At 71.2% G+C, this 56501-nt stretch carries 55 protein-coding genes and 1 tRNA gene (2 of these 56 running past the window's edge); 30 read left to right on the top strand and 26 right to left on the bottom strand.

The genetic code is table 11. From position 1 onward, the window contains the following. Nucleotides 1–369 carry the start of a transcription-repair coupling factor gene (mfd, locus tag K3888_RS09395; RefSeq protein ID WP_230930003.1) on the bottom strand. It extends 3381 nt beyond the left edge of the window, so 369 of the gene's 3750 nt are visible here — the first part of the coding sequence; the start codon lies at nucleotides 367–369; the stop codon falls past the left edge of the window. Between the two features lie 91 nt (nucleotides 370–460). Here mfd and K3888_RS09400 point away from each other — a divergent pair, with 91 nt between their 5' ends. Continuing rightward, the gene (locus K3888_RS09400) at nucleotides 461–1162 is read left to right on the top strand and encodes a vitamin K epoxide reductase family protein (protein WP_230930004.1); all 702 of its coding nucleotides are present in this window, start codon (nucleotides 461–463) and stop codon (nucleotides 1160–1162) included. Nucleotides 1163–1357: 195 nt separating this feature from the next. After that, nucleotides 1358–1927: an HdeD family acid-resistance protein gene (locus K3888_RS09405; RefSeq protein WP_230930005.1), complete on the top strand. Its 570-nt coding sequence runs from the start codon at nucleotides 1358–1360 to the stop codon at nucleotides 1925–1927. Between the two features lie 25 nt (nucleotides 1928–1952). Here the strand turns inward: K3888_RS09405 and K3888_RS09410 are convergent, their stop codons facing one another. Next, nucleotides 1953–2132, bottom strand: coding sequence for a DUF6440 family protein (locus tag K3888_RS09410; RefSeq protein ID WP_230930006.1), 180 nt, complete (start codon nucleotides 2130–2132; stop codon nucleotides 1953–1955). A 228-nt stretch (nucleotides 2133–2360) separates the two neighbouring features. Here K3888_RS09410 and K3888_RS09415 point away from each other — a divergent pair, with 228 nt between their 5' ends. Continuing rightward, nucleotides 2361–2651, top strand: a complete 291-nt coding sequence (locus K3888_RS09415; protein WP_230930007.1) for a DUF4287 domain-containing protein — start codon at nucleotides 2361–2363, stop codon at nucleotides 2649–2651. A 24-nt stretch (nucleotides 2652–2675) separates the two neighbouring features. On the opposite strand, the gene K3888_RS09420 is transcribed toward K3888_RS09415, so the two are convergent. Together K3888_RS09420 and K3888_RS09425 are read right to left on the bottom strand one after the other, a co-directional pair. Then, nucleotides 2676–3350, bottom strand: a complete 675-nt coding sequence (locus tag K3888_RS09420) for a hypothetical protein (RefSeq protein WP_230930008.1) — start codon at nucleotides 3348–3350, stop codon at nucleotides 2676–2678. Between the two features lie 24 nt (nucleotides 3351–3374). Next, a complete protein-coding gene (locus tag K3888_RS09425; RefSeq protein WP_230930009.1) occupies nucleotides 3375–4046 on the bottom strand; it encodes a TetR/AcrR family transcriptional regulator in 672 nt (223 codons plus the stop codon). A gap of 212 nt (nucleotides 4047–4258) precedes the next feature. On the opposite strand from K3888_RS09425, the gene K3888_RS09430 reads away from it, so the two are divergent. Continuing rightward, nucleotides 4259–4330, top strand: a tRNA-Gln gene (locus K3888_RS09430). Between the two features lie 49 nt (nucleotides 4331–4379). On the opposite strand, the gene K3888_RS09435 is transcribed toward K3888_RS09430, so the two are convergent. Both K3888_RS09435 and K3888_RS09440 read right to left on the bottom strand, forming a co-directional pair. Further along, on the bottom strand, nucleotides 4380–4601 hold the full coding sequence (locus K3888_RS09435; protein ID WP_230930010.1) for a hypothetical protein: 222 nt from the start codon (nucleotides 4599–4601) through the stop codon (nucleotides 4380–4382). Then, nucleotides 4598–6421, bottom strand: a complete 1824-nt coding sequence (locus K3888_RS09440; protein WP_230930011.1) for a thiamine pyrophosphate-requiring protein — start codon at nucleotides 6419–6421, stop codon at nucleotides 4598–4600. Before K3888_RS09440 ends, K3888_RS09435 begins: the two co-directional genes overlap by 4 nt. A 148-nt stretch (nucleotides 6422–6569) precedes the next feature. On the opposite strand from K3888_RS09440, the gene K3888_RS09445 reads away from it, so the two are divergent. Both K3888_RS09445 and K3888_RS09450 read left to right on the top strand, forming a co-directional pair. Next, nucleotides 6570–8147, top strand: coding sequence for a TLP1 C-terminal extension domain-containing protein (locus K3888_RS09445; RefSeq protein ID WP_230930012.1), 1578 nt, complete (start codon nucleotides 6570–6572; stop codon nucleotides 8145–8147). A gap of 28 nt (nucleotides 8148–8175) precedes the next feature. Beyond that, complete coding sequence (locus K3888_RS09450) at nucleotides 8176–8787, top strand: flavodoxin family protein (RefSeq protein ID WP_230930013.1); 612 nt, start codon at nucleotides 8176–8178, stop codon at nucleotides 8785–8787. A 12-nt stretch (nucleotides 8788–8799) separates the two neighbouring features. On the opposite strand, the gene K3888_RS09455 is transcribed toward K3888_RS09450, so the two are convergent. Next, nucleotides 8800–10092: an MFS transporter gene (locus tag K3888_RS09455; protein ID WP_230930014.1), complete on the bottom strand. Its 1293-nt coding sequence runs from the start codon at nucleotides 10090–10092 to the stop codon at nucleotides 8800–8802. A 126-nt stretch (nucleotides 10093–10218) separates the two neighbouring features. Here K3888_RS09455 and glmU point away from each other — a divergent pair, with 126 nt between their 5' ends. The 5 genes from glmU to K3888_RS09480 all read left to right on the top strand — a co-directional run bounded on the left by glmU (nucleotide 10219) and on the right by K3888_RS09480 (nucleotide 14480). Beyond that, entirely contained in the window at nucleotides 10219–11700 is a 1482-nt protein-coding gene (gene glmU / locus K3888_RS09460) for a bifunctional UDP-N-acetylglucosamine diphosphorylase/glucosamine-1-phosphate N-acetyltransferase GlmU (RefSeq protein ID WP_230930015.1), read from the top strand. Beyond that, nucleotides 11697–12674 carry a ribose-phosphate diphosphokinase gene (locus K3888_RS09465; protein WP_295649082.1) on the top strand — a complete coding sequence of 326 codons (978 nt, stop codon included), beginning with the start codon at nucleotides 11697–11699 and terminating at the stop codon, nucleotides 12672–12674. Before glmU ends, K3888_RS09465 begins: the two co-directional genes overlap by 4 nt. Before the next feature lie 11 nt (nucleotides 12675–12685). Further along, nucleotides 12686–13027 carry an arsenate reductase (glutaredoxin) gene (gene arsC, locus K3888_RS09470; protein ID WP_230930016.1) on the top strand — a complete coding sequence of 114 codons (342 nt, stop codon included), beginning with the start codon at nucleotides 12686–12688 and terminating at the stop codon, nucleotides 13025–13027. Nucleotides 13028–13031: 4 nt separating this feature from the next. Continuing rightward, nucleotides 13032–13688: a phosphoribosylanthranilate isomerase gene (locus tag K3888_RS09475; protein WP_230930017.1), complete on the top strand. Its 657-nt coding sequence runs from the start codon at nucleotides 13032–13034 to the stop codon at nucleotides 13686–13688. Nucleotides 13689–13850: 162 nt separating this feature from the next. Continuing rightward, nucleotides 13851–14480: a 50S ribosomal protein L25/general stress protein Ctc gene (locus K3888_RS09480; RefSeq protein ID WP_230930018.1), complete on the top strand. Its 630-nt coding sequence runs from the start codon at nucleotides 13851–13853 to the stop codon at nucleotides 14478–14480. A 146-nt stretch (nucleotides 14481–14626) separates the two neighbouring features. Here the strand turns inward: K3888_RS09480 and K3888_RS09485 are convergent, their stop codons facing one another. Next, nucleotides 14627–15244, bottom strand: a complete 618-nt coding sequence (locus K3888_RS09485; protein WP_230930019.1) for a LysE/ArgO family amino acid transporter — start codon at nucleotides 15242–15244, stop codon at nucleotides 14627–14629. Nucleotides 15245–15312: 68 nt separating this feature from the next. Here K3888_RS09485 and K3888_RS09490 point away from each other — a divergent pair, with 68 nt between their 5' ends. The 8 genes from K3888_RS09490 to K3888_RS09525 all read left to right on the top strand — a co-directional run bounded on the left by K3888_RS09490 (nucleotide 15313) and on the right by K3888_RS09525 (nucleotide 25066). Then, nucleotides 15313–16209 carry a LysR family transcriptional regulator ArgP gene (locus tag K3888_RS09490; protein ID WP_230930020.1) on the top strand — a complete coding sequence of 299 codons (897 nt, stop codon included), beginning with the start codon at nucleotides 15313–15315 and terminating at the stop codon, nucleotides 16207–16209. A gap of 34 nt (nucleotides 16210–16243) precedes the next feature. Then, nucleotides 16244–16852: an aminoacyl-tRNA hydrolase gene (gene pth, locus K3888_RS09495; protein ID WP_230930021.1), complete on the top strand. Its 609-nt coding sequence runs from the start codon at nucleotides 16244–16246 to the stop codon at nucleotides 16850–16852. A 40-nt stretch (nucleotides 16853–16892) separates the two neighbouring features. Then, nucleotides 16893–17351, top strand: coding sequence for a DUF1990 domain-containing protein (locus K3888_RS09500; RefSeq protein ID WP_230930022.1), 459 nt, complete (start codon nucleotides 16893–16895; stop codon nucleotides 17349–17351). Nucleotides 17352–17586: 235 nt separating this feature from the next. Then, nucleotides 17587–19194 carry a peptide chain release factor 3 gene (locus K3888_RS09505; protein ID WP_230930091.1) on the top strand — a complete coding sequence of 536 codons (1608 nt, stop codon included), beginning with the start codon at nucleotides 17587–17589 and terminating at the stop codon, nucleotides 19192–19194. A gap of 306 nt (nucleotides 19195–19500) precedes the next feature. Next, nucleotides 19501–20463, top strand: coding sequence for an LLM class F420-dependent oxidoreductase (locus K3888_RS09510; RefSeq protein ID WP_230930023.1), 963 nt, complete (start codon nucleotides 19501–19503; stop codon nucleotides 20461–20463). A gap of 83 nt (nucleotides 20464–20546) precedes the next feature. After that, entirely contained in the window at nucleotides 20547–22241 is a 1695-nt protein-coding gene (locus K3888_RS09515; protein WP_230930024.1) for an amidohydrolase family protein, read from the top strand. A gap of 119 nt (nucleotides 22242–22360) precedes the next feature. Further along, nucleotides 22361–23590, top strand: a complete 1230-nt coding sequence (locus tag K3888_RS09520) for an MFS transporter (protein ID WP_230930025.1) — start codon at nucleotides 22361–22363, stop codon at nucleotides 23588–23590. A gap of 6 nt (nucleotides 23591–23596) precedes the next feature. Next, entirely contained in the window at nucleotides 23597–25066 is a 1470-nt protein-coding gene (locus K3888_RS09525) for a GH1 family beta-glucosidase (RefSeq protein ID WP_230930026.1), read from the top strand. A 36-nt stretch (nucleotides 25067–25102) separates the two neighbouring features. Here the strand turns inward: K3888_RS09525 and K3888_RS09530 are convergent, their stop codons facing one another. The 7 genes from K3888_RS09530 to K3888_RS09560 form a co-directional block, all read right to left on the bottom strand. Further along, entirely contained in the window at nucleotides 25103–26242 is a 1140-nt protein-coding gene (locus tag K3888_RS09530) for a flavin monoamine oxidase family protein (protein WP_230930027.1), read from the bottom strand. Next, on the bottom strand, nucleotides 26239–27261 hold the full coding sequence (locus K3888_RS09535; protein ID WP_230930028.1) for a zinc-binding dehydrogenase: 1023 nt from the start codon (nucleotides 27259–27261) through the stop codon (nucleotides 26239–26241). The genes K3888_RS09530 and K3888_RS09535 overlap by 4 nt, the downstream gene beginning before the upstream one ends. Further along, entirely contained in the window at nucleotides 27254–28621 is a 1368-nt protein-coding gene (locus tag K3888_RS09540) for an MFS transporter (protein WP_230930029.1), read from the bottom strand. Before K3888_RS09540 ends, K3888_RS09535 begins: the two co-directional genes overlap by 8 nt. Before the next feature lie 175 nt (nucleotides 28622–28796). After that, entirely contained in the window at nucleotides 28797–29696 is a 900-nt protein-coding gene (locus tag K3888_RS09545; protein WP_230930030.1) for a LysR family transcriptional regulator, read from the bottom strand. Nucleotides 29697–29760: 64 nt separating this feature from the next. Continuing rightward, the gene (locus tag K3888_RS09550; RefSeq protein WP_230930031.1) at nucleotides 29761–30744 is read right to left on the bottom strand and encodes a M56 family metallopeptidase; all 984 of its coding nucleotides are present in this window, start codon (nucleotides 30742–30744) and stop codon (nucleotides 29761–29763) included. Continuing rightward, entirely contained in the window at nucleotides 30741–31181 is a 441-nt protein-coding gene (locus K3888_RS09555; RefSeq protein WP_230930032.1) for a BlaI/MecI/CopY family transcriptional regulator, read from the bottom strand. Before K3888_RS09555 ends, K3888_RS09550 begins: the two co-directional genes overlap by 4 nt. Continuing rightward, a complete protein-coding gene (locus tag K3888_RS09560; protein ID WP_230930033.1) occupies nucleotides 31178–31768 on the bottom strand; it encodes a hypothetical protein in 591 nt (196 codons plus the stop codon). Before K3888_RS09560 ends, K3888_RS09555 begins: the two co-directional genes overlap by 4 nt. Before the next feature lie 135 nt (nucleotides 31769–31903). Here K3888_RS09560 and K3888_RS09565 point away from each other — a divergent pair, with 135 nt between their 5' ends. From K3888_RS09565 to K3888_RS09595, 7 genes are read left to right on the top strand one after another with little or no spacing between them, the layout of a single operon-like run. Further along, nucleotides 31904–32662: a DsbA family protein gene (locus tag K3888_RS09565; RefSeq protein ID WP_230930034.1), complete on the top strand. Its 759-nt coding sequence runs from the start codon at nucleotides 31904–31906 to the stop codon at nucleotides 32660–32662. 7 nt (nucleotides 32663–32669) lie between these two features. Further along, nucleotides 32670–33551 carry a cytochrome c biogenesis CcdA family protein gene (locus tag K3888_RS09570; protein WP_230930035.1) on the top strand — a complete coding sequence of 294 codons (882 nt, stop codon included), beginning with the start codon at nucleotides 32670–32672 and terminating at the stop codon, nucleotides 33549–33551. Beyond that, the gene (locus K3888_RS09575; protein WP_295649123.1) at nucleotides 33548–34423 is read left to right on the top strand and encodes a cytochrome c biogenesis CcdA family protein; all 876 of its coding nucleotides are present in this window, start codon (nucleotides 33548–33550) and stop codon (nucleotides 34421–34423) included. Before K3888_RS09570 ends, K3888_RS09575 begins: the two co-directional genes overlap by 4 nt. 12 nt (nucleotides 34424–34435) lie before the next feature. Next, nucleotides 34436–35152: a DsbA family protein gene (locus K3888_RS09580; RefSeq protein ID WP_230930036.1), complete on the top strand. Its 717-nt coding sequence runs from the start codon at nucleotides 34436–34438 to the stop codon at nucleotides 35150–35152. A 3-nt stretch (nucleotides 35153–35155) separates the two neighbouring features. Next, nucleotides 35156–36019 (top strand): cytochrome c biogenesis CcdA family protein, encoded by an 864-nt coding sequence (locus K3888_RS09585; protein ID WP_230930037.1) that lies wholly within the window; start codon nucleotides 35156–35158, stop codon nucleotides 36017–36019. After that, a complete protein-coding gene (lnt, locus tag K3888_RS09590; protein WP_230930038.1) occupies nucleotides 36016–37644 on the top strand; it encodes an apolipoprotein N-acyltransferase in 1629 nt (542 codons plus the stop codon). The genes K3888_RS09585 and lnt overlap by 4 nt, the downstream gene beginning before the upstream one ends. A gap of 9 nt (nucleotides 37645–37653) precedes the next feature. After that, a complete protein-coding gene (locus K3888_RS09595) occupies nucleotides 37654–39498 on the top strand; it encodes a serine hydrolase domain-containing protein (RefSeq protein WP_230930039.1) in 1845 nt (614 codons plus the stop codon). A 33-nt stretch (nucleotides 39499–39531) separates the two neighbouring features. Here the strand turns inward: K3888_RS09595 and K3888_RS09600 are convergent, their stop codons facing one another. The 3 genes from K3888_RS09600 to ppk2 form a co-directional block, all read right to left on the bottom strand. Then, nucleotides 39532–40746 (bottom strand): AI-2E family transporter, encoded by a 1215-nt coding sequence (locus tag K3888_RS09600; protein ID WP_230930040.1) that lies wholly within the window; start codon nucleotides 40744–40746, stop codon nucleotides 39532–39534. 153 nt (nucleotides 40747–40899) lie between these two features. Continuing rightward, nucleotides 40900–41943 (bottom strand): enoyl-CoA hydratase/isomerase family protein, encoded by a 1044-nt coding sequence (locus K3888_RS09605; RefSeq protein ID WP_230930041.1) that lies wholly within the window; start codon nucleotides 41941–41943, stop codon nucleotides 40900–40902. A 95-nt stretch (nucleotides 41944–42038) separates the two neighbouring features. After that, on the bottom strand, nucleotides 42039–42962 hold the full coding sequence (gene ppk2, locus K3888_RS09610; protein WP_230930042.1) for a polyphosphate kinase 2: 924 nt from the start codon (nucleotides 42960–42962) through the stop codon (nucleotides 42039–42041). A gap of 124 nt (nucleotides 42963–43086) precedes the next feature. On the opposite strand from ppk2, the gene K3888_RS09615 reads away from it, so the two are divergent. The 3 genes from K3888_RS09615 to K3888_RS09625 are packed head-to-tail and all read left to right on the top strand — an operon-like array spanning nucleotide 43087 to nucleotide 46242. Next, nucleotides 43087–44727, top strand: coding sequence for a GMC oxidoreductase (locus K3888_RS09615; protein WP_230930043.1), 1641 nt, complete (start codon nucleotides 43087–43089; stop codon nucleotides 44725–44727). 58 nt (nucleotides 44728–44785) lie between these two features. Continuing rightward, complete coding sequence (locus K3888_RS09620) at nucleotides 44786–45340, top strand: TetR/AcrR family transcriptional regulator (protein WP_230930044.1); 555 nt, start codon at nucleotides 44786–44788, stop codon at nucleotides 45338–45340. Next, entirely contained in the window at nucleotides 45337–46242 is a 906-nt protein-coding gene (locus K3888_RS09625) for an HAD hydrolase-like protein (RefSeq protein ID WP_230930045.1), read from the top strand. Before K3888_RS09620 ends, K3888_RS09625 begins: the two co-directional genes overlap by 4 nt. Nucleotides 46243–46407: 165 nt before the next feature. Here the strand turns inward: K3888_RS09625 and K3888_RS09630 are convergent, their stop codons facing one another. The 4 genes from K3888_RS09630 to K3888_RS09645 form a co-directional block, all read right to left on the bottom strand. Then, nucleotides 46408–47331 (bottom strand): putative endonuclease domain-containing protein, encoded by a 924-nt coding sequence (locus tag K3888_RS09630; protein WP_230930046.1) that lies wholly within the window; start codon nucleotides 47329–47331, stop codon nucleotides 46408–46410. A 444-nt stretch (nucleotides 47332–47775) separates the two neighbouring features. Beyond that, nucleotides 47776–49752 carry an ABC-F family ATP-binding cassette domain-containing protein gene (locus K3888_RS09635; protein ID WP_230930047.1) on the bottom strand — a complete coding sequence of 659 codons (1977 nt, stop codon included), beginning with the start codon at nucleotides 49750–49752 and terminating at the stop codon, nucleotides 47776–47778. 2 nt (nucleotides 49753–49754) lie between these two features. After that, nucleotides 49755–50819 (bottom strand): 4-(cytidine 5'-diphospho)-2-C-methyl-D-erythritol kinase, encoded by a 1065-nt coding sequence (locus K3888_RS09640; RefSeq protein ID WP_230930048.1) that lies wholly within the window; start codon nucleotides 50817–50819, stop codon nucleotides 49755–49757. A 37-nt stretch (nucleotides 50820–50856) separates the two neighbouring features. Beyond that, nucleotides 50857–51861 carry a YeiH family protein gene (locus K3888_RS09645; RefSeq protein ID WP_230930049.1) on the bottom strand — a complete coding sequence of 335 codons (1005 nt, stop codon included), beginning with the start codon at nucleotides 51859–51861 and terminating at the stop codon, nucleotides 50857–50859. Nucleotides 51862–51963: 102 nt separating this feature from the next. On the opposite strand from K3888_RS09645, the gene K3888_RS09650 reads away from it, so the two are divergent. Then, nucleotides 51964–52926: a LysR family transcriptional regulator gene (locus K3888_RS09650; protein WP_230930050.1), complete on the top strand. Its 963-nt coding sequence runs from the start codon at nucleotides 51964–51966 to the stop codon at nucleotides 52924–52926. Here K3888_RS09650 and rsmA read toward each other — a convergent pair. From rsmA to metG, 4 genes are all read right to left on the bottom strand, one after another. Next, nucleotides 52863–53774: a 16S rRNA (adenine(1518)-N(6)/adenine(1519)-N(6))-dimethyltransferase RsmA gene (rsmA, locus tag K3888_RS09655; RefSeq protein WP_230930093.1), complete on the bottom strand. Its 912-nt coding sequence runs from the start codon at nucleotides 53772–53774 to the stop codon at nucleotides 52863–52865. The two genes, K3888_RS09650 and rsmA, sit on opposite strands and share 64 nt — an antisense overlap. A 38-nt stretch (nucleotides 53775–53812) precedes the next feature. Next, nucleotides 53813–55009 (bottom strand): resuscitation-promoting factor, encoded by a 1197-nt coding sequence (locus tag K3888_RS17845; protein WP_308281965.1) that lies wholly within the window; start codon nucleotides 55007–55009, stop codon nucleotides 53813–53815. A gap of 279 nt (nucleotides 55010–55288) precedes the next feature. Continuing rightward, entirely contained in the window at nucleotides 55289–56155 is an 867-nt protein-coding gene (locus K3888_RS09670) for a TatD family hydrolase (RefSeq protein WP_230930051.1), read from the bottom strand. Between the two features lie 8 nt (nucleotides 56156–56163). After that, nucleotides 56164–56501, bottom strand: partial view of a methionine--tRNA ligase gene (gene metG, locus K3888_RS09675; protein WP_230930052.1) — the final stretch only. 1501 nt of this gene lie beyond the right edge of the window; 338 of the gene's 1839 nt are visible here — the last part of the coding sequence; its start codon lies off the right edge, out of view — the gene reads right to left on this strand; the stop codon is at nucleotides 56164–56166.

Consider the following 56501-nt stretch of genomic DNA (forward strand, 5'->3'; position numbering starts at 1 on the left):
CACGGCGCTGAGCACCCTCAGGCGGCGACCGATCGTGTCAGCCGCGGGCGAGAGACGTTCATGGGGCAGGGTCTCCCAGCTCGGGAACTGGGCCACCTCGTCGTCGTCATAAATCCCCGCCAGCTCGTCGGCCAGCTCCTCACACTCGCGCTCGGTGGCGGTGACCACCAGCAGCGGCGCCTCCTGCGCCAACGCCGTCACCAGGAACGGCCGCAGCGACTCCGGCGAGCGCACCACCGCCGCGTCCCGGTCCAGCCCGTCACGCAGGTCGGCCAGCGCCGGGTTCGCGAGAACAGCACCCGCCAGACCGGCGAGGGCTGCGGGAGCGCCCGCGGCGGGGATGTTCGTGGCGGTGGCGGTGGTGGTCACGCGTGTTCTGCCTCCGGGTGAGAAACGGTGCGCCGAGACCGACGCACGATCTCTCAGTCTAGAGGCGGCGGCGCGCCGGTACCCTGTGCCTATGCGCGAGACCACAGACGCCGAGCACGTCGACCCCGCCGACGAGCCGGCCGGCCCGGTGACCATCGCCCCGATCGCCACCGACGAGGCGCCGGTCGACCGGGGCGACGTGGGCTCGCGACTGTTCACCGACCGGTGGATCGGCGTGCTGCTGGCCATCGGCTCCGCCCTCGCGCTGCTCGCGTCGTTCCAGCTGAGTCTCGACAAGATCCGGCTGCTGGAGAACCCGGACTACACACCGGCCTGCAACTTCTCCATCCTGATGAGCTGCAAGAGCGTCATCAACTCCGAGCAGGGCGCGGCGTTCGGGTTCCCCAACCCGTTCATCGGGCTGATCGGCTACGGCATCGTGATCGCGATCGGTGTGGCCGCCGCGTCCGGCGTGCGGTTCCCGCGCTGGTACTGGGTGGGCGCGCTGCTCGGCCTGACGTTCGCCGCCGGGTTCGTGCACTGGCTGGCGTTCCAGTCGATCTTCGAGATCCAGGTGCTGTGCCCGTGGTGCATGGTCGTGTGGGCCACCACCATCCCCATGTTCTGGTACACGCTGCTGCACGTGCTGGGCAAACTCACCCGCGCCGGCTGGGTCCGGGCGCTGCAGAGCTGGCACCTCGTGCCCGTCGTGATCTGGTATCTGTCCGTCGCCGGGATCATCCTGTGGGCATTCTGGGACTTCTACTGGGCGGACTTCTTCGCCAACCTCTGAGCCGGCGGCCTCGCCCTGCGCTCCCGCCGGCGTCGGCGGCCACCCGCAGGCACCGGCGCGCGCTGCCGACACCCGCGGACACCGGCGGATACCTACTAGAGTCCAATGCCTCACAGTGGACTGCCGTAGATCCGAATTGCGGGCATGATCACTAGGCGTACGGGCTGAGAGCCCGCTGACAGAGAGGTGGAAGCAATGATCACGTCCCTCACCCGTAACTGGTGGGTCCAGCTGATCCGCGGTGTCCTGGCGCTCGTCCTCGGCATCACCGCGCTGGTCGCCCCCGGCTCGAGCCTCACGCTCGCCGTGTTCCTCGTGGCGGCGTTCGCGATCGCCGACGGCGCCATGACCATCACCACGGGCCTGGGGCTGCGCGGGCACAGTGGCTCCTCGAACCTGTTCATCGGGGGCGGCGCACTCTTCATCGTGCTCGGCCTCGTGGTGCTGTTCTGGCCGTCCATCACCGTGACCGCGCTGGTCCTGCTCTTCGCGATCTGGCTGATCGCCTCCGGTGCGCTGCTGGCCTACGGCGCGTCCACCCTCCGGACGGTCGTCGCCAACGCGTGGATCATGGGCGCGGTCGGCGTTGTGATCGCCGTGGTGGGACTCGGCCTGGCACTGTTCGGCCCGTCGACCATCGAGAACTTCCTGCCGTTCGCCGGCTGGTTCGGCGTGATCGTCGGTCTGATCATGATCGCGGTCTCGCTCCGCCTGCGCAGCGACGCCGCCAAGCTTCCGAGCGCCCCGGTGGCCGACGAGGTCTGAGTTCCGTCTACTGCGGGCGTCCTTGTCAGTGCTGGATCACCGGGCGGCCGTCCGGGCCCAGCAACGCGGTCAGGCCCCCCGAGTTTCCGCCGGAGCGCCACATGTAGCAGACGCCGGTCTGGACATCGCGGAAGATCTCGACGGTGTCCATGAAGCTCATCTTCTCCGAGTGGACCTTCTCAAACCGCTTCTCGTTCTTGGTCATGGGTCGATCGTGTCATCCGTCGAGTCGTACGAAGGAGTTTTGACGACGACGAGGTCCGGGCTCGCGATTCACTGCCGACTTTGTCGTCACCACTGCGGTGACACCGCGTGTCCGCCGCAGTGGTGACGACCAAGATCGCAGTAGTGACGACCAACCGAGGTCGGTCGTCCCGGAACTGCGTGATAATCGACGGCACACCGCCGGTCCAGTCACCACTCACGGAATCGCATGTCCTTCCAGGCGTACCTCGACACCATCGAGAAGAAGACCGGGCTCACGCCGCGCGAGCTCGTGGACAAGGCGTCGGAGAAGGGCTTCGGTCCAGGAACGAAGGCCGGACCGATCCTGGCCTGGCTCAAGGAGGACTTCGACCTCGGGCGCGGCCACGGCATGGCCCTGGTCCACGTGATCACCAAGGGACCCGAGATCAGCGATAAGCACGTCGGCACCGGTGGCTCGCACGCGGACGCCTCCGCCACGCTCTGGCTCGACGGCGCGGCCACCAACCCGGATCGCTGACCGGGTGACCACGCTGCGCGACCGTCACACGATCCGCATCCGGGTGTGGGATCGGGACAGCTCGTAGGTCTTGACAAGCCAGAAAGTGGCAAACGCGAAGAGCGTCGCCGATTCGACGACGAACAACGCGGCGGTGGACTCCCACAACCACGCCATGAGCAGTGCGGCAGCCGGAAGCACGAGAAGCAGGACCACCAACGTCCGGTAGGTCACGCGGTACCTCTGCTGCACACCGGGATCGGGAAGAGAGCTGATGGTCTCGGACCCGTAGAAGACGATCGACAGTGCTGCCAGGACGAAAAACGCCACTGCGGCCACCGCGTGGATGACGCTCACCGGACTCAGCCCCGGTAGCGCCGGATCCACGGTCGGAAACAGGGCCACGACAATAGCGAGAGTGCCTGCGGCATTGAGCAGCCGGTTCTCACCGCGCGTATATCCGCGGTACGCCACCAGCGCCACACCGATCGCCACCAGCGTTCCCACGACAAGCCCGCTCGCCGGCGTGTAGTAGAAGGCGCTGATCGAATCCCTCATGGCCAGGTCGGGGTCGAGAGCCACCCAGGCGAGAAGCGCGACCGGGAGGGCGATCGCGCCGCCGGCGATGACCATCCGGAGGACGAAGTACGTCTCGACCACGTAGTCCGCCGGTGCCTCACAGAAGGTGGCGGAGTCGCCTTGAACCTCGCGTCCGCTCATGGGCCCGCATCCCTTCCAGGGCGCTCAGGGCTGGGCCGGCCCCGGGCGCAGATCGCGCCCGGCCGAGTCGCCGGCCGGATGACTGTGGCCCGAGTACTTCTCCATGACCCCGGACTCGAGCGACGGCGCGGGGTCCAGATGAGTCAGGCCGTTGTAGCAGAGATTGACGATATGCGCGGCCACCTCCTCCTTGGACGGAGTGCGCTCATCAAGCCACCATTGCGCGGTGCCGGACACCATGCCGACCAGGGCCTGGGCATAGACGTTCGTAGTGATCGGATCGAACCCGCGGGCCACGAACTCCTCCTCGAGGATGTAGGTGACACTGGCCGTGGCGTCGTTTAGCAGCGTCGAGTACGAGCCGCCGTTGTTCAGCGACGAATCACGCACCAGGATCCGGAACCCGTCGGTGCGCTCCTCCACGTAGCGCAGCAGTGCCATCGCGGCGCGCTCGATGCGGCGGCGCGACCCCTCGCCCTCCAACGCCTCGGTGATCTCGGCACCCAGATAGGCCAGCTCGCGGTCGCACACCACCGCGTACAGGCCCTCCTTACCGCCGAAGTGCTCGTAGACGACCGGCTTGGACACGCCCGCGACCGACGCGATCTCCTCCACGGTGGCCGCGTCGTAGCCGTACTCGGCGAAGATCCGGCGGCCCACCTCGACCAACTGCTGGCGGCGCTTTGCCGCTGACATCCTGGTACGCGGCGCCGGCGTCATTTCCGACTGACCTGTCATGTGGTGTGGCCTCCCTCGACACGGAAAAGCCTAGTCGGAGCATCGGGCGTGGCCGACCGATCGGTGGCCGGACTACCCCGTGTGAGCCTGGCCACCCACCCCGCAAACAGGCACGCGGCGGTGGGGCCGTGCTCGTATGCCAGACTGGTGCTGGCCCGCTCGCGGGCCGTTCCCCCGTGGTGTAATCGGCAACACTCCTGATTTTGGTTCAGGCATTTCAGGTTCGAGTCCTGGCGGGGGAGCACAAACTTAGTGGCCGCGCCTTTCCCAACCGCCGACGCCGCCGAGCCGTCAGAAGATCCCGCCGAAGATCCCCACCGCGAGCACCAGCAGCACGATGCCGATGATCGCCAGGACCGCCAGCACGGGCTGCCGGCCGCGGCGCGGGGTCCGTTCGACCTCCGCGTCGGGCCCGAAGCCGGCGTGCTCGTCCTGACGGAAGTTCGGATCCGGTCCGGGGCGGAAGTCCGGTTCGCGGCCGCCGTTTCCACCGGGCGTGTTCGGTGCGCTCATATGAACCGCTCCTCTTCCATCCGTGCGTAGGTCTCCAGCAGTTCCAGCGCGTGGGACCCCGCCTCACCCTCGGCCCGCAGGCCCGTCCGCATGCTCTCCAGCATCTCGCGTCCGTGCGGGAACGGCGGGAGAAGCGGGATATCCGGATCGGTGACGGCATCGATCACCGTGGGCCGGTCCGCCGAGAACGCCGCCTCCAGCGCCGGCGCCAGGTCCTCGGCCATCTCCACCCGTACCCCGCGCAGCCCGAGCAGTTCGGCATAACCGGCCATGTCGAAACCGGGCACCTCCTGGGACCGCGCGAACCGGGGCTGGGCCTCGGACTCGCGCTGCTCCCAGCTCACCTCCGCCAGATCGCGGTTACTCAGCACCACCACGACCATCACCGGGTCCTCCCACCCGGGCCAGGACTCGGCCACCGTGATGAGCTCGTTGATCCCCAGCATCTGCATGGCGCCGTCACCTGCCAGCAGCGCCACGGGCCGGCCCGGAGCCCCGGCCTTGGCGGCCAGCGCGTAGGGCACCCCGCAACCCATCGACGCCAGCGTGCTGGACAGGTGCGCGGGCACCGAGGTGGGCAGGTCCATCTGCCGCGCGTAGTGATAGACGGAGCTGCCCACGTCCACCGACAGGCGGGCATCGTGCGGCAGGCACTCGGCCAGCCGCCGCGCCACCAGTTCGGGGTTCAACCCTCGCGCTGCCACCTCGGCGCGCTGGCGCGAGATCTCCCGCCACTGCCCCACCCACGTCACGACATCCGAACGCCAGGTGGAGCGATCCCGACTCGCGACCCGTTCGGTCAGCGCCCGCAGCGCATGCGCCGCCTCTCCGACCATCCCCACCTCGACCGGATAACGGTTGGCCAGATTCGCCGGATCCAGATCGATCTGCACCGCCCGCGCCTGACCCGGGCGCGGATAGAACTCGGTCCACGGATCGTTCGAACCGACGATCAGCAGGGTGTCGCAGTTCTGGAGGATCCGCGCACTCGCCGTCGTCCCCAGATGCCCCATGGTGCCGCCCACCAGCGGCGACGATTCGTCGACGTAGGGTTTGCCGAGCAGGCTCATCGTCACGCCCGCGTCCAGGCGCTCGGCCAGCTCCATGAGTTCGTCGCGCGCCCCGGCCACCCCGCGCCCGGCCAGGATCGCGATCCGCTCCCCCGCGTCCAGGACTTCTACGGCGCGGGCCACGTCGTCGTCGCGTGGGGTCACCACGCCGTGCGTCCACTCGGGCGCGGTCACCACCACGCCGTGCTCCTGGTCGAGCTCGTCGCCGAGCTCCGGCGCCGGCAGGTTCTGCACGTCGTGGGGAAGGACCACCACCACGGGCGTGCGGTAGGTCAGCGCGGCGCGGAACGCACGGTCGAGGACCATCGGCACCTGCTCGGCCGACGCCACGGTCTGCATGTACGGCCCGGCGACGTCCGCGAACACGGCGGCCAGGTCGATCTCCTGCTGGTATCCGGAGCCGAGCACGCTCGTGTGCTGCTGCGCGACCAGCGCTACCACGGGGACGCTGTCGAGTTTGGCGTCGTAGAGGCCGTTGAGCAGGTGGGCGGCACCCGGCCCCTGGGTGGAGCAGACCACGCCCGCCTGGCCGGAGTACTTGGCGTCGCCCACCGCCATGAACGCGGCCGCCTCCTCGTGGCGGGCGCGCATGAAGCGCGGGCCGACGCCGGATCGGCGCAGCGCGCCGAGCAGGGGGTTGTTGCCGTCCCCCGCGTAGCCGTAGATCCTCTCGACGTCCCAGGCCGTCAGTCGTTCGACGACGACGTCGGCCACCGACTTTCCCTCTGCGGACTGTGTGTCCTCGGACATGGTGATCCCCTTTCCACCGGCGCACCTGAGGACGCCGCTGCCGGTTCAGGTCGGACGTGGCCCGAGGTTAGGGAACCTTCGATCATGTCTCCACCGCTCCGGGCGCGCTCGCGGGATGATCGGGTGGACATGCGATAAGGAGTGGCCCATGAATCCAGCCCCGGGAACCACGCCGGTGATCGTCGGGGTCGGGCAGGCGTCGGACCCGCTCGACTCCGCCGGTTATCGGTGTTGGTCGTCCGTCGACCTGGCGGCCGCGGCCGGGCGGGCGGCGATCGAGGATGCGGCGGGGTCACCGGGCAGGGTCTCGGCCGCCATCGATGTGCTCGCTGGTGTCCGCCCGTTCGAGCTGTCCGGGCCGGTGGAGCCACCTCTCGGCGGGGCGTCGAACTACCCGCGCGCCGTCGGTCGGCGCATCGGGATCGACCCGCCCCGCGCCGTGCTGGAGATGGTGGGTGGGCAGAGCCCGCAGCATCTGGTCACCGAGTTCAGCGGCCGGATCGCGCGCGGCGACTGCGACGCGGTACTGATCACCGGCGGCGAGGCCCTGTCGACGGAGGCGCATTTCGCCACCAGGGACGGCCGGCCGGACTTCTTCGATCACACCGGCGGCCCGCTCGAGGACCGCGGCACCGGGTGGGACTACTACCTCGACGACAACCTGCTCACCCACGAACTGTTCAGCGCCCCGGCCGCCTATGCGCTGGTCGATACCGCCCGTCGGGCCGCGCTCGGCATGGATCCGGCTGCCTACCGCCGCGCGATCGGCGAGCTGTTCGCGCCGTTCACCGAGGTCGCCGCCGGAAATCCGCTCGCGGCCGTGCGGCGGGCGTTCACCGCCGAGGATCTCGCCACCGTCACCGCTGACAACCGCATGGTGTGGTCTCCCTACCCACGTCGGACGATCGCGCGGGAGAAGGTGAACCTCGGAGCGGCGGTCCTGCTCATGTCCCAGGACGCGGCGCGGGCGGCGGGTGTGCCGCGGGAGCGGTGGGTGTACCTGTACGGACACGCCGACGTCACGGACCTCCCGCTGCTCGAGCGGCCAAGGCTGGACCGCGGGACCGCCGCGGTGGACGCCGTGTCGACGGCGCTCGACATGGCGGGGATCGGCGTCGACGACGTGACGACCTTCGACCTCTACAGCTGCTTTGCCGCGCCGGTGTTCGCGGTTCTCGACGGGCTCGGGCTCCGGGTCGACGATCCACGCCGCTTCACCGTGACCGGCGGTCTGCCCTTCTTCGGCGGGCCGGGCAACGGCTACAGCACACACGCGATCGCCGAGACCGTCTCAGCACTGCGTGCGGCAGGTGGCGGATACGGGCTGGTCGGCGCCAACGGCGGGATCCTCGACAAGTACTCGGTCGGGGTCTACTCCCCCGACCCGCGCCCGTGGTGCGGCGGCGATCCCGCGCGCGCCCGGGCTCTGACCGGGTCCGCCGCGCGGGTATCGGGTCCCGCCGCCCGGGTGCCGGACCCCGCGTCCCGGCGGTCGGTCGCCCGGCATGCCGAGGGGCCCGCGCGTATCGAGTCGTACACGGTGCACCACGGATCGGGCGGGCCGGATCGCGGGATCATGATCGGCTCCCTGCACGCGGACGGGTCGCGTTTCCTGGCGTTCCTGTCCGAGGATCTGACCGAACTCTCCGTTCGCGAGGAGTTGATCGGCATGGACGTCGTCGTGCGGGCCGACGGCCCACGGAACGTGGCGCGACCGGTTGTGTGAGGACGGCCACGGTCCTAGCGTGCGGCACATGGATACGGATCTGAAGGCATTGGCACTGGTCTGCTCGCTCAAGGCCTCGCCCGCGGAGTCCAGTAGCGAACTGATCGCGCGGCAGGTGCTCGACGAACTCGCCGGCCACGGAGTGACCGGCGAGAGCGTGCGGGTCGTCGACCACGACGTACGGCCGGGCGTCGAGGACGACATGGGCGGCGGCGACGAGTGGCCCGCCATCCTCGAGAAGGTCAGAGCCGCCGACGTACTGGTGCTGGCCACGCCGACCTGGTTGGGTAACCCCTCGAGCATCGCGCAGCGCGTTCTCGAGAGGCTGGACGCGCAGCTGTCCGCGACCGACGACGAGGACCGGCCAGCCATGTTCGGCAAGGTGGCCGTGGTGGCGGTGGTCGGGAACGAGGACGGCGCGCACAAGATCGTCGCCGACCTGTTCCAGGGCCTCAACGACATCGGGTTCACCATCCCGGCGCAGGGCTGCACCTACTGGAACGGCGAGGCCATGAACCCGGTGGACTACCTGGATCTCGACGAGACGCCGTCGGCAGTGGCCTCGACCAACTCGACGGCGGCGGCCAACGCGGCGCACCTGGCGCGGCTGCTGCGGGGCGCGCAGTACCCGGCGGGCTGAGGTCGGGACTGGTCAGCCCCTGCTTCCCCGCTCCACCGCAGTGCGGACGGTGTAGCGCAGGAACGCCGGGAACGCGACAGCACAGATCACCACACCGATCACCACCAGCACGCCACCTCCCGAGGCGGCGACCGCGGTGCCCACCGACGCGGCGGCCACGCCGTGGGTCACGTCGCCGATGCGGGGCCCGCCGGCCACCACCACGATGAACACGCCCTGCAGGCGGCCGCGCATCTCGTCGGTGGCCGAGTCCAGCAGGATCGCCTGGCGGAAGGCGGCCGAGATCATGTCGACGGCGCCGCCGAACGCCAGCGCGATGAGCGCCAGCCACAGCCACCACGCCGACCCGCCCGGCGAGGCCGCCGCCACGAACAGGCCGAACGCGACCATCGCCAGTCCCCACAGCGCCACGCACACCAGCACCGCCAGGCCCTGGCGCCGCACGCGCGGGATCCAGCCGGAGAACACGCCACCCAGCACGGCGCCCACACTCATCGCCGCAAAGAGCATGCCCAGCGCGGTGCCGCCGCTGACCGGGTCGCCGAACGACTCGGTGGCGATCTGCGGGAACAGCGCACGCGGCATGCCGAAGACCATCGCGATGATGTCGACCAGGAAAGAGGCGAGCAGGATGCGGCGGGTGGCCAGGTAGACGAACCCGTCGAACACCGACCGCAACCCGACCGACCGGCGCTCGCCCTCGACGGGCTGGGGCGGCAACCGGAACACCGCCCACAGCGTGGCCAGCAGGGCGATCGAGTCGAGCAGATACAGGGTGTCCAGCCCCACCACAGGGATGAGGATGCCCGCCGAGACGGGGCCGACGATCGCCCCGAACTGCATGACCGTCATGTTGAGCGCGGAGGCGGACGCGAGCTGGTCCGACGGGATGAGCCGCGGGATGATCGCCGCACGGGTGGGCTGGTTGACGGCGAAGAACGCCTGCTGGACCGCCAGCAGCACCATGACCAGCCACACGTTCTGGTTGCCCGCCGCGGCCTGGAGCCAGAACAGCACCGCGGTCACGATCAGCCCGAGCGTGGTGATCATGAGTAGTCTGCGCCGGTCGAACGCGTCGGCCAGGGCTCCACCCCACAGGCCGAACACGATGAGCGGCACCAACGCGAACACGCCCGTCAATCCGACGTAGGCGGAGCTGCCGGTGATCTGGAAGACCTGTTGCGGCACCGCGACGATCGACAGCTGCGCGCCGATCACCGTCACGATGTTGGCGAGCCACAACCTGCGGAAGGCCGGCTCGCTCAGCGGCCGGGTGTCCGCGAGCTGCCGTCTGAACACTGACACTCCGGGCACGCTACCCCGCGGGATCAGCCGGAGTACCGCGACCACCCTCTATCCTTGACCGCGGTCCGTACCCTGGGCCGAACCGTCGACCGCACCACTGGGCACCGCCATGCCCGAGGAGACTTGATGACGACACCCCAGACCGATCGCGGGAAGACCGCGGTCATCATCCTGGCCGCAGGGTCGGGCACCCGGATGAAGAGCGACACCCCCAAGATGCTGCACCGCGTGTGTGGTCGGACGATGCTCGGCCACGCCATGCACGCGGCGGCCGGGATCTCGCCGGACGCGATCGTCGTGGTGGTGGGCCACCAGCGCGAGACGGTGTCCGCCGCGGTGCACGAGATCGCCGCCGACCTGGGGGCCCCGGTGTCGACGGCGGTGCAGGTGGAGCAGAACGGCACGGGTGACGCGGTGGCCGCGGGCATGTCGGGCCTGCCGGAGGGGTTCGAGGGAACGGTGCTGGTCACCACGTCCGACATCCCGCTCCTGGACGCGGACACGCTGCGCGAGGTGGTCACGCGCCACGACATGCGCCCGCGGGCGGCGGTCACCGTCCTCACGTCGACGGCGCCCGACCCCACGGGGTACGGGCGCATCGTGAGGAACGACGACGGCGAGGTGCTGCGCATCGTCGAGCACAAGGACGCCACGGAGGACGAAAAGGCGATCACCGAGGTCAACTCGGGCATCTACGCGTTCGACGGGCAGGTCCTGCGGGACAAGCTCGGACAGTTGAGCACTGACAACTCCCAGGGCGAGCTGTACCTCACGGATGTCATCCAGCTGGCCCGGCGCGCCAACGGCCTCATCCGCGGCCACCGCCTCGAGGACGCCGACCAGGTGGCCGGCGTCAACGACCGGGTGCAGTTGGCCGCGCTGTCGGCAGAGATGAACCGTCGGCTGTGCGAGGACGCGATGCGGTCCGGTGCGACGATCGTGGATCCGGCGAGCACGTGGGTCGATGTGGACGTCACGATCGGTCGAGACGTGACGATCCTGCCGGGCACCCATCTGACGGGGGTGACCGAGATCGGTGACGGCGCGACCGTCGGCCCCGACACCACGCTGCAGGACACCACCGTCGGAGCGGGCGCGACCGTCATCCGCACCCATGCGATCGGCGCCACGATCGGGGCTGACGCCGAGGTCGGGCCGTTCGCCTATCTGCGCCCCGAGGCCGACCTCGGCGAGTCCAGCAAGATCGGCACCTTCGTCGAGGTCAAGAAGTCGCGGGTCGGCGCCCACACCAAGGTGCCGCACCTGACGTACGTCGGGGACGCCACGATCGGGCAGCACACCAACATCGGGGCCTCGAGCGTCTTCGTCAATTACGACGGAGTGAACAAGAGCCGTACAGTGATCGGCGATCATTGCCGCACAGGATCGGACACCATGTTCGTGGCACCGGTTACCGTCGGCGACGGCGCCTACTCGGGCGCCGGTACCGTGATCAAGGACGACGTCCCGCCGGGAGCTCTCGCGGTGTCCGGTGGACGGCAGAGGAACATCGACGACTGGGTGATCGAGAACCGGCCGGATTCCGGCTCGGCGGCGGCCGCCCTTCGAACCCGGAACGACTCTCATAAGGACGGGCGCACGCAGTGAGCGAGTGGATCGACAACCAGAAGAACCTGATGTTTTTCGCGGGGCGCGCACACCCCGAACTCTCCGATCAGGTGGCCGCGGAACTGGGTGTCGAGGTCACCCCCCAGACCGCCCGTGACTTCGCGAACGGCGAGATCTTCGTCCGTTTCGAGGAGTCCGTCCGAGGCTGCGACGCCTTCGTGATGCAGAGCGCCCCGGCTCCGCTGAACAAGTGGATCATGGAGCAGCTCATCATGATCGACGCGCTCAAGCGCGGCAGCGCCAAGCGCATCACGGCGGTTCTGCCGTTCTACCCGTACGCCCGCCAGGACAAGAAGCACCGCGGCCGCGAGCCCATCTCGGCCCGGCTCATCGCCGACCTGCTCAAGACCGCGGGTGCCGACCGGATCATCACGGTCGACCTGCACACCGACCAGATCCAGGGCTTCTTCGACGGCCCGGTCGACCACATGCACGCCCAGGGCCAGCTGTCCGACTACGTGCGCCAGCACTACGGCACGGACAACATCGTGGTGGTCTCCCCCGACGCCGGTCGCGTCAAGGTGGGCGAGAAGTGGGCCGACGCCCTCGACGGCGCCCCGCTGGCCTTCGTCCACAAGACCCGCGATCCCAACGTGCCCAACCAGGTCAAGTCCAACCGCGTCGTCGGTGACGTCGAGGGCCGCACCTGCGTCCTCATGGACGACATGATCGATACCGGTGGCACCATCGCCGGCGCCGTCAAGGTGCTCAAAGACGCCGGCGCGGGGGACGTCATCATCGCCACCACCCACGGCATCTTCTCCGACCCGGCCGCCGAGCGACTCGCGTCGTGCGGCGCCAAGGAGGTCATCACCACGGACACGCTGCCGATCCCGCCGGAGAAGCGCTTCGAGAACCTCACCGTGCTGTCCATCGCGCCGCTGCTGGCCCGGACCATCCACGAGGTCTTCGAGAACGGCTCCGTGACCAGCCTGTTCAACGGTTCCGCGTAGGTAGGCCCGCGATGGACGCCACGATCTACCACAACCCCCGCTGCTCGAAGTCCCGGCAGGCGCTGGAGCTGCTCCGGGAGCGGGGCGTGGAGCCGACGATCATCAAGTACCTCGACACGCCGCCCACCGTCGAGGAACTGCGCACCCTCATCGCCGATGCCGGGCTGACGGTCCGGCAGGCGGTGCGCGTCAAGGAGGCCGAGTTCACCGAGCTCGGCCTCCTCGAGGCGTCCGACGACGAGCTGCTCGCCGCGATGGTCGCCCACCCGCGGCTGATCGAGCGGCCGTTCGTGGTGACGCCCAAGGGCACCCGCATGGCTCGTCCCACCGCTGCAGTGGAAGAGATCCTCTGACCCCATGAGAGCCAAGATCTGCGGCATCCGGAACGAGAGCGACCTGCGCATCGCACTCGAGGGCGGAGCCGACGCCATCGGACTGATCTGCGGGATCAACCACCGCAGCGAGGACGAGGTGACCCCGGAGGTCGCCCGCCGCATCACCGCGGCCACTCCCCCGTTCGTCTCCACCGTGCTGGTGACCCACCGGGACACCCCGGAGAGCATTCTCGACCTGGCGGACCAGACCGGGGTCAACACGATCCAGGTCCACGGCATCGTCACCCTCGAGACCCTCAGGGCCGTTCGCGCCGGTGCCGGCAGCAGGAAGATCCTCAAGGCCATCCACGTCTCCGGCGAGGAGGCCGTCGACGACGCCGTCGAGGCCGCACCCCACTGCGATGCGCTGCTTCTCGATTCGCGCTCGAAGGACCGGCTCGGCGGAACCGGCAAGACACACGACTGGTCGATCAGCCGTCGCATCGTCGAGGCCGTCGCCCCGATCGGGACGCCGGTGATTCTGGCCGGCGGCCTGAACCCGGGCAACGTGGGTGCCGCCGCCGAGCAGGTCGGCCCCTACGGCGTGGACGTCAACAGCGGTGTCGATGACCCGAACGGCGACAAGTCGCCCGAACTCTGCCGCGACTTCGTCCGGGGCGCCGCCGGGGCCCGGGCCTGACCGGATTTGGGCGGCCGAACCGGGCGACGGTAGTCTTATCGGGTCATCTCGGCGAGGGAGGGCCACCCGGCCACTCCGTTATCGACGCGATCACCTCCAGTGCGGTTTTCCGTGAGGTCTCGCTTCGCGCCGGGCCGGAAATACTCACCTAGGGGTCATCGCATGTCCGACAAGAACGCGCTCACTGCCGCCGTCCGTACCGAGTTCGGCAAGGGCTCCGCCCGCCGCGCCCGCCGCGAGGGCCAGGTGCCCGCCGTGCTGTACGGCCACAAGACCGAGCCCCGCCACCTGCTTCTCGGCGCGCTCGAGTTCGCCGCGATCCTGCGCTACGCGGGCACCAACGCCCTGCTGACCCTCGACATCGAGGGCGAGGAGCAGCTCGCTCTTCCCAAGCAGATCGACGTGCACCCGCTTACCCGCATCATCGAGCACACCGACCTCCTCGTCGTGAGGAAGGGCGAGAAGGTCGTCGTCGAGATCGCCGTCCTCGTCACGGGCGAGGCCGCCCCGGGCACCCTGGTCACCACTGACGCCGACTACATCGAGGTCGAGGTCGAGGCCACCAACATCCCCGAGGAGTTCGAGATCTCGATCGCCGGCGTCGAGGCGGGCACCCAGTTCACCGCCGCCGACGTCACGCTGCCCACCGGCGCCACCCTGATCTCCGACCCGGAGACCCTGCTCGTCAACGTCATCGAGGCGCCGACCGAGGCCGACCTCGAGTCGGACGAGGAAGAGGCCCCCGAGGGCGAGGCCGCCGAGGACGCCGCGAAGGCTGCCGAGGAGGAGTGAACCTCCCGCGTGTGATGCACGCGGACGCGGCCTGACGGCTGCCTCACCGAACCGGGCCCGGCACGACGATCACGTCGTGCCGGGCCCGTCTGCATCTCCCGTACCCCGGCCCCGCCCCCAGTCGCCACTGGCCGGGCCGGGCCGGGTCAGCCGCGGATGAGGCCGAACGCGAGCACGAACATCATCACGGCGATGAGGGCGTCGAGAACGCGCCATGCACCCGGGCGGGAGAACAGCCCACGCAGCGCCTTGCCGCCGAAGCCGATGAGCGAGAACCACGCGATGCCGGCGAGGAACGCACCCGCGGCGAACACCCAGCGCATGTCGCCCGACTGCTGATTGGCGAGCGTGCCGAGGAAGACCACCGAGTCGAGGTAGGCGTGCGGGTTGAGCCAGGTGAACGCCGCGCACGCCGCCACCGCACCGAGCGTCGACGGGATGCGCGCGTCCCCGCCTGTCTGTAATCCCTGCCCCGGCCGGATCGCCCGGTAGGCCGCGAACCCGCCGTAGGCCACGAGGAACGCCACGCCTATCCACGTCATCACCGAGATCGCCCCGGGCGCGGCCTCGACGAGGGCGCCCACCCCGAATACACCGAGCATGATGAGCGCGGCCTCGGAGGCCACGCAGAACCCGACGATCGGCGCCATCCGGACATCGCCACGGATGGACCGCTGGAGGACATAGGCGTTCTGCGCGCCGACGGCGACGATGAGTCCCAGACCCATGCCGGCGCCCATGAGAAGTGTGGAAGTGGTGGTCACGTACTCACGCTAGAGCGGCGTGCGTCAGTAGTGCCACTACTGGTTTTGACATAGCATTAGTGACACTTATGGCTACTCTTCAGCTCGATCAGCTCCGCACCCTCGCCGCCGTTGTGGATCTCGGCTCGTTCGAGGCCGCCGCCGCTCACCTGCACATCACCCAGTCCGCGGTGTCCCAGCGGATCCGCGCGATGGAGGAGTCGGCGGGCCGGATCCTGGTGCGCCGCGAACGCCCCATCACCGCCACCGAGTCGGGCGAAGTGGTGCTCCGGACCGCTCGCCAGATGCTGCACCTCGAGGAGTCCCTGGCCGGCGAGCTCGGCGACTCGGCGACGAGCCAGGACCACGTGGCGTTGGCGGTGGCATGCAACTCCGATTCGCTGGCCACCTGGTTCCTCGACGCCATGACGGAGGTCCACTCGGCGGGCCGCGTGGTGTTCGATATCCGGCGCGAGGACGAATCGCTCTCGTCCGAACTGCTGCGCCGCGGCGAGGTGATGGCAGCGGTCACCAGCGAGTCCCGTCCGGTGCAGGGCTGCCGCTCACTCCCGCTCGGCTCGATGCGCTACCTGGCCTGCGCCAGCCCCGGATTCGTGGCACGACACCTGCGCGACGGCTCGCCCACCGCTGCGCTCGGTCGCGCGCCGATCGTCGACTTCGACCGCAGCGACGCCCACCAGAACCACTACTACCGCCGGCTGACCCGCCGCCAGCCCACCGGGCCGCGGCACTACATCCCGAGTTCCCACGACCACGTCCGGGCGATCGTGGCGGGCCTGGGCTGGGGCCTGATCCCCGAGCAGCTGGCCACCCCCTGGCTGGTGTCCGGGGAGATCGAGAACGTCTCCCCCGACCGGCCGCTGGACGTGCCGCTGTTCTGGCAACACTGGAAACTGCAGTCGCCGGACCTCGACGCCCTGACCGACGCGGTCCTCGACATCGCCCGGGCCGAGCTGCGCACCTGACGGACCGGCACCCCCCACGACGGCATCTGGGATCATGGGCGGCGTGACTACCGCTGAACCGACCGGCCCCGCGCTCGTGGTGGGCCTGGCCAACCCCGGGCCCGACTACGAGGGCACCCGCCACAACATCGGCTGGGAGGTCCTGCAGGAACTGGCCTCCCGCGCGCTGCCCATGCCGGCGGGCTTCAGCACCCACAAGAAAACCAACTGCGAGATCACCCAGACGCGCCTGGCCGGTCGGCAAGTCGTCCTGGCCCGCCCCCGCAGCTACATGAACCTCTCCGGCGGCCCCATCGCGGCGGTGGCGAAGTACTTCTCCGTCGAGCCCACCGACGTGATCGTGATCCACGACGAGATCGACATCGACTTCGGCCAGGTGCGCCTCAAGCGCGGCGGCGGAGAGGGCGGCCACAACGGCCTCCGCTCGCTGACCCAGTCGCTGGGCACCCGCGACTACCTGCGGGTCCGCGCCGGGGTCGGCCGCCCGCCGGGTCGCATGGCGGTGGCCGACTTCGTCCTCAAACGCTTCTCCAAGCTCGAGCAGCCCGACGTCCCGTTCCTCGTCCAGGACGCCGCAGACGCCGTGGAGCTGCTCCTCCAGCACGGCCTGGAGACGGCCCAGAACCAGGTCCACTCCGCGTGACCGGCCGGAAATCGGAGCGCGCCGCCGGCGCGATACGGACATGAGTCGGCCCCGGCGCTTCACGCGAACCGCCCACCTGGGCGTCGGGGCGGACCTGTTCGAGCGCGCGAGCCGGTCGCTCCTCAACTGGGACATGCACCGAGGGGCGGGCCTCGTCGTCGTCGTCGACGGACCCGCCACGCCCGGCCGGATCGTGACGCTCCGCCCCCGCTCGGGCCCCGCGGCGTGGCTGAGAGTGTCGGCGCCGTGCGAGGTCACCGAGGTTGTCGACGACGACGACGCCCGCGGGTTCACCTACCGGTCGCTGCCCGGCCACCCCGAGCGCGGCCGGGAGTCGTTCGTCGTGACGCATGACGCGGCCACGGGACACGTGCGCCTGACGATTACCGCCGAATCCGAGCACGCCACGTGGTTGGCGCGACTCGGCGGCCCGATCGCGCGCGCCGAACAGGACCGGATCACCCGCCGCTACCTCGATGCGCTCACCGAAGGGCGCTGAACCGGCGGCCTGCTCCGCACACGCCCCGAGTACCGCGGCGGCTCCGCCACCTCGACTTTCCCTCGGTTACTCCCGCCCACGGGCCACATGCCCGGATTGGGCGGCCCCGACCGCTCGGACGTAAACTGGACCGACTGCGGCGAGCGCCGCCCGAGTACGAGGAGGACGCGTGACGGACACCGCCGAGAACGCCGGCACGAACGGGCACCAGCCCGGTACCGACGGATCCGGCGATGTGACCACCGAGGTCGCCCGCCGACGCACGTTCGCCGTCATCGCCCACCCGGACGCCGGTAAGTCGACGCTGACCGAGGCGCTCGCGCTGCACGCCCGCGTCATCACCGAGGCCGGCGCCGTCCACGGCAAGTCGGGCCGTCGCTCGACCGTGTCGGACTGGATGGAGATGGAGAAGGCCCGCGGCATCTCCGTCAGCTCCACCGCCCTGCAGTTCAACTACGTCCCCGAGGGCGCCGACCCCTCGGACGAGCCGTACGTCATCAACCTCGTCGACACCCCCGGTCACGCCGACTTCTCCGAGGACACCTATCGCGTGCTCACCGCCGTGGACGCGGCCGTGATGCTCATCGACGCCGCCAAGGGCCTCGAGCCGCAGACCCTCAAACTGTTCCAGGTGTGCAAGCACAACGGGCTGCCGATCATCACCGTGATCAACAAGTGGGACCGGCCCGGCCAGACACCGCTGGAGCTGCTGGACGAAATCACCGAGCAGATCGGGCTCGTGCCGACACCGCTGTTCATGCCCGTGGGCATCGCCGGCGACTACCGCGGGCTGCTGCGCCGCGGTTCCGGCGGGGCGCCCGAGGAGTACGTGCACTTCACGCGCACCGCCGGTGGCTCGACCATCGCGCCCGAGGAGATCTACGGCCCGGCCGAAGCACTCGAGCGTGAGGGCGACGTGTGGGAGACCGCCGTCGAGGAGTCCGAGTTGCTGTCAGCGATGGGCCAGGACCACGACCAGGAGCTGTACCTCGCCGGCGAGACCAGCCCGGTGATCTTCGCCTCCGCGATGCTCAACTTCGGTGTGCACCAGATCCTCGACGCGCTGGTCGACCTGGCGCCGCCGCCACGCGAGTGGCCGACCGTCGGCGGGGAGCCCCGCGAGACCACCGACCCCTTCTCCGCCGTGGTGTTCAAGGTGCAGGCCGGCATGGACGCCGCCCACCGCGACCGACTGGCGTTCATGCGTGTCGTCTCGGGCGAGTTCGAGCGCGGCATGGTGGTCCAGCACGCGCAGACGGCGAAGCCGTTCACCACCAAGTACGCGCTGACCGTGTTCGGTCGTGACCGCTCGACGGTCGAGACCGCCTACCCCGGTGACGTGGTGGGCCTGGTCAACGCCACCGGCCTCGCTCCCGGTGACACCCTCTACACCGGCAAGAAGGTGAAGTTCCCGCCGATCCCGCAGTTCGCGCCCGAGTTCTTCGCGGTGGTGCGAGCGCAGTCGTTGGGCAAATACAAGCAGTTCCGCAAGGCGATCGACCAGTTGGCCGCCGAGGGCGTGGTGCAGATCCTGCGCAACGACACCCGCGGCGACGCGAACCCGGTCATGGCCGCGGTCGGTCCCATGCAGTTCGAGGTGGTCACGGCCCGGATGAAGGCCGAGTTCAACGTCGAGGTGATCGTCGACAACCTGCCGTACTCCATCGCCCGCCGCACCGACGCCGAGTCCGCCGACGAACTGAACCGTCAGCGCGGGGTCGAGGTGTTCCAGCGGACCGACGGCGAACTGCTGGCCCTCTTCGGCGACAAGTGGCGGCTGCAGTACATCAGCAAGGAGATGGATCACCTCACCATCGAGCCGCTGGTGGCCGACACGAACTAGCCCGTCACCCCGTTCGGGTTGCACGCACCCGTCCGGACTGCACACCCCACCCGGGGCTGCAAGCACCTCACCCAGGCTGCATGCCCCGCCCGGTTTGCGCACCTCGCCCGGGTTGCAAGACATGCCAACCCGTTCGCAAGACCAGAGATGCGAAAACCGGGCCGCGAAACGCATCAGGTGTCTTGCAGCCCGGCTCCGGTGTCTTGCAACCGGCTCATGTGGGCCGCGGGCGTGTCCGGCAACTGACAGCCCGACCACCCCCGCACGGTTGGCGCCGGCGGTCGCGCCGCGGGCATCCTGGATGCCATGCCAGCAGACAGCCCCGCCCCAGCCTCACCGTCCGTCGGTCTCCGCGTCTTCGTCGAGCCGCAGCAGGGCGCGACCTACGACGATCAGCTCGCCGTGGCCCGCGCCGCCGAGGACCTCGGTTACGAGGCGTTCTTCCGATCCGACCACTACCTGAAGATGGGCGGCGTCACCGGCATGCCCGGCCCCACCGACGCCTGGCTGACGCTGGCCGCCATGGCCCGCGAGACGTCCACGATCCGCCTCGGCACGCTCCTGACCTCGGTGACCTTCCGGCACCTCGGCCCGCTGGCCATCTCCCTGGCGCAGGTCGACCAGATGTCGGGCGGCCGCCTCGACGTGGGCCTCGGCGCCGGCTGGTACGAGGACGAGCACACCGCATACGGCGTCCCTTTCCCGCCGCTCGGCGAGCGCTTTGACCTGCTCGAGGACACCCTCGGCGCGCTCGAACAGCTGTGGTCCGCCCCGGCCGGTGAGACGCTCACCGTCCGCGGCAAGCGCGTGGACCTGGTGGACTCCCCCGGCCTCCCCAAGCCGCTGCAGGCGCGCCCGCCGGTGATCGTCGGCGGCCACGGCAAGCGCCGCACCCCGGCGTTGGCGGCCCGGTTCGCCGACGAGTTCAACGTGCCGTTCGCCGACCTCGACACCGTCGCCACGCAGTACCAGCGCGTCGATGCCGCGTGCGCCGAGCGCGGCCGCGCCCCCGAGGAGATCCTCCGGTCGGCGGCGCTGGTGCTGTGCTGCGGGCGCGACGAGGCACAGATCGCCCGCCGGGCCGACGCGATCGGTCGCGAGGTCGACGAGTTGCGCGCCAACGGCGCCGCGGGCTCGCCGGCCGAGGTCGTGGACACGATCGGCAGGTATGCGGAGGTCGGCGCGCGGCGCGTCTATCTGCAGGTCCTGGACATGTCGGACCTGGATCACCTCGAGCTGGTCGCCTCCGAGGTCGCGTCCCAGCTCTGATCCCCGGCTCGGCCGGAGCAACCGCACCCGGGCCCGGGGACGAAAGCCCCCACCTTCAACGATGGCGTGGCTAATGTCACAGCATGGCGCCCTGTGATGTGACGATGACGACGACGACAAGATCGGCTCTTTCCCGAGGGTGGGCTCTGGCCGCGTCGGCGCTCCTCGCCGTCGTCGTCCTGGTGGTCTCCACCGCGATCGCGCCGACGAGCAACGCCGGTCCGACACCGCCCGGCCCGCAGACCTCCGGGCAGGCCCCGGCGGCCCAGCCCAGTGGGCCGATCCGCGGATACATCGACGCCCACGCCCATATCGCCGCCTCCGAGGCCTTCGGCGGGGCGCTTCGCTGCGGCCGACCGTTCGCGCCCGGCGGCCTGGTGGAGGCGATGGCGGACTGCCAGTCACATTCGGGCACCGGCCACTTCGCGCTGCTCGAGGGCATCCTCGGCGGAACCGACATCCCCGGCGGGGCGCAGGGCTTCCCCACCTTCGCCAGCTGGCCCGCGCACAACTCGCAGCTCCACGAGCAGGCCTACTACACCGGTATAGAGCGGTCGTGGCGGGCCGGGCAGCGCGTGCTCAACAACCACCTGGTCGCCAACCGCGTGCTGTGCGAGATGCTCGTCGGCTCGCCCCACTCGTGCGACGAGATGGACCAGCTGCGCAGGCAGGTGGACTATCTGAACCGCATGGAGGCGCACATCGACGCCGAGCACGGCGGGCCCGGCCAGGGCTGGTTCCGGATCGCCCGCTCGCCGGAGGACGTGCGCCGGATCGCGGGTGAGGGCAAGCTCGCGGTCACCCTGGGGGTCGAGGCCTCGGAGCCTTTCGGGTGCCGCATGATCGACGACGCGCCGCTGTGCACGGCCGAGGACATCGACCGCGGCCTCGACGAGTTCGCCTCATGGGGTGTGTCCACGGTGTTCCCGGTCCACAAGTTCGACAACGCCCTCGGCGGCGCCCGCATGGACGAGGACTTGGCCGGGCTGGCGGTGAACATCGGCAACAAGCTCGCCGCGCAGCGATTCTGGGAGACCCGGCCCTGCACCACCGGCGCCTCCGACCACGCCCAGCCGCTGGCCAGCACTCCCGTCGCGGACGGCCTGGCCGCGGCCTCGTCCGGCGCTCCCGCGGGCGCCGGTCTGCCGGTGTACCCGCAGGAGCCGCTGTGCAACGTCCGGGGCCTGACCCCGCTGGGCGAGCATGTCGTGCGCGGGCTCATGGACCGCGGGATGCTCATCAACCTCGACCACATGAGCGTGGCCAGCGCGACCCGAACCCTCGACCTGGCCGAGGAGGCCGGCTACGGCGGGCTGGTGGTGGACCACACGTGGTCTGACCCGGCGCTGAGCCGCCGGATGCACGAGATGGGCGGGTTCACGGCCGCATTCGCCTACCCGCCGGACCCCACCGAGAACTTCGACGAGGGTTTCCTCGACTCCTGGCGCGCCACCACCGCCGGCGCCACCCGGCCGTGGGACGGCTACGGATTCGGCTCGGACGTCAACGGACTGGCCCCGCTCGCCGAGCCCCGGCCCAGCGCGGCGGCGGACCCGCTGGTCTACCCGTTCACCGCGCCCAGCGGTGAGGTGATGGACCGCTGGCGGTTCGCCGAGCGTGTCTACGACCTCAACGTCGACGGTGTCGCGCAGTACGGTCTGTACGCCGACTGGATCACCGACGTCCTGCACCGCGCCGGGCCGGACCGGGCCGAACTCGAGCGCCAGCTGATGGGCGGCGCGGAGGCGTGGGTGGCCACTTGGGAACGCGCGAGGTGACCGCCGGCGCCCCGCCGAACCCACCGCGTCGGTCGAAAGCGCCGCGTCGGCCGGACGCGCCGGACCCGCCGACCTCGCCGACTCCGCCTGCTTCGCCTGTTCCGCCTTCCGTGTCGGCCATGTCGGCCACGTCGGTCGAGTCACCTGAGCCCTCGCCGGTTGGGGCGGGGTGGATCGTCGCGCTCACGCTCGGCGTCGTGGCGGTGTTCGCCTCCTGGTTCGGCCCGCTACAGATCTTGCTGCCCGCGCAGACCGATCTCATCGCCGGGCCCAGCGGCCGCGAGGGACTGCTCGCGCTGGTCGTGGGTACGGGGGCGGCGGTCGCACTGGTCGCCAACCCGCTCTGGGGGCTAGCCTCCGACCGATGCCGGGGCCGTCTCGGCACCCGTATGCCGGTGGTCTACGCCGGCACCGCTATCGGGGTGATCGGCCAGGTCGTGTTGTTCACCGCGTCCACCGGCCCCCTCACGCTGGCCGGCTGGGTGCTCGTCCAGCTCGGGCTCAACGGCCCGTTCGCCGTGCTGGCGGCCCTCATCGCCGACCGGGTCCCGGTCGCCCAACGCGGGATCGTGGGGTCGTTGTTCGGCGTGGGGCAGATCGTCGGCGTGATCGCGGGGACGGTGGTCGCCGAGTCCGTCGGTGCGGGAGCGGTCGGCTATCTCGTCCTGGCCGTGGCCACCCCGACACTTCTGGTCGCGATCGTCGTGGCCGACCGGACATCGTCGGCGATGACCGGCAGCGTCCCGGCGTCTGTTCCGACCGGCCGCGTTGCGCGCGGTTTCCGGCCCACCCGCGACTACACGTGGGCGTGGCTGCTGCGCTTCCTGATGAACCTCACCAACGCGATCCTGCTCCTCTACCTGTTCTTCTTCCTCGACGAGGTGGTGCAGGCCGACGACGTCGCCGGCTCGGTCCTGATCGTCACCGTGATCACCCTGGTGTTGTCCGCGGTGTGCGCGGGTCTGACCGGAGCCGTCTCGGATCGGTTCGCCCGGCGCCGTGTGTTCGCGGTGGCCGGGGCACTCACCACCGCGGGAGGCCTGATCCTGCTCGCGCTGGCCACCACGATGCCGGTCGTGCTCCTCGCCGCCACCATCCTGGGACTGGGCTGGGGTTTGTTCATCGGCGTGGACATGGCGATCATCACCTCCACGCTCGCCGACGGTGCCACCTCCGGCACCCTGCTGGGCGTGGCCAACATCGCCAACTCGCTGCCCCAGGTGCTCGCCCCCGCCCTCGCCGCGCCCCTCGTGCTCTCCGCCGCCGGCTATCCGGCCCTGTACGGCGTCGGCGCGGTGATCGCCGTGGCGGCCGCCCTGTGCACCCTGCCCCTGCGATCCGTGAGATAGGACCCCATGCCGACAGACGCCCCCGTGCCCGACCGTCCCGTGCCGCGCACCCCTGCCGACCGCGTACTGCCCGCCGGCTTCCGACTGGGCACCGCCACCGCCGCCGCGCAGATCGAGGGCGCCGCCGACATCGACGGCCGCGGGCCCAGCATCTGGGACGTCTTCGCCGCCGAACCGTGCCGCATCCGCGGCGGCGACTCCCCCGCCGTGGCGTGCGACCACTACCACCGCTGGCCCGCGGACGTCCGTGACCTCGCCGAACTGGGCGCGCACGACTACCGCTTCTCGATCTCGTGGTCGCGCATCCTGCCCGCGGGCCGGGGCGAGGTGAACCGCGCGGGGCTGGACTTCTACTCCCGGCTCGTCGACGGGCTGCTGGCCGCCGGCATCACGCCCGTGCCCACGCTCTATCACTGGGACCTGCCGCAGGCGCTGCAATCCGAGGGCGGGTGGCTCGAGCGCTCGACGGCGGACGCGCTCGCGGACTACGCCGCGGTCGTGGTGGACGCGCTCGGGGACCGGGTCACGCGCTGGCTGACGCTCAACGAGATGAACGTGCACACGCTGTACGGGCACGCCCTCACCGATCACGCCCCCGCGCTGGGCCTGGGCCTGGACTGCCTGCCCGTCGCACACAATCTCCTGCGTGCGCACGGGCTGGCGGTGGACGCGATCCGCGCGGCCGGAGGCCGGCACGAGGTGGGGGTGGTCCAGCAGCACTTCCCCGTACTCGCCGCGACCGGCGCCACGGGAGGACCTGACGACGACAACGCCGTCCCCGCAGATGCCGAGGCAGCTGACCTGTTCCGCGTCCTCACCAACTGGACGTTCTCCGATCCGATCCTGCGGGGTCGCTATCCGGAGGACTGGGTGGCCGAGCTCGTCATGACCTCCGCGGGGCTGACCGCGCAGCAGCTCGAGCAGGATCTCGTCGCGATCTCCCGACCCCTCGACCACTACGGCGTCAACTATTACGAACCGACGGTGATCGAGGCACCGCGGCCCGGGAAGAACTACTCCGGGGTGCTCGAGGTGGACTTTCCCGAGGACATGCCGTTCCGGCCGGTTCGCATCGAGGGGGTGCAGCGCACGGACTTCGACTGGCCGATCGTGCCGTCCGGGCTCACCGATATCCTCGTGCAACTCCACGAGCGCTACCCGAACCTGCCGCCGGTGACGATCACCGAGAACGGCTGCTCGTACCACGACGAGCCGGGACCTGATGGCGCCGTCCACGACGACCGGCGGATCGACTTCCTCCGCGCGCACCTGGGCGCGGTCGTGGACGCGATCGACCTCGGGGTGGACGTGCGCGGCTACTACGCGTGGTCGGCGATGGACAACTTCGAGTGGGCGGCCGGGTACGCCGAGCGATTCGGGCTGGTCCACGTGGACCACGAGAGCCAGGAGCGCACGCGGAAGGACTCCTGGTACTGGTACCGCGACCTCATCGCCTCGGCCTGCCCCGCGCGCTGATCGCGGCGGTCGGCGTCAGCCCGCCGGAGGGGTCGGTCAGGCGCCGGCGAGCGCGCCCACCACCGCGTCGGCCGCGCGCAGCCCGGACCGGATCGCCCCCTCGACGTGCCCGGCGAACCGCGTCGCGGTCTCCGTCGACGCCCAGTGGAGGCGCCCACCGACCGGTACGGCGAACACCGGGTCGCCGTAGCCGGCGGTCGATCGCTCCGGGTGCGGCCGGGCGGGCGTGGTCCACGACTCGCGTGACCAATCCACCACGTCGACCCGAGACGGCCGCGCCGCCCGCCCACCGAAGAGCCGGACGAGCTGGGCGGTGAACGCCTCGGCGATCGCGATCTCGTCGACGCCGACGAACGAGGCCGAGGGGGCGAATCCGAACACCGCGGAGGGACTGCCGTGCGGACCACTGTGGTCGTGGATCTCCCGGAACGGTCCCTGGTGGCTCATGACCAGTCCGGACAGCCCCTCGTCCCGCCAGAACGCCTCGGGGTATACGGCCACCGCCTTGGTCATCTCGCCCATCCACACCTGCGTACGCACCACTTTCTCCGCCAGTGCCGCGGGCGGCTGTGGGGTGATCGCGATCCGTTCGGCAACCAGGGGCGGCGGCAGTGCCACGACCGCGTGCCGGGCTCTGTGCTCACCGTGTGCGGTCCGAACACGCACCTCGTCGTCGTCGACCTCCAGCGCCACGACCGGGGAACCGAGACGGACGCTGCCCGGTGGTAGTCGCGCGGCGAGGCGCCCGGCGAGGTCCCCGGCGCCTGCGGTGAACCGCCGCGCGTCCCCGACCCCGGGCACCCCCGACATACGACGACGACCCGGCTCGAACAGTGCGTCACCGGAGCTGAACTGATCGAAGGTGTCCACCCCGAGGCGGTCGACGAGTGCGATCACGGCGGATTCGTTGGCCCAGAACCAGGTCGCGCCCAGCTCGATCGCCCCGTTCGCGTCACCGACCGACCGCATCCGCCCGCCCACGCGGTCGCGCGCCTCGATCACCAGAACGCTCCTGCCGGCCCGGTACACCGCCTCGGCCGCGACGAGTCCCGCGATCCCGGCGCCCACGACGATCACGTCGGCGCGGTCGGTCCGGCCGGCGCCGGCACGGTCGGATGCCCCAACGGCTCCCGCGTCCCCGTCGGCTCCGTCGGCTCCGGCGGCTCCGGCGGTCATAGCCTCGCCCCCGTGTCCAGGACGATGCGGTACCGGACGTCCCCCGCGGCGAGCCGGTCCACGGCTTCCTGCACGTCCTCCAGGGGCATCCGCTGCGCCCAGGGTCGGATCCCGTTGCGGAGCGCGAAGCGCATGGCCGCCTCCGTATCCGACGGGGTGCCCGTGACGTGGCCGGACACGGACTGGGCGTTCATCACGAGCTGCCCGACCGGAACTGGCAGTGTTCCGGCCGCGACACCCAGCAGGACCAACCGCCCCCTCGGGCGCAGGCCCGGCAGCACCGCCTCCACCGCGGACGTCGCCGGCACGGTGCTGACGATCAGATCGACGCCGCCGGATTCCTTCAGGACGGCGCCCGGGTCGACGGAATCCGCGTCGACGTAGGCGTCAGCACCGAGGTCGGCGGCGTCAGCGGCCTTCTCGGGGCCGCGGGCGATCACCACCACCTCGAAGCCCATCGCGTCGGCGAACTGGACCGCGAGATGGCCGAGCCCGCCGAGCCCTAGGATCGCCACCCGGGCGCCGGGCCGGACACCGGCGTGCCGCAGGGCGTTGAACGTCGTCACGCCAGCGCACCCCATCGGCGCGGCGTCGACGAGGTCGAGACCGTCCGGAACACGGGCGAGCGCGGTCGCCGGCACCGTGATCGACTGCGCCCAGCCCCCGGGGTACGAGCGCCCCGGGATCCGACGGTCCGGGCAGTGCACCAGGTCACCGCGGCGGCAGGCCGCACAGTGCCCGCAGCTACCGCCGAACCACCCCACGGCGACGCGCTCCCCCACATCCCATCCGGCGACGCCCTCGCCGAGCTCGGCGATCACCCCGCCGACCTCGTGCCCGGGGGTCACCGGCAGGGCGGAGCCCCGGGCGCCGCGCACCGTCCCCACGTCGGCCCCGCAGACCCCTGTGGCGACCACGGTCACGCGGACCTCGCCGCGCCCCGGCGCCGCCTCCGCGATCCGAGTCGCGCGCAGTGGGCCGCCCTCGGTCTCCACACTCATCCTCACGACGTCAGCCACGATCGTCCTCCCTGGACGAATCCACCGGGGCCGACGGGCCGACGGGCTCGGACCCACCCGCCGACGTGGTCCACCCTCCGAGGCGCGCCGACGCGGTGAGCACCGCGAGCGGGACCAACACGACCACGGACAGCAGCGAGAGCAACGAGAAACTCGTGAGGACGAGGAGCGGCCCGGCGGCCAGGGCGGCGGTCGCACCGCAGAGGTTCGCGGCCGCGTCGACCGCACCCTGCGACGACGCCCGCGTCTCCTCGGGGACCACCCGGGAGAACAGGGCCGAACCGGCCACGTTGACGAACGACCACCCGACGCCCAGCAGGACCAGCGAGGTGATGAGCCACCCGGCGCTGCCGGGGACCACCATGCCGATGACCAGCGAGGCGAGGAAGATCGCCAGGCCCGCCACGATGGTCGGGCGGGGCCCGTACCGGTCGGTGAGGAACCCGACGACCGGCGCGAGCCCGTACATCCCCGCGATGTGCAGGCTGATCGTGATCCCGACGATGGTGACGGAGCCGCCCTGGTGGACGATGTGCACCGGGGTCATGGTCATGACCGCCACCATGACCGCCTGGGCGGTGAGGATCGCGACAACGGCATAGCGCGCCTGTCGGTTTCCGGCCAGCTCGGCCCGCATGGCGGCCAACCGGTCGCGCATCGGCGGCCGCGGTCCGGCGATGCGTCCCCCGTTCTGAGCCGAACTCAGGAGCAGGAGCAGCGGGTCGGGCCGGAGCAGGAGGAAGACGATCGCGCCGGCGAGGGCCATACAGATCGCGGCGATGAGGAAGGCGCTCGCGTACACGGTGAGCCCGGTGAACGAGCCGACGAGCTCGCCCGGCGCGCCCAGGTTCGGGCCGAGCACCATGCCGAGCGTCCCCACCCAGACCACGAGGGAGAGCGAACGGCCCTTCTGCTCGGGGGTCGCCAGGTCGGTCGCGGCGAAGCGCGCCTGGAGGGCCACCGCGGACCCGGCGCCGATGAGGAGCAGGCCCACAAACAACGGCACCAGCATTCCCCACTGCGCGGCGGCGACCAACAGCGCACCGCCAGCTGCCGCCGACCACCACCCAGTGGTGAGTGCCACTCGACGACCCCGGCGCGCTGCGAGTGTCCCCAGGGGTAGCCCGAGGAGGGCGGCGCCGAACGTGCTCGCCGTCCGCGCCAGGCCGGCGAGCGCCTCGTTACCCGTGACCTCGCTGGCGAGCAGCACACCGATGGACGGGGCCACGCCGACACCGATGGTGCCGATCACCTGCATGACCACCAGAACAGCGAGCGTCCGCTTCTGCTGCGCGGGGACGCCGCGATCATGGTGTGCGACCGGCCGCACGGCGTCCTCGACGCGTGTCGTCTCTCTCACCGAATCTCTTTTCTCTCCTGGAAAGTGCCGCACGACGGGCCGGGTGGGCCCGTCGCGCCGTGAACGACGGTAGGAGCGGCGCGGCGGCTCCGGTAGTGGCCCATCGGTGATACCGCCATAACTTCTGTGTATGGCCCCCGGCCGGAGGGTGGCCCGAGTCGCTGCCCCGGCCGCCTCAGCGGTCGGCGATCGAGTCGACCAACGCGGCGAGATCCGCGGACAGTCCTGAGTCCCGCCGCCACACGGCCTCGTAGAAGATCTCCACCGGTCGGCCGTCCTCCACCAATCGGCGGTGGGCCGACGTCGCAGATTCCAGCTTGGACTGCGGCAGGAGCGCCGCGCCCAGGCCGAGGTTCGCCCACTGCTCGAGCACCCGGTAGCTCGAGGCCTCGCCCGGGTACTGCTGCAGCGGGAGCGCGTTGAGATCGAACAGGCTGGTGGTGAACGTGGTGAGACCGCACGAGTCGGGGACCAGGATCCACCGGGAGCCGGCGGCCTCACCGAGCTCGACCTCCGGGACACCGGGGCCGTCGGCCGCACCGTCCCCGGCCGGCGCCCCCACCACGACGATCGGCTCGGAACCGATGACCCGGTGAGCGAACCGCGGGAGCGGCTCTACCGACGGGATGAGGATGAGGTCGAGTTCCTCTGAGAGGAGGTCCGCGCGGAGCCCGGCGAGATCCGTTTCTCTCAGGACGAGCTCGCGGTGCCCGGGCAGGCGGGCCGCCGCCTCGACCGCCCGGCTCACCATGGTCGGGTCGATGAGCGGGGACACCCCCACGCGGATCCGGGCACTCGCCGGCTCGGTGAGGCGGCGGGCCTCGGCCACGAGTGCGTCCATCTCCCCGAGCGTCCGCTCGACGTGCGGCAGGATGCGCGTGGCGAACTCGGTCGGCGACGCGCCCCGGGTCGATCGCACGAACAGTGGCGCCCCCAGGCGGTCCTCCAGCGTGGCGATCGCGTTGGACAGGGCCGGCTGGCTCACGCCGTAGGCGCGCGCGGCCGCGCTGAACGACCCGGTCTCTGCCACCGCCCGCGCATAGCGCAGCGCGTCGATGCTCAGTCGTCCCGTCATGAGCTCCACCCTTCCGGTCGTGCGGAGCACCCGCGGCGCCCGTGGCCCCCGCGGCATCGGCGGCCTAGATACACCCGGTGAGCACCGCGAGCGCGTAGGGGACGTGGACGACCGCGGCGAGCAGTGCCAGCGCGGTCAGGCAGAAGACACTCGCGGTGGCCGCCGCGACCCCGGCCGTGCCTCGTCCCGGCTCGACGAGGTGCCGGATGCGGTCGGGGCCGAGCGCGTGCAGCGCGCCGTGCAGCTGCTGGCGATGCGTCCCCGGATGCCCGGTCTGTCCCAGGGTCAACAGCGCGCCGGCCAGCGCCGTGGTGCCGACCTCGCGCCTGGCGGCGTCGTCGGCCGCGATCTCGAGGTAGTGACCGAGCGCCGCCTCCACGGCGGCGAACAGGGGGATGCGGTGCAGTCGCCCGGTGAGCGTGGTGACGACCGCCGAGATGAGGTGGTGCCGCTGGCGCAGGTGGGCGGCCTCGTGGGCGAGGACCGCTCGCAGTTCGTCGGGGGTCAGCATCCGGACGGCGCTGGTGGAGACCACGATGCCACCGTGCCGCCGGGGCAACGTGAGCGCGAACGGGTGCTCGTCACCCACGAGGAGCACCCGGTGCCCGTACAGGTCCACCGGCCGCGCGCCGTCCCGGAAGACCCGCGCGGTTCGGGTCGAACGACGGCGACGACGGACGAGATCACCCGCGATCGCGAACGCCTGGTACACCGAGACCGCGACCGGCACGGCCAGCAGGAGCGCGACGGGCACGCCGGTGTCCACCCGGTCGAGCCCGAAGGGATCAGCGGCTGCCAGACACTGACTGCACACGAGCGCGGCGTCGCCGGGGAGGATGTCCGGCCCGGTGACGACCCAGGCGAGCAGTGGGGCGATGGACAGGGCCGCCAGCACCCAGGCGACCACTCCTCCGGACAGCAGCGCGACCGCCAGGCGGGGCACCCGCATCAGCGTGGGCGCCGCGTGGCGTAGCACGCGCGGCCCGGCGAGAGCCGGCACGGCGAGGCCGAGGCACAGCACGAACACCAGGAGCAGGATGCCGGTCATGACGCACCTCCACCGCGGCGGTCGAGGAACTCCCGCAGCAGATCCAATTCGTCGTCCGGGATGGTCTCGGCGAAGTGCAGGATCGACGCGGCACGATCACGACTGCTGCCCAGCGCGTGGGACATCACCGAGGCCACGTGCTGCTCGCGGGTCCCGGTCGTCTCGTACACCGTGGATCGCCCTTCCTTGCGCGGCGACACCAGGGTCTTCCGATGCAGGTTGGTGAGCACCGTGGCGATGGTCGTATACGCGGGCTCGCCCGGGAGCCGCTCGATGAGCCCACGAATGGTCGACGGCCCGGCGTCCCACAACAGGTCCATCACCCGGGCCTCGAGGGTGCCGAGGCGGGGCGCCTCGTCCTGCCGGGACGGCGCTTCTCGACCGCCGCCCCGGCGGGACACACGCTCTCCTCGAGCCCCGTCGCCGCGACTGCTCATAGGCTCACCTCCTCCACCCGGCCCGACGGTAATACGCACAGGACCCGGCCGCGCAACCGGACGATCAGCGCGACGCCCGTGAGTACGAGGGCCAGCACCGCGAGGACGGGCTGGAACGGAGCGAACCACGTGATGGCGCCCGAGTAGCCCAGCGCGAGAAGGGCGAACTTGTTACAGACCGGACACCCGACGGCGAACCACGCGAGGAACGCCCCCGCCATGCCGGCCCTGCTCGTGCGCCTGCCCTCGTCGTCGTCACTCCCGGACCCTCCGGTGGAGTCGTCCGCTCCACCGGCGCCGTCGCGGACGTAGGTCGCGAAGAGCAGGCCGGCGAGCACTGATGTGACGATCCAGACGGGGTAGTTCCACCACACCGCGGGGATTTCGCGGGTGAACAGCGAGTTGGGGATGAGGACCGTGGCCAGGCCGAGCAGCACCCCGAAGCCGATCGAGACCGCGGCTGCGACCACCCACTGCCGGCGGGTGAGCGTCCGGAGCCCCTCGGCCGCGAGCGATATCGACCGCGGCCATGTCGCGACGTGCCGCCTGATCTTCTCCGCCGGACCCGCGGGCTTCGAGAACTGCATGGGGACGATCATGCCACGAGTCGACTAACCGCGATAGTCGACTATGTGTCATAGTCGATAGCGGTCCGCCCGGGCTCGACCGCACCGCAGCCTCCGGAACCTCCGCAGAACCGACCCCCAACAGAAGGGCCCGCAGTGAACGCTCCCGTCTCACGCCACACACTGGAGGCGAAGTACCGACGCTCCCGGATCTGGAACATCGTGTTGGGGGCGGTCGTCGCCTTCCTCGGCATCGTGGTGGTGGCCCAGATGCTGCCCGGCCAATCCCCCACCTCGACCACCACTGCGGGAGAGGCCTCAGACGAGACGAACGCTGAGGCGAACGCGAGCGGCGGCGGGGACATGATGTTCGTCAGGCGCGATGCCGATGACCCCAGGGCGATCGGCGACATCGACGCGCCGGTCGTGCTCACCGAATGGGTGGACCTGCGATGCCCCTTCTGCGCGTCGTTCAGCCGCGACACACTGCCGACCCTCATCGAGGAGTACGTCGACACCGGGAAGGTGCGCATCGAGTTCACCGACGTCGCCTACTTCGGCGAGGAATCGGAGTTCGCGTCGGTCGCCGCGCAGGCGGCGGCCGACCAGGACAAGTACGTCGAGTACCTCACGGCCGTCTTCGACGCCGCGCCCGAGAAGGGTCACCCGAATCTGCCCCGCGAGGAGCTCATCGCCTTTGCCGAACAGGTAGGGATGCCGGACATGGACCGGTTCACCGCGGCGCTCGACGACCCGGAGATCCGGAAGCAGACCGAGGCCGCGACCCTCGAATCGCAGCGGCTCGGGGTGACCGCCGTCCCGTTCTTCGTGGCAGGCGAGACCGCCCTGTCCGGCGCGCAGCCCCTGACGACGTTCCGCGAGTACCTCGACGAGTCACTCGCCGCGGCGGAGTGACGCCGACATGGACATCGGACTGACCGGCGCCTTCCTCGGTGGCGTCCTCACCCTGCTGAGCCCCTGTTCGGCGATGCTGCTGCCCGCGTTCTTCTCGTACGCTTTCGCGAGCCCCCGCGAGCTGCTCGCCCGGACCGGCGTCTTCTACCTGGGCCTGGCCACCAGCCTGGTCCCCCTGGGCGTCCTGGCGGGGACACTGGGCGCGTTCGTCAACCAGCACCGCTTCACGTTCGTCACCGTCGCCTCGGTCATCGTGATCGTTCTCGGCGTACTCATGCTGCTCAACGTGCCGCTGCCCTTCCGGGGCCGTGGGACCAACACGCAGGGCACCTCCATCACGGCCGTGTACGCCCTCGGCACCGTCTACGGGCTGGCGGGTGTGTGCGCGGGACCGCTGCTCGGCGCCGTCCTCACGGTGGCCGCCGTCTCCGGAACCGCACTGACCGGCGGGGTCATCGTGCTGGTCTTCGCCGCCGGCATGGCCCTGCCCCTGCTCCTGCTGTCCCTGGTGTGGGGGCGCTTCCCCGCGATCAAACGGCTGATCCGGCCCCGCGAGATCTCGATCGGGGCCTGGAGCAACACGTGGACCGGCATCATCGGCGGAGTCCTCACCATCGGCGTGGGCGTCCTGCTGCTGGTGACCGCGGGTACCACCGAGCTCACCGGGCTCCTCGGTGCCGGCGCCCAGGCCGAACTCGAGGGAGCGGTCCTCGGGTGGGCCGGCGCGATCCCCGATCTCGTCGTCGTCCTCGTGGTCCTCGCGGTGGCCCTCACCGCCCTGGTCGCCGTCCGCGTCTCGCGGACGAAGCCGCGAGTCGCCGCGGACACCCCGTTCCCCGAGGTCTCCCTCCCGGACAAGATCCGCGTCCGGACCGAGGAGGACGCGTGACCGGCACCGCGCCGGCGGACGCCGTGATCCTCGCGGCATCGATCGGCGAGGCCTTCCAACAGACGGTCGCGTCCGGGCCGATCCTCTTCGCGATCGGCGCGGCCCTGCTCGCCGGACTCGTGTCCTTCGCCTCGCCGTGCGTCATCCCCCTCGTGCCCGGATACCTCGCCTACCTGGCCGGCGTCGTCGGCGCGGAGGAGAAGCCCGCCGCCACCGTGGCCGCCGCCGAGGCACGGCGAGCGGAGGCGGGCACGCTGACCGTCGCGGAGAAAGCGACGCGGCGTCGCAGCCGACGGCGGGTGGTGGCGGCCTCGCTGCTCTTCGTGGGCGGCTTCACCGTGGTGTTCGTCCTCCTGTCCGCCATGGTGCTCGGCACCGTCCAGTACATCGCCCCACAACAGCAGCTGCTGCAACGCCTCGGTGGAGTGGTGACGATCCTCATGGGGCTGGTCTTCATCGGCGTGGTCCCGGTGCTGCAGAAGGACACCCGGATGCAACCGCGGGCCCTGTCCACCTGGCTCGGGGCGCCCCTCCTCGGCGGCGTGTTCGCCCTCGGTTGGACACCGTGCCTGGGGCCGACCCTGGCCGCCGCGCTCTCGGTGGCAGCCGGGACCGGGCTGGATGCCACGCGCGGCGTCCTGCTCATCGTCGTGTACTGCCTCGGACTCGGACTGCCGTTCATCCTCGTGGCATTCGGCTCGACCCGGGCCCTGCGCACGGTCGGCTGGCTTCGCCGCCACACCCGCTCGATCCAGATGTTCGGCGGCGCGATGCTGATCCTCGTGGGCCTGCTGCTGGTCAGCGGCGCATGGGACCTGTTCATCAGCTGGCTGCGCGACTTCGCGATCTCCGACACGACCCTGCCGATCTGAGAAGGAGTGGGCATGTCCCGATCCACCCCGCGCCGGGCGCCCGTGGGCACGATCCCCGGGATCCTCCTCCTGGTGATCCTCGTGGCGCTGGGCGTCGCCATGTGGCGCACGTCGACCTCCGGACCCGACGCGGACGGTCTCGCCTCGACACAGCAACAGCCCGACTACTCCTACGCCGAACGGCGCGACCCCGCCGACCCGTTCGCGGCCGGGCTCGTCGACGCCCCCGTGGGCCTGGTGATGTTCTCCGACTACCAGTGCCCGTTCTGCGCCCAGTGGACCCAGGACACGCTCCCGGAACTGATGGAGCACGCCGAGCGCGGTGATCTGCGCATCGAGATCCGCGACGTCAACGTCTACGGGCCAGACTCCGAGCGCGCGGCACGCGCCGCCTACGCGGCCTCCGCGCAGGCCGCCTACTGGGAGTTCCACGACGCCCTGTTCGACGGCGGCTCCACGCGCACGTCCGCCGAACTGTCACGGGAGGGACTGTTGTCCCTCGCCGGAGACCTCGGTCTCGATCGCGGGCGTTTCGCCTCGGACATGGCCTCGCCGGAGGCGGCCGAGGAGATCGCCAGGAGCGAGGCACTGGCGACCGAGCACGGCGCCGTCTCCACCCCGGTCTTCATCATCGGCGGAGCCCCGATCATCGGCGCACAACCCACGTCCGTCTTCGTCGAGGCCTTCGACAGTGCGCTCGACGACGCCCGTGCCTCAGGTGAGGGGTGACGGATGGACATCGGACTGGTCACCGCGTTCCTCGGCGGCATCCTCGCCCTGCTCAGCCCGTGCGGGGCCCTGCTCCTGCCGGCGTTCTTCGCCTCGACCGTCGGCTCGGGCCCCCGGCTCTGGCTGCACGGCGCCGTGTTCTACGTCGGCCTCCTCGTGGTGCTGGTGCCCCTGGGAATCGGCGCCGGGGTGGTCGGGAGCATCGTCGTCTCCCAGCGCGAGGCGATCGTGATCGCCGCGTCCGTCCTGCTCATCGCGCTCGGCCTGGCGCAGGCCGCCGGGCTCGGCTTCGACGCCGCCCGCCTACTCCCGGGGTCGGAGTCGCTGCACACCCAGGTGGCCGAGCGCACCGGGCTGGTCAAGACCGTGCTCCTGGGCGCGGCCAGCGGAGTGGCCGGCTTCTGCGCGGGCCCGATCCTCGGAGCGGTGCTCACCCTGGCGGCGGCGCAGGGCGACGTGGTGACCGCGGGGCTCCTCCTGGCGATCTACGGCGCCGGGATGGTCGTGCCCCTCATGGTGCTGGCCGCACTGTGGGGCAGGATCAGCCGACGCACCCGCGCCCTCCTGCGGGGCCGCTCCTTCACGGCGTTCGGCCGCCGGCTCCACAGCACGTCGGTGGTGACCGGTCTGCTCATCGTGGTGGTCGGCCTGGTGTTCTGGTCGTCGAACGGCCTGCTCCACGTACCCGAACTCGTTCCCACCAGCGTGCAGGCGTGGCTCCAGGAGCGCAGTGCCGTGCTGGCGAACCCGGTGGTCGACGGCATCGCGTTCGCCGTCGTCACCGTCCTCGGCGTGTTCCTCTGGTGGCGGGCCCGACGTCGTTCCGTCACTCGTGCCCCGTCGACGACGCGGCCCCGACGCGGATGACGCGGATCGTCGGCCGTCTCGTGCTGGCATCCGGCGCGGGGGCGCTCGTCTACACGTCGTTCCCACCCGTCGGGTGGTGGCCGGGCGCGGTCCTCGGGCTCGCCCTCCTGGTGGTCGCCCTCGGCCCGGTCGGGAGCGCGGCCCCGAGGATCCGCACCGGGGCGGCCGTAGGACTGGTCTTCGGCCTGGTCTTCTTCCTCCTCCTGCTCCCGTGGGTGGGTCTGTATGTGGGCGCGTACGCCTCGTGGGCGCTCTCCGCAGTCGAGGCCCTGTATCTCGCGGCCTTCGGGGCGGGCGCCGTCCACCTCGTCCGGTGGGGCGCCGCGGGCGGAGCCCGCGGGGTGGGTGCGGCCGCCGGGCTCGCGGCGTGGTGGTCACTATGCGAGTCGGTGCGCGGTTCCTGGCCCTGGGGTGGTTTCCCGTGGGGATCCCTGGCGTTCGGTCACGCCGACGGCCCGCTGCTCGCACTCGCCTCTCTCGGTGGCGCGCGGTTCCTCGGTGCCGCGATCGCCGCGTCCGGATTCGCCCTCGGGCTGGTGGTCCTCGTCGCCCTGCGGCGGCCCCGGGTGATCACCGCGGTCGCCCCCTTCGCCGTGCCGGCCGCGCTGTTCGCGGCGGCCGGCGTCGTCGTCGCCCCCGGGTCGCCCGGTGCCGCGGAGTCCCTGCGCGTGGCGGTGATCCAGGGCAACGTCCCGCGGCTCGGCCTGGAGTTCGCGTCCCAGCGCGCGGCCGTTCTCGCGAACCACCTGGAGGAGACGCACCGCCTCGCCGACCGCGTGCGCTCCGGGGACGAGCCGCAGCCTGACCTCGTCCTGTGGCCGGAGAACGCCTCGGACGTCCCCGCGCTGCGCTCCCCCGACGTCGCGCGGGCGATCTCGGGGGCGTCGGTGGCCGTCGGCGCGCCGATCTCGCTCGGGACGATCGACCCGGTGCCAGGCGGTCCGACGGCGTACAACACGCAGGTCGTCTGGAACGGATCCGAGGGCCCGACCGACCGACACGACAAGCACTACATCCAGCCCTTCGGCGAATGGCTGCCGTGGCGCGGATTCTTCGAGGCGTTCTTCCCGGCCGCCGAGCAGGCCGGCCACTTCGTCCCGGGTCACGGTGACGGCACGCTCGAGGTGCCCGGCGTCGTGGCCGGAACCGCCACGTGCTTCGAGGTCGCGTTCGACGCCGCGGCGCGCGACCCGATCGCCGCCGGTGCACAGTTCCTCACGGTCCCCACCAACAACGCGACGTTCGGCCACTCGTCGATGACCTACCAGCAACTCGCGATGTCGCGGGTCCGGGCGGTCGAGCACAGCGTCCCCGTCCTGGTGGCCGCCACGAGCGGGGTCAGTGCGATCATCGCCCCGGACGGCACGGTCGAGCAGCAGTCGGAGATCTTCGAGGCCGCCACCCTGACCGCCGACCTGCGCCTGGGCGGAGCCGGGACACCCGCGACCCGCTGGGGAGGAATCGTCGAGCGCACGCTGGGCATTGTGGGCGCAGCCGCAGCGCTCACGACAGGCCTGGCCGCGGGATCGGGCGAGGGCGCGGCCCGGGTTCGTCGGCTACGCCCGCACGGCGTCCTCGTGCGGCGAGGCCCGTCGCTGGGCGCACCCGGCGGTTCCGAGCACTAACCTGGGCACATGCTCACTCCCCCGTCCCGGGCCGCGCGAGCCGGGCGGATCGCACGGCTCCGCGCCTCTCTGCCCACCACACCCCGTGGCCGGGATTCGGGTCGCGTCGCCGTCCGCCGCCGGATGTGGTCGCTGACCGCCGGGGGCCTCGTCCTCACCACCGTCGCCGCGTGCGGAGCGCCGCTCCCCAAGCCCGAACCGGGACAGAGTCCGGCCGCCTACTCCGGGCTCGAGGTGGGCGAGGATCGCATCGAGTACGCGATCGGCAAGGTCACCGACATCGTCGAGGACGAGCTAGAGAAGTCGGGGGTTCCCGGCGCCTCGGTGGCTGTGGTCCACGGCGGCGAGGTGGTGCTGGCCGAGGGGTTCGGGGTGCGGAGCACCGAGACCGGCGAGGCCGTGGACGCGCAGACCGTGTTCCCTATGGCGTCGATCTCCACGCCGGTCAGCGCGACCGTCGTGGCGGCCGAGAGCGCCCGCGGCGAGGTCAGCTGGGACACGCCGGTCCGCGAGTACCTGCCGTGGTTCGAACTCTCGGACCCGCGGGCGTCGGAGCAGGTCACCGTGGGCGATATGTTCGCGCACCGCTCCGGGCTGCCGGAACATGCGGGCGGCGATCTGGAGGATCTGGGGTACGACAGGCCGGCGATCCTGCACGGGCTACGGCACCTGCCGCTCGAGCAGTTCCGCACCTCGTACGCGTACGCCGGTTTCGGTCTCACGGCGGGCGCGCAGGCGGTCGCGACGGCCGCGGAGACCCCGTGGGACGAGCTCAGTCGCGAGCTCATCTTCGAGCCGCTCGGGATGAGCGAGTCCTCGTACTCGTACGAAGAGCTCGGCGATCGCGGCAATCGCGCCGTGGGGCACGTGCGGGCCACCGACTCCGACACAGGCTCGGGCGAGGCCGGGGATGACTCCGGGTCCGGATCTGAACCAGATTCCGGGCCGGGGTCCCAGGCCGGGTGGGTCCCCGCCGATCCCGCGCGCGACCCGGACGCGCAGGCGCCCGCGGGCGGGCTGAGCTCGACCGCTGCAGACATGGCCAAGTGGATGACGATGGTGCTCGCCGACGGCGCCGGGCCCTCCGGCCAGCAGGTGGTCCCCCCGGATGCGCTGCGGCAGTCGCTGACCCCGCAGGTCGTGTCCTCGCCGCCGCAGTCGGGCGCCGACCGCACGGGCAGTTACGGCTACGGCTTCGACATCGGGACGAGCTCGTCCGGCCGCGTGCAGTGGAGCCACTCGGGCGCCTCCACGCAGGGCGCGGCCACGGCGATGCTCATGATGCCCGACCTCGACCTGGGGATCGTCACACTCACCAACGCCGCACCGATCGGGGTTCCGGAGACGATCAACGCCCGGTTCGCCGACTACGCCCAGTACGGCGATCCCGCGCAACCGTGGGGCGAGCTGTTCGCCACCGCATTCGCCCCGCTCCGGGCCGGGATCGGCGACCTGGTCTCGGCTCGGCGCCCGGAATCACCCGCCGCCGCCCCGCCCGTGGAAGACCTGCTGGGTGTCTACCGCAACGCCTACTTCGGTGACGTCGAGGTGCGCGAGGCGCGCGGGTCGGGCGACGCGGCCGAAGACGGGCGGGAGGACGACGACGACACCGTCGCCGGATCCACGGACACCGGCGCGGCCGCGGGCACCGGCCCCGCCCTGGTGCTGGCGGTGGGCCCCGACCGGCAGGCCTGGCGGCTCGAGCACTGGGACGGGGCCACGTTCGCGATCAGCCCCGAGGGCGAGACCTGGCCGCCCGGCTCACGCGGCAGCGTCACCTTCGACGGCGACACGATGGCCGTCGACCTCCTCGACGGCGCCGGCATGGGCACTTTCACCCGCGTGGAGGACTGAGACACTCCGAATGGCGGGCGGGCCCTGTGGCGCTCAGCTCGCGGCGGCGGTCAGCTTCCGAGCCCGGAGTCTGCCGCGCTTGGAGTCGGCGTCCGGAGTGGTGAGGAAGGTGGACAGCCACGCCATGCGCGGGTCGGCATCCACCAGGAACGCCTTGAACGCCAGGGTGAGCGGGACCGCCAGGATCGCGCCGAGGGGGCCGGCGACGGCCGCCCAGAACACCAGCGACAGGAACGTGACCGTCGGGGTCAGGCCCACTGCGTCACCGGTGAACTTGGGCTGGATGAAGCTCTGCATCACCAGGTTGATCACGCTGTAGATGGCCACCACCCAGATGGCGTCCCCGACGCCGCCGGTGAGCAGGGCGAACAGAGCGGGCGGAACGAGGCCCAGCACGAAGCCGATGTTGGGGATGTAGTTGGTGACGAACGCCAGCACGCCCCACACCAGGGCCAGCGGGACGCCGAGGATCCAGAGCGCGACCACGTCCATGAAGGCGACGATGAGACCGAACGCGGTGGCCACGATCCAGTACGACTTGAGGCCGTCGCCGAACGAGTCGAGTGCGTCGGCCAGGCGGGGCCGGAGGCGGGCGATGGTGGCCCGGCGCCGCGAGACCCCGGGGATGTCAAAGACGAGGAAGGTCAGCGCGATCACCAGGATGGTGAGCTGGCCCCCGGCCGAGGACACCTGGCCCGCGACGTTCTGCAGGGCGCCGATCACGGTGGTCGGCGACACCCCGCTCAAGGCCTCGGAGACCTGATCCTGGCTCAGCCCGAACCGGCCGAGGAACTCGATGGACTCCCGGTACATCTCGTAGAACTTGTCCTGGTACTGCGGGATCTCCTCCGCGGCGATCCAGAGCGCCCACACGAGCATGCCCACGAGCGCGATGAGCAGGAGATACAGGACCAGCAGGACGATGATCATCCCGCCCCAGCGCGGCACGCCGACCCGTTCGAGCAGAGACTGCAGTGGCTGCGCGGCGATCACGAGGTTGAGTGCGAGGAACGCCGGCATCACCATGTGCGAATGCTCGGAGATGCCCCACAGCACGATGAACGCCGCGGCCAGTGACACGACGGTGACGGCCGCGATTCCCCAGCCCTTGGGCTCCTCTTCCGGAGCAGCGATCTCGCTCACGGCCTCGTCGGAATGCGTCTCCTCACTCGTCGCCGCAGCAACGGATCCACTTTCCTCTGAGTCGGCCGACAACGCGTCTGCGTCGCGACCAGCGGTTTCTGACATACGTCCTCCTCGGCCCTGCCACCACGATCGCCCTACGCGCAACGACATTACGCGGTGGCGCACCGCGATCGCCTACGGCGCGGAACCCCGCCCCGCGGCCGGATGTCCGGCCGCGGGGAAAGTCGCGAGACGCCGCGGACCGCGAGGTCCGGGTCAGGCTCCGGCGAGCGCGGAGCGGATCGCGTCCACGTCGACCGAGTCGAGATCGACCGGGTCCCACGACGGGTTGCGATCCTTGTCGATCACCACGGCACGCACGCCCTCGATGAAATCCGGGCGAGCGGTGATCCAGGCGCCGAGCGCGAGCTCGTTGTCCAGGCACTCACGCAGGCCCGCGGCCCCAGCGCCGGCACGCAGCAGCTCGATGGTCGCGATGACCGAGGTCGGGCAGTGCGAGCGGAACATCTCCAGTGTCGCGGTGGCCCACTCGTCCTGCTCGCCACCCTGCAGCGCGGCCACCATCTCCTGCGCAGTGCTGCGAGAGAAGACGTCGACGATGCGGTCGATATGGGTCTCCACGGCAGACTCTCCGGCCTCCGACCGATCACGGGCGAAACGCTCGAGCGCCGCGTCGAGACCGTCGGTGCCGATCGCGGCGATGAACGCCTCCTGGTCGTCGTTGTCGATCAGGTGGGTGCCGAGACCGGTGTAGAGGGCGTCGGCTGAGTTCAGACGCACGCCCGTAGTGCCGAGGTAGATCGCCACCGCGAGCCCGCGTTCCCCGCCACCGCACAGGCGCGGCAGGAAGTGGCTCGCGCCGACGTCCGGGATGAAGCCGATCGCGGTCTCCGGCATGGCCATCATGACCTTCTTGGTCACGACCCGGTGCGAGCCGTTGATGGAGATGCCGAGCCCGCCACCCATCGCGACGCCGTGGATCACGGCCACGGTCGGAGCCGGGTTCGTGTGGTACGCGAGGTTCATCGCGTACTCCTCGGAGAAGAACGTCCGGTTCGCCTCGTGGTCGCCGGCCGCCGCCGCGTCGCGCAGCGCGCGGATGTCGCCGCCGGCACAGAACGCCTTCTCCGAGGTGCTGGAGACCACCACGGCCTCGACGGCCGTATCCCCCGAGACCTCGTCCAACGCCGAGTGCAGGGCCTGGCACATGGGCAGGTCCAACGAGTTCAGGGCCTTGGGGCGGTCCAGGACGATGTGCTGCATCCGGCCTTCGCGCCGGGTGATGACGAATTCGCTCATGGCCCCAGTCTGACAGGCCCGCCCCGGCCCGGCGCAGAGATACTAGGAATTCCTACCTCATCGCCCCCGCCCGGGCGTCCGGGAGCAGCCCGGGGTCAGTCGTCGAGCAGCTGCGAGGCCACATCCGGCACGTAGCGGAACTCCTCCCGCGGCGGCCGCACGTAGTCGGTCTCCTCGGGCCGCTCCGGGATCTCCAACTTCGGCGGCTCGAGCTTCTCCCACGGAATGGTCGAGAGCAGGTGCGAGATCACGTTGATCCGCGACCGCTTCTTGTCCTCCGACTCGACCGTGTACCACGGCGCCTCGGGGATATCGGTGTGGACGAACATCGCGTCCTTGGCCCGGCTGTAATCCTCCCACCGGTTGATGGACTCCAGATCCATGGGAGAGAGTTTCCACCGCCGCATCGGGTCCTTGTTCCGGTCCCGGAAGCGACGCTCCTGCTCCTCGTCCGAGACGGAGAACCAGTACTTGCGCAGCATGATCCCGTCCTCCACGAGCAACCGCTCGAAGATCGGCGCCTGGTGCAGGAAACGGCGGTACTCGTCGGTGGTGCAGAACCCCATCACGCGCTCCACGCCGGCCCGGTTGTACCAGGAGCGGTCGAAGATCACGATCTCGCCGGCGGCCGGCAGGTGCTCGATGTAGCGCTGGAAATACCACTGCGTCCGCTGCACCTCCGTCGGTACGGGCAGCGCGACCACGCGGGCGTGGCGGGGGTTGAGGTACTGCGTGAGCCGCTTGATCGCCGATCCCTTGCCTGCGGCGTCGCGCCCCTCGAACACCACCACCAGACGGTTTCCGGTCTCCCGGAGCCAGGCCTGCATCTCCACGAGCTCGGCCTGGAGCCGCTTGAGCTCCGTCTCGTACTCCTTCTTGGGGAGCTTCTCGAGCCCACTGGGCAGCAGCTCCCTGGAGTCGCCCTTCGCGCCGCCGCCCGTCACGGCACTCTTCGTGCCGCTGCCGGACGAGGACTTCTTCCCGCCGGACTTCTTGTCGCCGCTCTTCCCGCTGCTCATGGGCCGATCCTACGGGGGCGCAGCGCCTCGTCGACCCCACACGAAGAACTTGACAGTATCCGCGACGACTGTCTAACTTTGCGCGCGGTGACGGCTGTCACCCACCGCCCGAGACGAGGATTCGATGCACCACCTCTCCCGCCGGGGCTTCCTCGGCGCCATCACCGCCGCCGGCCTCACCGCACTCACCGCACATCCCGCCGGAGCACAGCCCACCGGGCCCGCCGGCGCCACACCGGCCCCCGGATCCGCCGGCCCGGAGGCCGCCCGCCCGGCCACCCGGATCCCCCACGCGATCGAAGACCATCGCGTCCTGGTCGTGGGCAGCGGCTTCGGAGGCGGGATCTCCGCACTACGACTCGCGGAGGCGGGAGTGCCCGTCGTCGTCGTCGAACGGGGCCGCCGCTGGCCCACCGGACCGGACGCCACCACCTTCCCCGACGCCACGGCCCCCGACGAGCGCGCCCTGTGGTTCCGCTCCTCCCCCGAGGTCTTCGGCCGCCCAGTCGACCTCCCGCGCTACACCGGCCTCCTCGACGCCTCCGTCGGCGAGAACATGACCTCCGTCTGCGCCACCGGCGTCGGCGGCGGCTCCCTCATCTACCAGGGCATGGCGCTCCAACCCACCGAAGAGCTCTTCCACACCTGGTTCCCCTCCGGCCTCGACTGGCACGAGCTCGACCGCGAGTACTACCCGCGCGTCGCCCGCATGCTGCGGCTGGCCGAGGCCCCCGACGAGCTGATCAACTCTCCCACCTACGCCGTCGCGCGCGCCTTCGCCCGGCGCGTCCGCGAGGCCGGCCTGCCGCTGCGCAAGATCCCCATGCCCATCGACTGGGACTACGCGCTGGCCGAACTGCGCGGCGAGATGAAACCCGCCTATACCAACGGCGACGGCTCGCTCGGCGTCAACAACGGCGGCAAACACTCCGTCGACGTCACCTACCTCGAGCGGGCCGAGGCCACAGGGTTCGTCGACGTCCGGCCGCTACACGACGTACGAGCCATGCGGCGGCTGCCCGACGGCCGCTGGGAACTCGACGTGGAGGTGCTCGACACCACAGGCCGGCTGCTCCGCACCCTCGCCCTCCGCGCGCCGACGCTCATCCTGTCGGCCGGGTCGGTGGGCACGAGCACACTGCTCACGCGCGCCGCCGCAACGGACGAGGTCACCGACCTGCCTGACGGGATCGGCAGCGGCTGGGGCACCAACGCCGACCGCATCTACCTGTGGTCCGACCCCACCGCCGGTTTCGGCGCCGTCCAGGGCGGGCCGGTCGTCTACGGCAGTCTCAACTGGGACGATCCGCGCAGCGCGCACACCCTCATCCAGGCGTCCATCCCGTCGGTCGGCGCCGAGATCCACTCCACGATGATGGTCGGTTACGGCGTCAGCGCCGACCGCGGTCGGATCGTGTACGACGCCGCGCAGGACCGCGGCGTGATCAGGTGGCCGGAAGGGGGCGACGACGACATCGTGTTCGGCCACATCGACCGGACTGCACGCCGGATCGTCGGACCGACCGGACATCTCACCGACACCAACACGATGGTGAACTCCACCTGGCACCCGCTCGGCGGCGCGGCGATGGACAGCGTCTGCGACCTCGAGGGGCGGGTGCTCGGCCAGCGCGGCCTCTACGTCGTCGACGGCGCGCTCATCCCCGGCACCACCGCGGCCTGCAACCCGTCGTGGACCATCGCCGCGATCGCCGAGCGGGCGCTGGATCGGATCGTGCGTCACGACGTGGGGGCGGTGGTCTGAGGTCGGCCCGGGGCGGGGGAACGCGAACGCTCGCCCCCTGCTGGGGGATACTGTCTTCGTGCGCTCCCGCGAACCCATACTCGACGCCACCCGCGAGGTGATAGGTGATGCCGGTTTCGACGGCGTCACAATCGCGGCCGTGGCCAAACGTGCGGGCGTGAGCCGCCAGACCGTCTACTCGATCTTCGGCACGCGCGAGGAGCTGGTCTCGCAGGCCATCTCCGAGCGGCTCACCTCGCTCTTCGGCGCGGTCTCCGACCTGCAGAGTTCCACCACCACCCCGCTGGACCTGCTGGTGGAGATCCTGGTGGTGACCCGCGGACATATCCTCGGCGACCCCCTGTTGCGGACCCTCACCCTGGCCGGCGGCTCCAACCCGATCTTCGACCCGGGCGCCGCCGAACGTGCGCGGCGGTACGCCAGGTCGCTGCTCGTGCCCGCCACCGAGCAGTTCCCGCAGCTGGTTCCGCACCTGGACCTCTTCTCCGACGTGGGCGTCCACGTGGGCTGGTCGGTGCTGTGCCTGGACTCACCAGAGGCCCGCTCCGACGCCGACCTGCGCACCTTCCTCCGCACGTGGCTGGGGCCGCTCGTGGCGAGCCTGCTCGAATGACGCGCGCGGACCTCGCCGCGCTCCGCCGCGCTGCTGCCGCGCCGGCCTCGCCTTCGGCCGCCTCGGACCCGACTCCGGCCGCGCCGGGCCCGCCTACGGCCGCTCCGGCACCCACCGCCGCGCCCGTGTCCCCACCGGCGCTCGTGCCCGTGCTCGTGCTCTGGGACCTCGACCTCACCCTTCTCGACCCGGCCGGCTTCGGCGCCCGCATGATCACCCCGGTCCTCGCCGACCTGCTCGGCCGCGAGCCGGTGATGGGCGTGTCGTTCGCCGGCCGGACCGACCGCGCGATCCTCACCGATCTGCTGGTGCGCAACGGGATGAGAATCGACGACGACAACGCCACCGACACCACGCTCACCGGTGGTGGCGAGCTGACCAGCGCCGACCGTCTCGTACCCGCTGTCATGGATGCCGTGGCCGAGCGGTGCGAGACGTTCGCCGACGACCTCCTCGACGGCGGGGGCGGTTCCCTGCCGGGCGCCCATGACGCTGTTCGCGCGCTGGCCGCGGACCCTCTCGTTCACCAGGGCATCGTGACCGGCAACATGCGTAGGACCGCGCTGCTCAAGCTGCGCGTCTGCGGGTTCGACGGCCTGCCCGATCCCTCGCTCGGGGCGTTCGGCGATCACCGCAGCGACCGGGCACACCTGATCCTCGACGCGGTCGCCGCCGCCCGCGCGCGAGGTATCGACGTCTCGCCTGCGCAGGCAGTGGTGGTGGGCGATCACGTGCACGACGTGCGCGGCGCACTCGATGCGGGTGCCCGCTGCATCGGCGTGGCGACCGGGCGGGTCTCCGCCGACCACCTCCACTCGGCCGGCGCCCACGTGGTTCTGCCCGACCTCACCGATCCGGATGCCCTCGTGGCCGCGATCCACGCGGCGGCGCCCCGGCACTGACCGTCCCCCACACCACCCCCCCCTCCCCGCCCCTCCCGCACCTTTGTCGACACCACGGCGACGCTTGATGCCACTACTGCGAAAACGCGGCGGGTACTTCGCAGTGATGCCAACACAACGCCCTGAAGGCCCTGGCCGCGACCTTCAACTGCTCGACTTCCTTCCTCAACCAGAGCAATCTCCCCGCATGACCGCCGAGCCGATCTGCCGCGTCAGCATCCCCGGGCTGCGCATCATTTGAGCCGTGACGCGAAACCTCTCCCACCCGAGCTCTGCCATCTGGGCGTTGGCCCACGCATCGAACTCCCAGGTCCCCTTCTCACGATGAAGTTCGCTGTCGTAGAAGATCGCGACCTTGTGCTTCTCGTATCCGAGGTCCGCTTTGGCGATCTTCTCGCCGTACTCGTTGCGGATGACCAGCTGCGGGGTCGGCGTCGGCAGTCCGGCCCGGATCAACATCAGCCGTAGACGTGTCTCCGGCGGAGAATCAGCCCGCTCGTCGCACCATCGGAGCAGCGATCGGATCCGGTTTACCCCGTGCAGACCGCTCATCTGGTCAATCGTCTCTCCCAGAGCGCTCACCGTGATCCCGCCCCGGTTGCAGACGGCGTCGATCTTGGCGATGGCGATATCGTCGTCGTCCTCCCACCTCCCCACATCGACGGCGGTTCTGGCTGCGGACGTCAATCGGACCCCTTCCTTCTCCACCAGGTGTCCTTTCGGGAACGCGCGCGACCAGCGGCGGAGCCTCACGCCCGAAACTTTTCGCGGCGTGCCCGGACAATAAATGTCAGTCGACTTCGTGACGGATTCCGGCGCGTACCAGCGCTCATGATGCAACAGGGCCGCACCCGCGCCGCCGAGCACCGAACCCTCAGGCGCCCACAGCGCAGCCGCGCGCACAAGAGTCTCCGGCGTCACCACGCACGACGCCACGACGTACACATCCGGGAACAAGCGCCTGTACCGAGTGCGCAGTTGGTACGGGCTGAGCCGCCCCGCCGCGATCGCGTCACTGCCGAGGAAGGGAGCATCGCGCTGCGACGGAGATGCGCGATTCAACGGTTTTCCACGACTCGGTGCGGTCACCAGTCCATCTTCAGCCTCACTGACCACCGCCGAGACGATCGACCGCGCGATTGTGGATAGAACAGACGACCATCCACAGGCACCAAAGCAACGTAACCCGGCCCTACTCCGCCCAGCACAGCCCCGCATGCGCGGCCCAGCCCAAAGCAGCGTCCGGCCCGGTCGGTAGCGCCCCGCACCGCTGCGGCCGCGAACTTTGTTGGCACCACTGCGGTGGGCGGAAGAGATTTTCGCAATGGCGCCAACAGCCCTCGCAATGGTGCAGACAAGACGCAGTACTCGGGCTGGGTGGCGGAGCCTGCGGGGACTGTAGCGACAGCGGGGACTGCAGTGGCTGCCTGGACCACAGGAGTGCAGTGGCTTTGGGGACTACGGCGATTGCGGGCCCGCAGGGGCTGCGGGCCCGCGGGGGCTGCGGGCCCGCGGGGACCGCGCGCGAGCAGATCAGCCCTCGAGTTGCTCGCCGATCTCCATCCAGCGCTCCTCGAGCTGCTCCTTCTCGGTGACGACGTCCTTGAGTTCGCGGTCCAGGTCGGCGAGTTTCTCGGTATCCAGCGCCTCCCCCGCGGCGGTGGCCATCGCGTCGTGCAGCTGAGATTCACGCTTGTCGAGCTTCTGCATCTGCCGCTCCAGCTTGTTCATCTCCTTCTGCAGCTCGCGCTGCTCACCGGAGCTGAGCGTGGCAGCCGCAGGTGCGGACGCATCGGCGGCCGTCGCGCCCGTGCCCGTGCCCGTGCCCGTGCCCGTGCCGCCAGCAGAGCCGGCGGAGCCAGCGGCGCCCGCCACTCCGGCGGAACCAGCCCCGGCCCCGGCGGACGCAACCGCGGAGCCGCCATCTGAGCCAGCGCGGACACCAGCGCCTGCACCTGCACCCGCCACAGCCGCGCGCGAGACCTTGCCGGAATCGCCCGCCAGCCCGGCGGCCCGTCGACGCTCGAGGTACTCCTCGATGCCGCGCGGCAGGTTGGTGAGACCGCCGTCGCCGAACAGCGCCCACACCGAGTCGCAGATCCGCTCGATCAGGTAGCGGTCGTGAGAGATCACGACCATCGTCCCGGGCCAGCCGTCGAGCAGGTCCTCGAGTTGGCGCAGCGTGTCGATGTCGAGGTCGTTGGTGGGCTCGTCCAGCAGCAGCACGTTCGGCTCGGCCATGAGCACGCGCGTGAGCTGCAGCCGTCGCCGCTCGCCGCCGGAGAGGTCGCCGACGGGCGTGCGCTGCCGTGCCGGCGAGAAACCGAGCCGCTCGGCAAGCTGCGACGCGGTGAGCTCGTCGTCGCCGAACGCCACGCGCGCGGCCACGTCCTCGATCGCCTCCAGCACCCGCTGGTCCAGCGGCAGGTCGTCGAGCTCCTGCCGCAGCCAGCCGATCCGGACGGTCTTGCCCTCCTTGCGTCGCCCGGCCGCCAGCGGCGCCTCGCCGGCGAGCGCCCGCAGCAGGGTGGTCTTGCCGGAACCGTTGACGCCCACCAGTCCGAGTCGCTCGCCCGGCGCGAGCCGCCAGGTCAGGTCGTCGACGAGGGTGCGGCCGTCGGGGGCGTCGAGCCGGGCGTCCTCGAGTTCGATCACGACCTTGCCCAGCCGCCGCGCAGCAAAGCTCGACAGCTGCAGTGAATCGCGGGGCGGCGGCACGTCCTTGATCAACGCCTCGGCGGCCTCGATGCGGTAGCGCGGCTTGGAGGTACGCGCGGGCGCGCCGCGGCGCAGCCAGGCGAGCTCCTTGCGCATGAGGTTCTGCCGCCGCGATTCGGTGGCCGCCGCCTGGCGGTCACGCTCGGCGCGCGCGAACACCCAGTCGTTGTAGCCGCCCTCGTACTGCTCGACGCGCCCGTCCACAACCTCCCAGGTATGAGTGGCCACGGTGTCGAGGAACCACCGATCGTGTGTGACGACGACGAGGGCCGAGCGCCTGCCCACCAGGTGATCGGCCAACCACTGGACGCCCTCCACGTCGAGATGGTTGGTGGGCTCGTCCAGCACCAGCAGGTCGAGGTCCTGCACCAGGGCGGCGGCCAGCGAGACCCGGCGACGCTCGCCACCGGACAGATCCGCCACCGGGGTCTCCAGTCCCAGGTCATGGATCCCGATCCCGTCGAGTACCGCGCGCACCCGGGCATCGCCGGCCCACTCGTGGGTGGCCAGCCCGAGTCCGCCCACCACGGCCTCGCCGACCGTGTCGGCCGCGAGTTCCGTGCGCTGGGTGACCACCGCCATCCGCAGGTCACCCACCCGGGACACGCGCCCGGAGTCGGGCTCGGCGACGCCGGTGAGGATCTCCAGCAGGGTCGTCTTGCCGCCGCCGTTGAGGCCCACCACGCCGATGCGGTCACCGGCGTTGACGCCCAGGGAGACGTTGTCGAGCACCTGGCGGATGCCGAAGGAGATCGAACCCTGCTCGATGTTGATGAGGTTGGTGGGGGCCATCTCTACTTTCCTGTGGGGTCGCCGGCGGACGGTGCGCCGCCGACGTGATCGAGGCCGAGGTCGCCGGTGGCGTCGCTCGTGATGCGGGCGCCGCCGACCGGGCCGCTGGTGATGCGCACCTCGCGCGCGACGCCGGATTCGCTGATCTCGGCCGCCACGGCGATCGCGTGCTCGCGGTCGGCGCAGAAGAACAGGGACGTCGGCCCGGAGCCGGAGACCATTCCACCCAGGGCTCCGGCCTCCTGGCCCGCGCGCAGGGTGCGGCGTAGCGCGGGCATGATTGAGAGGGCGGCGGGCTCCATGTCGTTGACCAGGAGGGCGGCCACCGCGGCGGGGTCATTCCCGGCCAGGGCCTGCACGAGCTGCTCGGTGCCGCCCGCCCGGGGCAGGGCGCGGCCGTCACCCTGTTCCGCGGTCCCCCGCTCGGCGCGGAGCCGGTCGAGTTCGCCGAACACCAGCGGGGTGGACAGCCCGCCGGCGGCCAGTGCCACGACGACGTGTTGCTCGCCGCGGGCGTGCAGCAGCGTCGCGAGCTCCTCGCCCCGGCCGGTGCCGAGCGCTGTTCCGCCGCGGATGCAGAACGGGACGTCACTGCCGAGACGGGCCCCGCGCTGCTCCAGTTCCGCCCGGCTCAGTCCCAGACCGAGCAGCCGGTCGGTGGCCACCAGGGCGGCCGCCGCGTCCGCGCTGCCGCCGGCCATTCCGCCGGCCACGGGGATGCCCTTGCGAATTCGGATGGCGATCCGGGCATCCGAACCCGCCTCCTCACGGAGCAGGTCGACCGCCCCGGCCGCGAGATTGGTCCGGTCCGTGGGCACCTGGTCGGCCCCGGGCCCCGACACGGTGATGGCGACGTCGTCGTCGGAACCGGCGATGTCGTCGTCGGGTCCGGCGGCCTCGATCGCGACCGTGACCTCCTCCCACAGATCCACGGCCCGGTACACGGTGACCAGCTCGTGGAAGCCGTCCGCGCGCACGTCTCCCACGGCCAGGTGGAGGTTGATCTTGGCCGGCGCGACGGCCGTCACGGCACGCGGGCCGGTGGGGGTGGAGACCTCGCGGAGCATGCCCATCAGCCTACGTCGCCCACCGCAGAACCGACGGTCAGGCCGCGACCCCGGCCACCCGCACCCCGACCAACGCGATCCCGGCAACCCAGACGGTGGACGCCGCGGCCAGGACGAACGGCCGCGCGCCGACCTCGCGGAGGGTGGCCACCCGCACACCCGTGCCGAGGGCGAACATCGCGGCGGTGAGCAGGACCGTCTGCGCCACCCCGGCCCCGTCGAGCACCGCCGGCGCGAGCAGCCCCGACGACCGCAGGAGCACGCAGGCGAGGAACGCCACGATGAACAACGGCACGAGCGGGGGCCGACGGAGGCCCGGGACCGAGGCGGACCGCCGGCGCGCCTGCAGCCCCAGCACCGTCACGACCGGGGCCAGCAGGAGGACGCGCGCGAGTTTGACCGTCACCGCCACCGCGAGTGCCGATCCCCCGATCGCCCCGCCCGCCGCGACCACCTGGGCCACCTCGTGGATCGACCCCCCGGCCCACGCGCCGGCCGCGGTCTCGGGCATCCCCAGCGCCGCGGCGGCGAGCGGCACGGCGGGGATCATGAGGGTGCCGAACACCACCACGAGCGCCACGGCCGTGGCCACCTCCTCCTCACGGGCGTCCACCACCCCGTCGACGGCCGCCACGGCCGCCGCCCCGCAGACCGAGAACCCGCAGGCGATGAGCACCCGCTGCGTCCATCCCAGGCCGAGGTATGCGCCGACGAGCATCGTCCCCGCGATGCCGAGGATCACCACCGACACCACGACGACCAGGACCGGCCACCCCAGCCCGAGGATGTCGCCGAGCGCCACCTGCAGCCCGAGGACGGCGATTCCGGCGCGGAGAAAGGTGGTCGACGCCACCGCCAGGCCCGGGCGACACCCCGGGGTCACGCGCCCGAGGTTCACCAGGACGGCCCCGAGCAGAATCGCCACGAGCAGCGGGCTCACGGCGGGAAGCAGCCGCCCCAGCGCGAGCGCGAGGATGGTGCCGAGGCCGCACAGCGCGAGACCCGGCAGGACTGGTCGGGTCGCGGTTCTCAGGGAGGTCATGGCGTCCAGTCTCGGCCGGGCGGAGGTCTCCCGGTAGCCACGGAATCGGCATCGAGACATATAGTTCTGATATGCCAGCGGTGGGAGGCATATGATCCGGAAATGACCAGATGGTGGCCGGACCTCGTGGCCCTGGAGCTGTTGACCGGTGTCGACGACCACGGCAGTCTGAGCGCCGCCGCCCGCGCCGCCGGCGTGGCCCAGCCCAACGCCAGCCGGATGATCAAGCAGCTCGAGCACCGTTTCGGGACGCCCCTGCTCGAGCGCCGCCCGTCGGGCGCGACCCTCACTCCGCACGGGAGGCTGATCACGCACTGGGCCCGGCAGGTCCTCGAGGGGGCGGCCGGGCTGCTCGACGTGGCGGAGAGTCTGAACAGCGAGCGGGCCGCCCAGCTCACGGTCAGTGCGAGCATGACCGTGGCCGAGCACCTCATGCCGCTGTGGCTGGGGGACTTCCGCGGCGAGCACGGAGAGGTGGGCCTACACGTGAACGTGCGCAACTCCGCCGTGGTGTTCGACGAGGTCTCCGGCGGGGCGTGCGATGTGGGATTCGTCGAGACACCCACCGTCCCGGCCGGCCTGCACTCCGCGACCGTCGCCCGGGACCGACTCGTCGTGGTGGTCCCGCCCGGTCATCCGTGGGTGCGGAGAAGGACGCCCCTGAGCGTGCGTGAGCTGGCCGCCACGCCGCTGGTTGTCCGCGAGCAGGGATCGGGCACCCGCGTCACGCTGGACCTGGCACTACAGGAGTACGAGCGGGCCGCGCCGCTCCTGGAGTCCGGGAGTTCCGCCGCCGTCCGGACGAGCGTCCTCGCGGGCGTGGGGCCGGCCGTCCTCAGTTCGCTGGCCGTGTCCGACCAGGTGCACTCGGGCGAGCTCCGGGTGATCGAGGTGGACGGCCTGGACCTGAACCGCCGCCTGCGGGCGGTGTGGCGGCCACCGCGCCAGCTCTCGGGGCCGGCCGCCGATCTGGTGACGATCGCGCGGAGGAACGTGCGCGGTCAGGCGGGCCCGGGCCCCGGCCCGATTCCCAGCTCCCGGGCGGCCTCGGCGATCGCCACGTAGTCGGCGGTGGTGAGCTGCTCGCCGCGCGCCCTGGGGTCGATGCCGGCGGCGACCAGCGCCTGCTCCGCGATCGCACCCGAGCCGGCCCAGCCGGACAGTGCCGCGCGCAGGGTCTTACGGCGCTGCGCGAACGCGGCGTCCGCCACGGCGAACACCCGGCGGCGGTGCTCGTCGCTCATGTCCCACGGCGCCTCGTCGTACCGGTCGATCCGCACCAGCCCGGACTCGACGTTGGGCACGGGCCAGAAGACGTTGCGACCCACCATGCCGGTGCGGCGGACGGTGCCGTAGAAGCCCGCCTTGACGCTGGGCACGCCGTACACGCGCGAGCCCGGGGCGGCGGCCAGGCGGTCGGCCACCTCGAGCTGCACCATCACCAGCGCGGTGTGCAGGGTGGGCACCTCGGCGAGCAGGTGGAGCAGAACGGGCACGGACACGTTGTAGGGCAGGTTCGCCACGAGCGCGGTGGGCGCGGGCTCACCCAGCTCGGCGCCGGTCACCGCGAGCGCGTCGGCACCCACGACGGTGAGCGCACCGGCCCGCTGCGGGGCCCGCTCGGCGACGGTGCGCGGCAGCCGCTCGGCCAGGACCGGGTCGATCTCCACGGCCACCACGCGGCCGGCGGCGTCGAGCAGCGGCAGCGTCAGCGAGCCCAGGCCGGGGCCCACCTCGATGACCGAGTCCTCGCGCCCGATGCCGGAGGCCACGACGATCCGCCGGACGGTGTTGGCGTCGTGGACGAAGTTCTGGCCGAGGGTCTTGGTGGGCTTGATGCCCAGCTCGCCGGCCAGCGCGCGGACCTCCTGGGGGCCGAGCGGCTCGGCCTGCCCGCGGAACTGCTCGGAGATCCCCTTCCCCGCGGGCTGGGATCCCGGGTCGACGATGCTCAGCGGAGCCCCAGCCGCGAGGTGCAGGCGGGCCAGGCGCCCCAGCCCTGCGAGGCCCGGACCTTCTCGGCGATCGCGATCTGCTGCTCACGCGTGGCCAGGTGGGCGCTGGGCGCGTACTGGCCGCCGCCGTGCCCGGTCCAGGTCTGCGGGTGGAACTGGAGGCCGCCGGAGAAACCGTTGCCGGTGTTGGTCGCCCAATTACCGCCGGATTCACACTGTGCGATCGCGTCCCACGTGCTGCCCTGCGAGGACTGCGGGACCGCCGGCTTGGGCTTGGTGCCCACGCTCACGGCGGCCGGGGTGGCCTCGGTCAGGACGGTCTCGGCGCCGCGGTGACGCTCGGTCTCGACGCCGTTGACGCGGGTGACCGTGTAGGTGACCTCGCGCTCGCCGGGCACGCCGGGCTCGGTGACGGTGCGCTCACCCTCGAGCGCCTCCGGGTCCTCGGTGGTCGTCTCGGGCGCGTCGTAGGGCTCGACCGCCGTCTCCTCGGCGGTGGCGACGCGGGTGACGGTCACCCGGGTGTCCGGGCCGACCGTGGTCTCCGGGGCGGGCTCCACGACGTCCTGCGCACCCAGCTTCACGCCGAGTCGCTCCAGGAACTCACCCACGGTCGCGCCGGGCGCGCTGAACGAGCTGTGCGGGCCGCCGTGGTCGGACAGCATGACCTCGCGCGGGGTCACGATCGAGACCGAGGCACCGTCGAGCGGCACCTCGGCGTCGATCCGGGGACTGACGTAGCTACGGGGCGGCACGTCGCCGCGCTCGGCGACGAGGTCTGCGACCGTGGTGGCGGTGGTCCAGACCTCTTCGGCCTCGCCGTCGACCTCGACGGTGACGGGCCGGGCGCGATGCAGGGTCACGGTGTCGCCGTCGCCGAGCCGCTCGGGCGCGGAGACCACGTCACGCTCGTCGACCGAGTAGCCGGCCTCCTCGAGCGCGGCGCGCACGTCGGACTTGAAGGTCACGAGCTCGACGGTCGAGCCGTCCACCTCGAGCGTGTACTGGGTGCGCTGGTCCACCGCCGCGACCCCGCCCACCACGAGGGTGGTGAGCATGCCGGCCACCGACCACCGCAGCAGCGCGGAGCGGGAGCGGTGGATCCGCGTGACGGGGGCGAGCAGTCCCCTCGGCTCCCGGCGGGTGCCGTTGCCGGTGTCCGTGGGGGTGCCGGTCCGTGCGTCATCAACCACTTGTCAGATCTCTCCTCGCGTACCGCGTGGACGCCCGCATCGGGCGTCCACGTTTCATCACGGTAGCGTAACGAATCTTGTCACCGTCGGGCAACGTGATACCCCTGACATGCGACGACGACGAAGGCCGTCGATTACTTTTCGTTACAATTGCACCGCTGTTCACTCCAGTCACACCACTCACGACGCTCCCTCCGCGGCTGGTGGGCCGGGCGGTCGCCCACGTCGGCCGGCGGTGCCGCGTCGGGCCGTCAGACCGCTTCGGCAGGCGCTGCTACGTCAGACCGTCAGGCCGAAGATCCCCCGCGCAGTCTCGGCGACCTCGGCCACGAAGTCCTCGGGCGCCTGCCCCCGGACCTCGGCGATCGCACGCGCGGTGTAGCCGACCAGTCCCGGCTCGTTGCGGGCCCCGCGGAACGGCTCGGGCGCCATATAGGGGGCGTCGGTCTCCACCAGGATCTGCCCGGCGGGGGCCAGACGTGCGGCTTCGCGCAGATGCTCGTTGGCCTTGAAGGTCACGTTCCCGGTGAACGACAGCACGTAGCCGCGGTCCAGCGCCTCACGGGCGACGTCCAGGGGCGAGGAGAAGCAGTGGAGCATCACGCTCGGAACGCCCGACCCGGGTCCGGCCACCTCGGCCAGCACGCGCATGAGGTCGTCGTCGGCCTCGCGGTTGTGGATCATCAGGCACTTGCCCAGCTCGGCGGCGAGACCGGCGTGCCAGCGCAGCGACTCCTCCTGCTCCGCCGGGTCGGCGCAACCGTCCATCGTCCCCACCCAGTAGTGGTCCAGGCCGGTCTCCCCCACCGCCACCACGCGCGGGTGGGCGGCGAGCTCGGCCAGCCGGGCCCGCGCGGCCGGGCCGGTCTCGGGGTCGGTGACCTCGCGGGCACGGGTCGGGTGCACCGCCACGGCCGCGTACACCCGCTCGTCGGCCTCGGCGGCGGCCACCACGGCCTCCGACTCGGCCAGGTCGTCGCCGACGGTCACGAGCGCGGCCACGCCGGCCAGAGCCGCACGGTCGGCGGCGGCGCGGACCTCGTCGGCGGTGCGGTGCCCGCACGAGTACAGGTGCGTGTGGGCGTCGACGAGTCCGGGCAGCGGCTCGGGCAGGACGGGGGTCGGGCGGGGCTTGCGCTTTCCCATACTCCGGGTCAGTCCTCGCGCTGGATCGGGGCCCACTCGGGGCCGGTCTCGGCCAGCTCCGGCTCGACCTTGGCGAACAACGGGGTGGGCTTGGCCAGCGGGGTGCCGGGCACGATCTCGCTGCGGGCCCACCGGGCCTTCTCGGAGGCGTAGTCGCCCATGATCACCGGGTACTGGTGGCCGGGCTCGGGCACACCCGAACCCACCACCTCGACGGGCATGTCGTCGGTGACCTCGTGGACCTGCGGTGCGGCCGCCCAGATTCCCTCGCCACCGATCGCACCGTGGATCCGCTGGGCGGCTGACGGCATGAACGGGGTGAGCAACGTGTTGGCGTCGGAGACGA

This window comes from Dietzia aurantiaca, from assembly GCF_021033825.1.
GTDB classification, from domain to species: Bacteria; Actinomycetota; Actinomycetes; order Mycobacteriales; family Mycobacteriaceae; genus Dietzia; species Dietzia aurantiaca.

Bases quoted from the DNA above. Each gene is read 5' to 3' on its own strand.
- K3888_RS09475 (WP_230930017.1), top strand. From the start codon at position 13,032: ATGAGAGCCAAGATCTGCGGCATCCGGAACGAGAGCGACCTGCGCATC.
- K3888_RS09605 (WP_230930041.1), bottom strand. From the start codon at position 41,943: ATGAGCGAATTCGTCATCACCCGGCGCGAAGGCCGGATGCAGCACATC.
- K3888_RS09585 (WP_230930037.1), top strand. From the start codon at position 35,156: ATGGACATCGGACTGGTCACCGCGTTCCTCGGCGGCATCCTCGCCCTG.
- K3888_RS09615 (WP_230930043.1), top strand. From the start codon at position 43,087: ATGCACCACCTCTCCCGCCGGGGCTTCCTCGGCGCCATCACCGCCGCC.
- K3888_RS09555 (WP_230930032.1), bottom strand. From the start codon at position 31,181: ATGAGCAGTCGCGGCGACGGGGCTCGAGGAGAGCGTGTGTCCCGCCGG.
- K3888_RS09550 (WP_230930031.1), bottom strand. From the start codon at position 30,744: ATGACCGGCATCCTGCTCCTGGTGTTCGTGCTGTGCCTCGGCCTCGCC.
- ppk2 (WP_230930042.1), bottom strand. From the start codon at position 42,962: ATGAGCAGCGGGAAGAGCGGCGACAAGAAGTCCGGCGGGAAGAAGTCC.
- K3888_RS09440 (WP_230930011.1), bottom strand. From the start codon at position 6,421: ATGTCCGAGGACACACAGTCCGCAGAGGGAAAGTCGGTGGCCGACGTC.
- K3888_RS09650 (WP_230930050.1), top strand. From the start codon at position 51,964: ATGACCAGATGGTGGCCGGACCTCGTGGCCCTGGAGCTGTTGACCGGT.
- K3888_RS09635 (WP_230930047.1), bottom strand. From the start codon at position 49,752: ATGGCCCCCACCAACCTCATCAACATCGAGCAGGGTTCGATCTCCTTC.
- K3888_RS09515 (WP_230930024.1), top strand. From the start codon at position 20,547: ATGGCGCCCTGTGATGTGACGATGACGACGACGACAAGATCGGCTCTT.
- K3888_RS09600 (WP_230930040.1), bottom strand. From the start codon at position 40,746: ATGTCAGAAACCGCTGGTCGCGACGCAGACGCGTTGTCGGCCGACTCA.
- K3888_RS09410 (WP_230930006.1), bottom strand. From the start codon at position 2,132: ATGACCAAGAACGAGAAGCGGTTTGAGAAGGTCCACTCGGAGAAGATG.
- K3888_RS09640 (WP_230930048.1), bottom strand. From the start codon at position 50,819: ATGCTCCGCGAGGTCTCCACCCCCACCGGCCCGCGTGCCGTGACGGCC.
- pth (WP_230930021.1), top strand. From the start codon at position 16,244: ATGGGCGGCGTGACTACCGCTGAACCGACCGGCCCCGCGCTCGTGGTG.
- K3888_RS09530 (WP_230930027.1), bottom strand. From the start codon at position 26,242: ATGACCGCCGGAGCCGCCGGAGCCGACGGAGCCGACGGGGACGCGGGA.
- K3888_RS09525 (WP_230930026.1), top strand. From the start codon at position 23,597: ATGCCGACAGACGCCCCCGTGCCCGACCGTCCCGTGCCGCGCACCCCT.
- K3888_RS09490 (WP_230930020.1), top strand. From the start codon at position 15,313: ATGGCTACTCTTCAGCTCGATCAGCTCCGCACCCTCGCCGCCGTTGTG.
- K3888_RS09445 (WP_230930012.1), top strand. From the start codon at position 6,570: ATGAATCCAGCCCCGGGAACCACGCCGGTGATCGTCGGGGTCGGGCAG.
- K3888_RS09560 (WP_230930033.1), bottom strand. From the start codon at position 31,768: ATGCAGTTCTCGAAGCCCGCGGGTCCGGCGGAGAAGATCAGGCGGCAC.
- K3888_RS09480 (WP_230930018.1), top strand. From the start codon at position 13,851: ATGTCCGACAAGAACGCGCTCACTGCCGCCGTCCGTACCGAGTTCGGC.
- K3888_RS09580 (WP_230930036.1), top strand. From the start codon at position 34,436: ATGTCCCGATCCACCCCGCGCCGGGCGCCCGTGGGCACGATCCCCGGG.
- K3888_RS09545 (WP_230930030.1), bottom strand. From the start codon at position 29,696: ATGACGGGACGACTGAGCATCGACGCGCTGCGCTATGCGCGGGCGGTG.
- K3888_RS09670 (WP_230930051.1), bottom strand. From the start codon at position 56,155: ATGGGAAAGCGCAAGCCCCGCCCGACCCCCGTCCTGCCCGAGCCGCTG.
- K3888_RS09625 (WP_230930045.1), top strand. From the start codon at position 45,337: ATGACGCGCGCGGACCTCGCCGCGCTCCGCCGCGCTGCTGCCGCGCCG.
- K3888_RS09645 (WP_230930049.1), bottom strand. From the start codon at position 51,861: ATGACCTCCCTGAGAACCGCGACCCGACCAGTCCTGCCGGGTCTCGCG.
- K3888_RS09510 (WP_230930023.1), top strand. From the start codon at position 19,501: ATGCCAGCAGACAGCCCCGCCCCAGCCTCACCGTCCGTCGGTCTCCGC.
- K3888_RS09450 (WP_230930013.1), top strand. From the start codon at position 8,176: ATGGATACGGATCTGAAGGCATTGGCACTGGTCTGCTCGCTCAAGGCC.
- K3888_RS09405 (WP_230930005.1), top strand. From the start codon at position 1,358: ATGATCACGTCCCTCACCCGTAACTGGTGGGTCCAGCTGATCCGCGGT.
- K3888_RS09420 (WP_230930008.1), bottom strand. From the start codon at position 3,350: ATGAGCGGACGCGAGGTTCAAGGCGACTCCGCCACCTTCTGTGAGGCA.
- lnt (WP_230930038.1), top strand. From the start codon at position 36,016: ATGACGCGGATCGTCGGCCGTCTCGTGCTGGCATCCGGCGCGGGGGCG.
- K3888_RS09570 (WP_230930035.1), top strand. From the start codon at position 32,670: ATGGACATCGGACTGACCGGCGCCTTCCTCGGTGGCGTCCTCACCCTG.
- K3888_RS09435 (WP_230930010.1), bottom strand. From the start codon at position 4,601: ATGAGCGCACCGAACACGCCCGGTGGAAACGGCGGCCGCGAACCGGAC.
- K3888_RS09595 (WP_230930039.1), top strand. From the start codon at position 37,654: ATGCTCACTCCCCCGTCCCGGGCCGCGCGAGCCGGGCGGATCGCACGG.
- K3888_RS09520 (WP_230930025.1), top strand. From the start codon at position 22,361: ATGTCGGCCACGTCGGTCGAGTCACCTGAGCCCTCGCCGGTTGGGGCG.
- K3888_RS09500 (WP_230930022.1), top strand. From the start codon at position 16,893: ATGAGTCGGCCCCGGCGCTTCACGCGAACCGCCCACCTGGGCGTCGGG.
- K3888_RS09400 (WP_230930004.1), top strand. From the start codon at position 461: ATGCGCGAGACCACAGACGCCGAGCACGTCGACCCCGCCGACGAGCCG.
- arsC (WP_230930016.1), top strand. From the start codon at position 12,686: ATGGACGCCACGATCTACCACAACCCCCGCTGCTCGAAGTCCCGGCAG.
- glmU (WP_230930015.1), top strand. From the start codon at position 10,219: ATGACGACACCCCAGACCGATCGCGGGAAGACCGCGGTCATCATCCTG.
- K3888_RS09425 (WP_230930009.1), bottom strand. From the start codon at position 4,046: ATGTCAGCGGCAAAGCGCCGCCAGCAGTTGGTCGAGGTGGGCCGCCGG.
- K3888_RS09415 (WP_230930007.1), top strand. From the start codon at position 2,361: ATGTCCTTCCAGGCGTACCTCGACACCATCGAGAAGAAGACCGGGCTC.